50 protein-coding genes and 1 riboswitch (2 of these 51 running past the window's edge) are annotated in these 57,671 nt (G+C 62.1%); of the genes, 31 read left to right on the top strand and 19 right to left on the bottom strand.

From position 1 onward, the window contains the following. Window positions 1-150, bottom strand: the 5' end (the start) of a protein-coding gene (locus ACXJKE_RS02150) for an MFS transporter (RefSeq protein ID WP_457278924.1). The gene continues 1,071 nt to the left of window position 1, outside the view; only the first 150 of its 1,221 coding nucleotides appear in the window; its start codon is at window positions 148-150; its stop codon lies beyond the left edge, outside the window. Window positions 151-341: 191 nt separating this feature from the next. On the opposite strand from ACXJKE_RS02150, the gene ACXJKE_RS02145 reads away from it, so the two are divergent. From ACXJKE_RS02145 to parC, 4 genes are all read left to right on the top strand, one after another. Beyond that, window positions 342-2,312, top strand: a complete 1,971-nt coding sequence (locus tag ACXJKE_RS02145; protein WP_457278923.1) for a DNA topoisomerase IV subunit B — start codon at window positions 342-344, stop codon at window positions 2,310-2,312. After that, entirely contained in the window at window positions 2,309-3,418 is a 1,110-nt protein-coding gene (locus ACXJKE_RS02140; RefSeq protein WP_457278922.1) for a hypothetical protein, read from the top strand. The genes ACXJKE_RS02145 and ACXJKE_RS02140 overlap by 4 nt, the downstream gene beginning before the upstream one ends. 118 nt (window positions 3,419-3,536) lie before the next feature. Next, complete coding sequence (locus ACXJKE_RS02135) at window positions 3,537-4,379, top strand: lytic transglycosylase domain-containing protein (RefSeq protein WP_457278921.1); 843 nt, start codon at window positions 3,537-3,539, stop codon at window positions 4,377-4,379. A gap of 128 nt (window positions 4,380-4,507) precedes the next feature. After that, window positions 4,508-6,862: a DNA topoisomerase IV subunit A gene (gene parC / locus ACXJKE_RS02130; RefSeq protein ID WP_457278920.1), complete on the top strand. Its 2,355-nt coding sequence runs from the start codon at window positions 4,508-4,510 to the stop codon at window positions 6,860-6,862. A gap of 94 nt (window positions 6,863-6,956) precedes the next feature. Here parC and ACXJKE_RS02125 read toward each other — a convergent pair whose 3' ends face one another. The 5 genes from ACXJKE_RS02125 to ACXJKE_RS02105 all read right to left on the bottom strand — a co-directional run bounded on the left by ACXJKE_RS02125 (window position 6,957) and on the right by ACXJKE_RS02105 (window position 11,598). Then, window positions 6,957-7,469, bottom strand: a complete 513-nt coding sequence (locus tag ACXJKE_RS02125) for a 6,7-dimethyl-8-ribityllumazine synthase (RefSeq protein ID WP_457278919.1) — start codon at window positions 7,467-7,469, stop codon at window positions 6,957-6,959. Window positions 7,470-7,595: 126 nt separating this feature from the next. Continuing rightward, window positions 7,596-7,757: riboswitch (FMN riboswitch) on the bottom strand. Window positions 7,758-7,839: 82 nt separating this feature from the next. Further along, window positions 7,840-8,595: a hypothetical protein gene (locus ACXJKE_RS02120; RefSeq protein ID WP_457278918.1), complete on the bottom strand. Its 756-nt coding sequence runs from the start codon at window positions 8,593-8,595 to the stop codon at window positions 7,840-7,842. Window positions 8,596-8,713: 118 nt separating this feature from the next. Further along, window positions 8,714-9,166 (bottom strand): RidA family protein, encoded by a 453-nt coding sequence (locus ACXJKE_RS02115; RefSeq protein WP_457278917.1) that lies wholly within the window; start codon window positions 9,164-9,166, stop codon window positions 8,714-8,716. Between the two features lie 225 nt (window positions 9,167-9,391). Further along, complete coding sequence (locus tag ACXJKE_RS02110) at window positions 9,392-10,357, bottom strand: tripartite tricarboxylate transporter substrate binding protein (RefSeq protein ID WP_457278916.1); 966 nt, start codon at window positions 10,355-10,357, stop codon at window positions 9,392-9,394. A 44-nt stretch (window positions 10,358-10,401) separates the two neighbouring features. Further along, the gene (locus ACXJKE_RS02105) at window positions 10,402-11,598 is read right to left on the bottom strand and encodes a pyridoxal-phosphate dependent enzyme (RefSeq protein WP_457278915.1); all 1,197 of its coding nucleotides are present in this window, start codon (window positions 11,596-11,598) and stop codon (window positions 10,402-10,404) included. Between the two features lie 81 nt (window positions 11,599-11,679). On the opposite strand from ACXJKE_RS02105, the gene ACXJKE_RS02100 reads away from it, so the two are divergent. Next, window positions 11,680-12,654 (top strand): LysR family transcriptional regulator, encoded by a 975-nt coding sequence (locus ACXJKE_RS02100; protein ID WP_457278914.1) that lies wholly within the window; start codon window positions 11,680-11,682, stop codon window positions 12,652-12,654. Here the strand turns inward: ACXJKE_RS02100 and ACXJKE_RS02095 are convergent. From ACXJKE_RS02095 to ACXJKE_RS02085, 3 genes are all read right to left on the bottom strand, one after another. Then, complete coding sequence (locus ACXJKE_RS02095; protein ID WP_457278913.1) at window positions 12,620-13,534, bottom strand: transglutaminase family protein; 915 nt, start codon at window positions 13,532-13,534, stop codon at window positions 12,620-12,622. The two genes, ACXJKE_RS02100 and ACXJKE_RS02095, sit on opposite strands and share 35 nt — an antisense overlap. Window positions 13,535-13,552: 18 nt before the next feature. Further along, window positions 13,553-16,342, bottom strand: coding sequence for a circularly permuted type 2 ATP-grasp protein (locus ACXJKE_RS02090; RefSeq protein WP_457278912.1), 2,790 nt, complete (start codon window positions 16,340-16,342; stop codon window positions 13,553-13,555). Window positions 16,343-16,526: 184 nt separating this feature from the next. Further along, complete coding sequence (locus ACXJKE_RS02085; protein ID WP_457278911.1) at window positions 16,527-20,129, bottom strand: transglutaminase family protein; 3,603 nt, start codon at window positions 20,127-20,129, stop codon at window positions 16,527-16,529. Window positions 20,130-20,390: 261 nt separating this feature from the next. Between ACXJKE_RS02085 and ACXJKE_RS02080 the strand changes: the two genes are divergently transcribed. The 15 genes from ACXJKE_RS02080 to ACXJKE_RS02010 all read left to right on the top strand — a co-directional run bounded on the left by ACXJKE_RS02080 (window position 20,391) and on the right by ACXJKE_RS02010 (window position 34,948). Further along, window positions 20,391-22,949, top strand: coding sequence for a DNA internalization-related competence protein ComEC/Rec2 (locus tag ACXJKE_RS02080; protein ID WP_457278910.1), 2,559 nt, complete (start codon window positions 20,391-20,393; stop codon window positions 22,947-22,949). 90 nt (window positions 22,950-23,039) lie between these two features. After that, entirely contained in the window at window positions 23,040-24,533 is a 1,494-nt protein-coding gene (locus ACXJKE_RS02075) for a circularly permuted type 2 ATP-grasp protein (RefSeq protein WP_457278909.1), read from the top strand. Between the two features lie 2 nt (window positions 24,534-24,535). Further along, complete coding sequence (locus tag ACXJKE_RS02070; RefSeq protein WP_457278908.1) at window positions 24,536-25,498, top strand: alpha-E domain-containing protein; 963 nt, start codon at window positions 24,536-24,538, stop codon at window positions 25,496-25,498. A 73-nt stretch (window positions 25,499-25,571) separates the two neighbouring features. Then, the gene (locus ACXJKE_RS02065) at window positions 25,572-26,390 is read left to right on the top strand and encodes a transglutaminase family protein (protein WP_457278907.1); all 819 of its coding nucleotides are present in this window, start codon (window positions 25,572-25,574) and stop codon (window positions 26,388-26,390) included. Between the two features lie 1,067 nt (window positions 26,391-27,457). Then, complete coding sequence (locus ACXJKE_RS02060; protein WP_457278906.1) at window positions 27,458-28,447, top strand: dienelactone hydrolase family protein; 990 nt, start codon at window positions 27,458-27,460, stop codon at window positions 28,445-28,447. A gap of 112 nt (window positions 28,448-28,559) precedes the next feature. Further along, window positions 28,560-28,880 (top strand): hypothetical protein, encoded by a 321-nt coding sequence (locus ACXJKE_RS02055; RefSeq protein ID WP_457278905.1) that lies wholly within the window; start codon window positions 28,560-28,562, stop codon window positions 28,878-28,880. A 96-nt stretch (window positions 28,881-28,976) separates the two neighbouring features. Next, a complete protein-coding gene (locus tag ACXJKE_RS02050; protein WP_457278904.1) occupies window positions 28,977-29,309 on the top strand; it encodes a hypothetical protein in 333 nt (110 codons plus the stop codon). 1,387 nt (window positions 29,310-30,696) lie between these two features. After that, window positions 30,697-31,188: a GNAT family N-acetyltransferase gene (locus tag ACXJKE_RS02045; RefSeq protein WP_457278903.1), complete on the top strand. Its 492-nt coding sequence runs from the start codon at window positions 30,697-30,699 to the stop codon at window positions 31,186-31,188. A 72-nt stretch (window positions 31,189-31,260) separates the two neighbouring features. Continuing rightward, entirely contained in the window at window positions 31,261-31,623 is a 363-nt protein-coding gene (locus ACXJKE_RS02040; protein WP_457278902.1) for a hypothetical protein, read from the top strand. 214 nt (window positions 31,624-31,837) lie between these two features. Continuing rightward, window positions 31,838-32,242: a hypothetical protein gene (locus tag ACXJKE_RS02035; protein WP_457278901.1), complete on the top strand. Its 405-nt coding sequence runs from the start codon at window positions 31,838-31,840 to the stop codon at window positions 32,240-32,242. Between the two features lie 45 nt (window positions 32,243-32,287). Next, window positions 32,288-32,698 carry a hypothetical protein gene (locus ACXJKE_RS02030; RefSeq protein WP_457278900.1) on the top strand — a complete coding sequence of 137 codons (411 nt, stop codon included), beginning with the start codon at window positions 32,288-32,290 and terminating at the stop codon, window positions 32,696-32,698. Window positions 32,699-32,760: 62 nt separating this feature from the next. Then, complete coding sequence (locus ACXJKE_RS02025; RefSeq protein WP_457278899.1) at window positions 32,761-33,318, top strand: GFA family protein; 558 nt, start codon at window positions 32,761-32,763, stop codon at window positions 33,316-33,318. A gap of 76 nt (window positions 33,319-33,394) precedes the next feature. After that, window positions 33,395-33,937: a cysteine hydrolase family protein gene (locus tag ACXJKE_RS02020; protein WP_457278898.1), complete on the top strand. Its 543-nt coding sequence runs from the start codon at window positions 33,395-33,397 to the stop codon at window positions 33,935-33,937. A 16-nt stretch (window positions 33,938-33,953) separates the two neighbouring features. Further along, on the top strand, window positions 33,954-34,385 hold the full coding sequence (locus ACXJKE_RS02015) for a TIGR02594 family protein (RefSeq protein WP_457278897.1): 432 nt from the start codon (window positions 33,954-33,956) through the stop codon (window positions 34,383-34,385). Between the two features lie 254 nt (window positions 34,386-34,639). Beyond that, on the top strand, window positions 34,640-34,948 hold the full coding sequence (locus ACXJKE_RS02010) for a hypothetical protein (RefSeq protein ID WP_457278896.1): 309 nt from the start codon (window positions 34,640-34,642) through the stop codon (window positions 34,946-34,948). A gap of 57 nt (window positions 34,949-35,005) precedes the next feature. Here the strand turns inward: ACXJKE_RS02010 and mltB are convergent, their stop codons facing one another. The 4 genes from mltB to ACXJKE_RS01990 form a co-directional block, all read right to left on the bottom strand. Continuing rightward, a complete protein-coding gene (mltB, locus tag ACXJKE_RS02005; protein ID WP_457278895.1) occupies window positions 35,006-36,085 on the bottom strand; it encodes a lytic murein transglycosylase B in 1,080 nt (359 codons plus the stop codon). A 49-nt stretch (window positions 36,086-36,134) separates the two neighbouring features. Continuing rightward, a complete protein-coding gene (locus ACXJKE_RS02000; RefSeq protein ID WP_457278894.1) occupies window positions 36,135-38,150 on the bottom strand; it encodes a transglutaminase family protein in 2,016 nt (671 codons plus the stop codon). 667 nt (window positions 38,151-38,817) lie between these two features. After that, complete coding sequence (locus ACXJKE_RS01995) at window positions 38,818-39,918, bottom strand: DUF58 domain-containing protein (protein ID WP_457278893.1); 1,101 nt, start codon at window positions 39,916-39,918, stop codon at window positions 38,818-38,820. A gap of 5 nt (window positions 39,919-39,923) precedes the next feature. Further along, window positions 39,924-40,844 carry an AAA family ATPase gene (locus ACXJKE_RS01990; RefSeq protein ID WP_457278892.1) on the bottom strand — a complete coding sequence of 307 codons (921 nt, stop codon included), beginning with the start codon at window positions 40,842-40,844 and terminating at the stop codon, window positions 39,924-39,926. A 41-nt stretch (window positions 40,845-40,885) separates the two neighbouring features. On the opposite strand from ACXJKE_RS01990, the gene ACXJKE_RS01985 reads away from it, so the two are divergent. The 9 genes from ACXJKE_RS01985 to ACXJKE_RS01945 all read left to right on the top strand — a co-directional run bounded on the left by ACXJKE_RS01985 (window position 40,886) and on the right by ACXJKE_RS01945 (window position 50,825). Next, window positions 40,886-41,839 carry a histone deacetylase family protein gene (locus tag ACXJKE_RS01985; protein WP_457278891.1) on the top strand — a complete coding sequence of 318 codons (954 nt, stop codon included), beginning with the start codon at window positions 40,886-40,888 and terminating at the stop codon, window positions 41,837-41,839. A 7-nt stretch (window positions 41,840-41,846) separates the two neighbouring features. After that, entirely contained in the window at window positions 41,847-42,653 is an 807-nt protein-coding gene (locus ACXJKE_RS01980) for an enoyl-CoA hydratase (protein WP_457278890.1), read from the top strand. Beyond that, a complete protein-coding gene (locus ACXJKE_RS01975; protein WP_457278889.1) occupies window positions 42,632-43,990 on the top strand; it encodes a mechanosensitive ion channel family protein in 1,359 nt (452 codons plus the stop codon). The genes ACXJKE_RS01980 and ACXJKE_RS01975 overlap by 22 nt, the downstream gene beginning before the upstream one ends. A 326-nt stretch (window positions 43,991-44,316) precedes the next feature. Further along, the gene (locus ACXJKE_RS01970) at window positions 44,317-45,066 is read left to right on the top strand and encodes an electron transfer flavoprotein subunit beta/FixA family protein (RefSeq protein ID WP_457278888.1); all 750 of its coding nucleotides are present in this window, start codon (window positions 44,317-44,319) and stop codon (window positions 45,064-45,066) included. Between the two features lie 13 nt (window positions 45,067-45,079). Beyond that, window positions 45,080-46,012, top strand: coding sequence for an electron transfer flavoprotein subunit alpha/FixB family protein (locus tag ACXJKE_RS01965; RefSeq protein WP_457278887.1), 933 nt, complete (start codon window positions 45,080-45,082; stop codon window positions 46,010-46,012). 22 nt (window positions 46,013-46,034) lie between these two features. Beyond that, a complete protein-coding gene (locus ACXJKE_RS01960; RefSeq protein ID WP_457278886.1) occupies window positions 46,035-46,682 on the top strand; it encodes a hypothetical protein in 648 nt (215 codons plus the stop codon). Window positions 46,683-46,811: 129 nt separating this feature from the next. Then, window positions 46,812-48,602: an acyl-CoA dehydrogenase gene (locus tag ACXJKE_RS01955; protein WP_457278885.1), complete on the top strand. Its 1,791-nt coding sequence runs from the start codon at window positions 46,812-46,814 to the stop codon at window positions 48,600-48,602. Between the two features lie 99 nt (window positions 48,603-48,701). Further along, window positions 48,702-49,664, top strand: coding sequence for an NAD(P)H-dependent flavin oxidoreductase (locus tag ACXJKE_RS01950; protein ID WP_457278884.1), 963 nt, complete (start codon window positions 48,702-48,704; stop codon window positions 49,662-49,664). Window positions 49,665-49,709: 45 nt separating this feature from the next. Further along, window positions 49,710-50,825 carry an acyltransferase family protein gene (locus tag ACXJKE_RS01945; protein WP_457278883.1) on the top strand — a complete coding sequence of 372 codons (1,116 nt, stop codon included), beginning with the start codon at window positions 49,710-49,712 and terminating at the stop codon, window positions 50,823-50,825. Window positions 50,826-50,896: 71 nt separating this feature from the next. On the opposite strand, the gene ACXJKE_RS01940 is transcribed toward ACXJKE_RS01945, so the two are convergent. Then, the gene (locus tag ACXJKE_RS01940) at window positions 50,897-51,244 is read right to left on the bottom strand and encodes a DOPA 4,5-dioxygenase family protein (RefSeq protein WP_457278882.1); all 348 of its coding nucleotides are present in this window, start codon (window positions 51,242-51,244) and stop codon (window positions 50,897-50,899) included. Window positions 51,245-51,318: 74 nt separating this feature from the next. Continuing rightward, window positions 51,319-51,585, bottom strand: coding sequence for a hypothetical protein (locus tag ACXJKE_RS01935; RefSeq protein ID WP_457278881.1), 267 nt, complete (start codon window positions 51,583-51,585; stop codon window positions 51,319-51,321). A 149-nt stretch (window positions 51,586-51,734) separates the two neighbouring features. On the opposite strand from ACXJKE_RS01935, the gene ACXJKE_RS01930 reads away from it, so the two are divergent. After that, window positions 51,735-52,832: a PA0069 family radical SAM protein gene (locus ACXJKE_RS01930; RefSeq protein ID WP_457278880.1), complete on the top strand. Its 1,098-nt coding sequence runs from the start codon at window positions 51,735-51,737 to the stop codon at window positions 52,830-52,832. Between the two features lie 90 nt (window positions 52,833-52,922). Beyond that, entirely contained in the window at window positions 52,923-53,363 is a 441-nt protein-coding gene (locus tag ACXJKE_RS01925) for a GNAT family N-acetyltransferase (protein WP_457278879.1), read from the top strand. Between the two features lie 21 nt (window positions 53,364-53,384). Here the strand turns inward: ACXJKE_RS01925 and ACXJKE_RS01920 are convergent, their stop codons facing one another. From ACXJKE_RS01920 to fghA, 4 genes are all read right to left on the bottom strand, one after another. Further along, entirely contained in the window at window positions 53,385-54,053 is a 669-nt protein-coding gene (locus ACXJKE_RS01920) for an amino acid ABC transporter permease (RefSeq protein ID WP_457278878.1), read from the bottom strand. A 95-nt stretch (window positions 54,054-54,148) separates the two neighbouring features. Next, window positions 54,149-54,946, bottom strand: coding sequence for a transporter substrate-binding domain-containing protein (locus tag ACXJKE_RS01915; RefSeq protein ID WP_457278877.1), 798 nt, complete (start codon window positions 54,944-54,946; stop codon window positions 54,149-54,151). A 131-nt stretch (window positions 54,947-55,077) separates the two neighbouring features. Beyond that, entirely contained in the window at window positions 55,078-56,757 is a 1,680-nt protein-coding gene (locus ACXJKE_RS01910) for a phosphoethanolamine transferase (protein ID WP_457278876.1), read from the bottom strand. A gap of 47 nt (window positions 56,758-56,804) precedes the next feature. Continuing rightward, window positions 56,805-57,671, bottom strand: partial view of an S-formylglutathione hydrolase gene (fghA, locus tag ACXJKE_RS01905; RefSeq protein ID WP_457278875.1) — the 3' portion only. The gene runs 6 nt beyond the window's last position; the window shows 867 of its 873 coding nt (coding positions 7-873); its start codon lies off the right edge, out of view; it ends in the stop codon at window positions 56,805-56,807.

Here is a 57,671-nt window from a genome sequence, read left to right as displayed (position 1 = left end):
GGCAAAAGTCTCGCGCGTCCAGCCCTGCGCCTGCGTGATGGGCTGCAGCCAGAGGCCAAAACCGTGGCGAATGCCCATGGACAGCGTGACGATGGTGGCGCCGCAGATCAGCACCTGCAGCATGGAGAGTTTTTTGGTGTCGGTGGTCATGGGCGAGTCGCCTCGAGTGGCGAAAAAAGGAAAGGCCTGAGGCGGCCGGGAGGCTCTTTGCCGACTGTAACGAAAATGGCGAAACACTGCCGGGGCCGTCCTTCGTTCCCATCCATGAATCAGGTGAGCTGTATGTTTGTACAGTGACTTTTGCGGCCCCGACTACAATTGCGGCAATTCTTTCATCTGCCATGGCTGACAAACTACCCACCGAATATTCCGAAGGCTCGATCCGCGTGCTCAAGGGCCTGGAGCCCGTCAAGCAGCGCCCGGGCATGTACACCCGCACCGACAACCCCCTGCACATCATCCAGGAGGTGCTGGACAACTCCGCCGACGAGGCCCTGGCCGGCTACGGCAAGAAGATCAAGGTGACGCTGCATACCGACGGATCGGTGAGCGTTGATGACGATGGCCGGGGCGTTCCCTTTGGCCTGCACCCGGAAGAAAAGGTGCCGGTCATCGAGATCGTCTACACCCGGCTGCACGCCGGCGGCAAGTTCGACAAGGGCAAGGGCGGCGCCTACAGCTTTTCGGGCGGCCTGCACGGCGTCGGCGTGAGCGTGACGAATGCACTGTCCAAACGCCTGGAAGTCACCTCCTACCGTGAAGGTATGGTCGCCCATCTGGTGTTCTCCGGCGGGGACGTGACCGAGAAACTGCACCTGCGCAAAAACGGCGAGGGCGACCGCAAGACCGGAACCACCGTCCGCGCCTGGCCCGATGCCAAATACTTTGAATCGGCCGCGCTGCCCATGGCTGAACTCACGCACTTGCTGCGCAGCAAGGCGGTGCTGATGCCCGGCGTCACGGTGACGCTGACCAACGAGAAAACCAAAGACGTCCAGACCTGGCTCTACAAGGGCGGCCTGCGCGACTACCTGATGCAGACCCTGACCGGCGACCCGGTGATCCCGATGTTTGAGGGCGAAGGTTTTGCCGACGCTTCGCACGAGAGTTTTGCCGAAGGCGAGGGCGCGCAGTGGTGCGTGGCCTTCACCGAAGAGGGCCAGCCGGTGCGCGAAAGCTACGTCAACCTGATTCCCACCAGCGCCGGCGGCACGCATGAAAGCGGCCTGCGCGACGGCCTCTTCAATGCCGTCAAGAGCTTTGTCGACCTGCATTCGCTGCTGCCCAAGGGGGTCAAGCTCTTGCCCGAAGACGTTTTTGCCCGTGCCAGCTATGTCCTGAGCGCCAAAGTGCTCGATCCGCAGTTCCAGGGCCAGATCAAGGAACGCCTCAATTCACGCGACGCGGTACGGCTGGTGTCGAGCTTTGTGCGGCCGACGCTGGAGCTCTGGCTTAATCAGCACGTCGACTACGGCCGCAAACTGGCCGAACTGGCCATCAAGGCCGCCCAAACCCGGCAGAAAGCCGGCCAGAAGGTCGAAAAACGCAAAGGCTCCGGCGTGGCCGTGCTGCCCGGCAAGCTGACCGACTGCGAAAGCCGGGACCTGGCGCACAACGAAGTCTTCCTGGTCGAAGGCGATTCGGCCGGCGGCAGCGCCAAGATGGGCCGCGACAAGGAAAGCCAGGCCATCCTGCCGCTGCGCGGCAAGGTGCTCAATACCTGGGAGGTCGAGCGCGACCGCCTGTTTGCCAACACCGAAATCCACGACATCGCGGTCGCCATCGGCGTCGATCCGCACGGCCCCAATGACACGCCCGACCTGAGCGGCCTGCGCTACGGCAAGGTCTGCATCCTGAGCGACGCCGATGTGGACGGCTCGCACATCCAGGTGCTGCTTTTGACCCTCTTTTTCCGCCACTTCCCCAAATTGATCGAATCGGGTAATGTCTATGTGGCCCGGCCGCCGCTGTACCGGGTGGATGCGCCGGCGCGGGGCAAAAAGCCGGCTTCAAAGGTGTACGCCCTTGATGAAGGCGAACTGACCGCCATATTGGACAAGTTACGCAAGGATGGCGTAAAAGAAGGTGCCTGGAGCATCAGCCGCTTCAAGGGCCTGGGCGAAATGAGCGCGGAACAATTATGGGAAACCACACTCAATCCTGACACCCGTCGCCTGTTGCCCGTGCAATTGGGCAACCAGGATTTTCTGCAAACCGAGACGCTCATCACCAAGCTGATGGGCAAAGGCGAGGCCGCAGCGCGCCGCGAACTGATGGAGTTGCACGGTGACAGCGTCGAGGTGGACGTTTGAGGCTTCTCCTGTCGTTTGCGCGTGTGATGGGCATCGTGGTACTGGTGCTTGCCGCATTCTGGGCGACGGTGGCACTTGCGCGCCATGAATTCATGGCCTCCGGATTTGCTTTCGCTCTTGCCGCAGGTGGTTTGTGTTTGTCGATTTTTTCAGAGAAGGCCATCGCCAGAAAGAAGCAGCAGGCGGAGAAGGAGGTCACGTTGGAGGCGCTGCTGTTTAGCGACAGTGCGCTGGACGTGCCATTTCGCTGGTTTCGCTGGCTCTGTTTTGTCGTTGCGCTGTTGCTGATTTTTGGGGTAACGGGTTTGCTGGCAAGGGCGACCTGGCAGGAAGGGAAGTTGGTTCCCGTGGCCTTGCTGAGCAGTTTTGCTGTTCTATTGTTTGTGTACATTGGCAGTTTGTTTGTTTCAGGTTATGCCGCATGGCAATCCGGCAGCGCGTTGAAGGCGGATTTGCTGGGCCTGAGGCTCTGCGGCTTGCCCGCTATCGCCTGGAAGCATATTCGCGGTATCGACCTTAAGCAGTTTGAAGTCAAGGGGCAAAAGAAAGCCATCTTGATGTTGGCGCTTGATCCGGCGACGTTCAACGAGCTGAAATCTGCCTTGGTGCCGAGGTCGCTTCATTGGACGGGTCCCAAATTAAGGGAGAAGCCTGCGGTAGTAGAGTTTGGTTGCGATTTTTTAGGAAGAGACCCGGAGCTCGTCGTTCGGGCCGTCCAGTTCATCGCGGACAAATCAGGTGGGCGAAGGGTCAAGGGCTGGAACTACCTTGAAGCAATTGACGTGGCGGAGCAGCGAGAGCAAGCTGCTGAACTCCGCAGGGAGGCAAACCGCAAGAGTGACCTGCTGTTTGCCGAGCTGCAGCGAATGAACCGGTCGGGACCTGTTGATGAAAAAAGACTGGCGGAAATTGACCGTCAAATGCAGGCTGAACTCGAACGGATGAGTTCAGCGGCCAATGCAGAAGTAAATGCTTTCAAGCACAACATGAGTGCACTGGATGAGCGCCTGAAGCCGCTGAAATGGTTTTACAGGGGAATGGTGGTTTTGCTGATTGTCATGATTGGTGGGGCCGTTTTAAGAATTGTGCTCACACTGAAGTCCTGACTCGTGACGATGAATAACTTGATGTTTTACCGTTCCTGCAAGCTGACCTCGTGGTTCCGACGGCCTGAGGCCGACAGGTTTGCCTGGATGGTTGAGCAATCAACAATGGATTTCTTTTATGAAAATTTTTAGTGGCAAACCCAGGCTCTGGCCGGGTTTCTTTTTGAGCCTGCTAATGCTGCTGTCGCAGCAATCTGCCCATGCCGACATCTGGGGCTACGTGGACAAAGATGGCATTGCGCATTTTTCGGCTGTGCGGCTGGATGAGCGCTATGAGCTTTTCTTTCGTGGTGTTGAAAGTTTCAGCGCAGGCGACAACGTTGCCAAAAGCGGCAAAGCCGTCGGCAACGGCGCCAACCGGGCCACCGGTGTGGCCAATGCGCCGCCCAAGCTGCTTGCTTACTTTGATGTGTCCCCCAACTACAAGGCCGTCAAGCACCTGCTGCGCGAGGCTTCCGCCAAACATGGCATCGACTACGAGCTGCTGCAGGCACTGATCGCCACCGAGTCCGGATTCAACGCCCAGGCCGTTTCGCCCAAGGGTGCGGTCGGGCTGATGCAGCTGATCCCGCCGACAGCGGAGCGCTATGGCGTACGGGCCACCAAGGATTCCACCATCCACAAAAGGCTCACCGATCCCAAGACCAACATCCGGGCCGGCTCCAGCTACCTCAGTGATCTGATTGCCATGTTTCCCGGCCAGCTCGAACTGGCCATCGCTGCGTACAACGCCGGCGAGGGCGCCGTTCAGCGTGCCGGCAACAAGATTCCGAACTATCCCGAAACCAAAAACTACGTCAAGACCGTGATGCAGCTCTATAACCACCTCAAGCCACCCAGCATGGCGTCCGGCGGCCGCGTTCGCATGGAAATGATGGGCGGGGCCACCGGCCGCGGCAACATGGTGTCACCCACGGTGGTGTCCACCGCCACGCCAGAGGCCTTGCCCGAGCCGTACTGAGGTCACAATGCGCCTTGTGTCCTGCCCGGCAGCCTGATAGACAGCTTTCCTTTTTGTAACCCTGTGGCGGCCGCACCCGCGTGTGCCGGCATGCCTCACGCCACCTTACCCGCCAAGCCAAACTCAAGATGGATCTCTTTACACCGGACGCCGTAGCCCCGATCCCCGAACCCGCAGACCAGGATTCCCTGGCCGCGTACGCGCAGCGGGCTTACCTTGAATATGCCCTCAGCGTCGTCAAGGGCCGCGCCCTGCCCGACGTTTGCGATGGCCAGAAGCCGGTGCAGCGCCGCATCCTCTTCAGCATGTCGCGCATGGGCCTGGGTTTTGGCGGGGCGAATGGCGCGAGCGGTGCCAAGCCTGTCAAGAGCGCGCGCGTTGTCGGCGACGTGCTGGGCAAATACCACCCGCACGGCGACCAGGCGGCGTACGACGCGATGGTGCGCATGGCGCAGGACTTCAGCCAGCGTTATCCGCTGGTCGATGGACAAGGTAATTTCGGCAGCCGCGACGGCGACGGCGCAGCGGCCATGCGATACACCGAGGCTCGGCTGGCGCGCATCACGACGCTGCTGCTCGACGAGCTTGACGAAGGCACGGTCGACTTTGTGCCCAACTACGACGGCTCCTTTGAAGAGCCGCGCCAGTTGCCGGCACGCTTGCCCTTCACGCTGCTCAACGGCGCCAGCGGTATTGCCGTGGGCCTGGCCACTGAAATCCCCAGTCACAACCTGCGCGAAGTCGCCGACGCCTGCGTGGCGCTCATCAAGACGCCCAAGCTTGCGGACGAAGAGCTGTACGCGCTGATCGCCGGGCCCGACTACCCAGGCGGTGGGCAGATCATCTCGAGCGGTGCGGAAATCGCGGCGGCCTACAGCACGGGCCGCGGCTCGCTCAAGGTGCGTGCCCGCTGGAAGATTGAAGAACTCGCGCGCGGCCAATGGCAGCTGGTGGTGCAGGAACTGCCGCCCGGTGTCAGCACCCAGCGAGTGCTCGAGGAAATCGAAGAGCTCACCAATCCGAAAATCAAGGCCGGCAAAAAAGCCCTGAGCCAGGACCAGGTGCAGCTCAAGCAGACCATCCTGGCCGTGCTCGACGTGGTGCGCGACGAATCCAGCAAGGACGCCGCCGTGCGCCTGGTGTTCGAGCCCAAGACGAGCAAGATCAGCCAGTCCGAGCTCATCAACACCCTGCTGGCCAACACCAGTCTGGAAAGCTCCTCGCCCATCAACCTGACCATGGTCGGGCTGGACGGCAAGCCGACGCAGAAAAACCTGCGCCAGATGCTGACGGAGTGGATCGAGTTCCGCCAGACCACGGTGCAAAAACGATCGCAGCACCGGCTCGACAAAGTGCTGGCCCGCATCCACATCCTCGAGGGGCGGCAACTGGTGCTGCTCAACATCGACGAGGTGATCGCCATCATCCGCCAGTCGGAAGAGCCCAAGCCCGCATTGATAGAGCGCTTCAAGCTCAGCGAAATCCAGGCCGAGGACATTCTTGAAATCCGCCTGCGCCAACTGGCACGGCTTGAAGCCATCAAGATCGAGCAGGACCTGAAAAACCTGCGCGAAGAGCAGGGCAAGCTCGAGGAAATCCTGGGCAGCCCGGCGGCGCTCAAGCGCCTGCTGGTCAAGGAAATCGAGGCTGACGCCAAGCAATTCGCCGATGCGCGCCGCACGCTGATCCAGGCCGAGAAAAAAGCCGTACTCGAAGTCAAGGTGCTCGACGAGCCGGTGACCGTGGTCATCAGCGACAAGGGCTGGGTGCGCGCACGCAACGGCCACGGACATGACCCGGCAGGCTTCGCCTTCAAGGCGGGCGACGGGCTTTACGGCACCTTCGAATGCCGCACCATCGACACGCTGCTAGCTTTCGGCTCACGCGGCCGCATTTATTCGGTGCCGGTGTCATTGCTGCCCGGTGCGCGCGGCGACGGCCAGCCGCTCACCACCCTGATCGACCTGGAGTCCGGCACGCAGCTGGTGCATTATTTTGCGGGCCCGTCCAATGCCGCATTGCTGCTGAGCGCCAGCGGCGGCTACGGCTTCCTCGCTACGGTCGAGAACATGACGTCGCGCCTCAAAGCCGGCAAGGCCTTTATCAGCTGCGCTGAAGGTGAAATCATTTGCAGGCCTTCGCATGCCGCGTTCACCAGCGCATCGGCGCCCTTGGTGCCGGCCACGCATGTGGCTTGCGCCTCGACGGGCGGCCGCATCCTGACGTTTGAAATCGCGGAACTCAAGATGCAGGCCGCCGGCGGGCGCGGCCTGATGCTGATCGACCTCGAAGCCAAAGACACTTTGGCTGGTGCAGCCGCCTACACGCGCAGCGTGAAGATTGAAGGCATTGGCCGCGGCGGCAAGGCGCGTGAGGAAACGCTGGAAATCCGCAGCCTGAACAATGCCCGTGCGGCGCGCGCGCGCAAGGGCAAGGCGGCCGACCTGGGCTTCAAACCCACCGGCATCAGCCGCGTTGAGTAAAACTGACTGAAGGTCATAACTGGCGGGCGCAAGTAGCTATTGATTTAATAGCAAGATGCTGCGCTCACCGGTCTGGTCAGCAGCTATTCAGCAATCAAGCTGCCAAGAGCAGATCAAGCTTTTTCAGGCCCGCCACCGTCTCCAGGCAGGCTTGCGCCACTTCCTTGCCCTTGGTCAGGAAATGTTCCGTGAAGAATTTTCGGTGTTCGTCATGCTCATGAAAATGCTGCGGCGTCAGCACCGCTGAAAACACCGGCACGCCGGTTTCCAGCTGGATACCCATCAGCGCGCTGATCACCGCATCGGCCACAAACTCGTGACGGTAGATGCCACCGTCCACCACCAGCCCGCAGCAGACCACGCCTGCATAGCGGCCCGACTGTGCGAGCTTTTTCGCGTGGAGCGGAATCTCGAACGCGCCGGGCACTTCAAACGTGTCGATGGATTCGGGGCCTGTGCCTTGCCGGGCCATCTCGGCCAGGAAGGCACCGCGGCCCTGGTCCACGATGTCTTCGTGCCAGGACGACTGGATAAAGGCGAAACGTGCCTTGGTGGGTGTGCCGCCCGAACGGGAAGCCGAAGGTGGGGAAATATCTGTCTGACTCATGGAATCCTCTTTGCCAGGTGTTACCAGAATCAGGGCGCACGAGCCTGCGGCCAGCCCATGGGCACGCGAAAAGCCCGCGCGGAGAGTCCGCACCAGCCATCGTCGCCCACGGCACAGCCGCCAGCATCGCGCTCTCTTTCATCCGGACTGTGACCGTCGGCTTCGGAGTTGAACCGAATCTGCTGACCCTGGTTGCCGTATGAAGCACGGCAACCAGGCGCTCGCGGGCTGATGCAGTTGCCTGCAAACACCGCCGGTGGGGAATTTCACCCCGCCCTGAGAACGCTACCCCGGCAAAATGGCCGGGGCGAAGTGAATTTTATGGTTTGCGAGAAACCTTTGCCGGGCGGGTGAATGCCCTGGCGCCAGCTCAGAGGAGGGTACTCAGCGAGGTCCAGTAGCTGTCCATCAGCTTTCTTGCGTCTGCAATCGCTTTTTCCTTGCTGGTTCCGCTGGGGATTCGCATGATCAGTGCAAATTCGACCAGCTTGTCTCCAATGACCGAGAACCTGCTGATGCCCAGCGTGTTCAGTACAGAGGCGTCCGGTGAAACCTGAAAGTCCGCCGTCGGGAAGCAATGCGAGCCAATCCTGTTGGGCACCAGGAGTTCAATGGACTCACCAAACGGGCCGGTCAACCTGGAGAAGGAAAACGGCGCGCCGCGGGATGACTTGACCTGTAAGTCGGCCGCAGCACGCAGACCGCTTGCGTTGCTTCTCATGTTGGAAGGAAGCTCTGTCACCACGATCGCGGCAATCGGGGGAGCCAGATCTCCCGGGGAAAGCAGCACATAGTGATCAGTGACCCCGCGCGATTTGTCGTTCAGGAAAAGCTTGACGTGCGTTCGTTCCAGTTCGGGAAGCTGCGGCACGGCAATTTGAAACCCCGCGTCCTTCAGGATGATTTTTCGGGTGGACTTGATGGTCGCTTCGTCTGCATTGCGCACCATGAGGTTTCCGCCTCCGCCGTTGCAGGGCTGGAGCGATAAATTCCAGACAGACCTGATGTCGTTGGCTGCACCCGCAGGAGCTTGGGCAACTGCCAGCGGGGGACAGGCCAAAGCCAGGTACAGGACAGACATCCCGAGCTTGGCGAGTTTGCCGAAATGCCGCTTTTCCTTGTTCATGGTGAATACTTTCAGAAAGTCGGCTTCCGTGCAAACTTCGTTGCACTTGCCATGAAGAAGGTTCTGCTGGAAGTCAAATTCAGGCCGGGGGTACAAAGCTCCGGCCTGACGTCTTGTCTCACTCGACTTCAGCAACCAGGTCGATCTCGACGCAAGCGCCCATGGGAACCTGGGCCACGCCAAAGGCGCTGCGCGCATGCTTGCCGGCGTCGCCGAAGACTTCTGCAAACAACTCGCTGGCGCCGTTGGTCACCAGGTGCTGCTCGGTATAGTCGCCGGTCGAGTTGACCAGGCTCATGAGCTTGACGATGCGCTTGACCTTGCCCAGGCCGACGGCGGCTTCGAGTGTGCCCATCAGGTCGATGGCGACCGAGCGCGCGGCGGCCTTGCCTTCTTCTGTCGTCATGTTCTTGCCGAGCTGGCCGACGAGGGGCTTGCCGTCCTTCTTGGCGATGTGGCCGCTCAGGAACACCAGGTTGCCGGTCTGCACGAAGGGCAGGTAAGCTGCCAGGGGCGTTGCCACGGTTGGCAGGGTGATGTTCAGTGCTTTCAGCTTGTCGTAGGCGCTCATGGTGATCCTTTTGGTGAAGAAAAATGGCACCAGCCCAATGAGTATAAGCGCGAGCAGCTATTGTTTTGATAGCGAATAAAGCGGCGCGGCCGGCTGGTAGTGCAGGGAATTGTAGGATGGTGCCCGGGTTCCGGAGGCCTTTGGGGTCATGAAAGGAAATGATGGAACGGCGCAGGGCCTGCGCGGCTTGTCCCGCGCCCCCTTTCACCGTTCCACATGCCGGCGTCACTCGGGCTTGATGCCGGCCTTTCGCACCACAGCACCCCAGCGGTCTACTTCGTTGCGCATGAAGGCACGCAGTTCGTCGCGTGTCGAGCCTTTCAGGTCAATGCCCAGGGTGGTGAGGCGCTCGCGCGTGGAAGGGTGCGCCAGCGCCGCCACCGCTTCGCTGCGCAGCCGCTCGACGATCTCGATCGGCGTGGTGGCCGGCGCCACCAGCGCCCACCACTGGTTGAACTGCATGCCCTCGATGCCGGCTTCGCGCGCGGTCGGCACGCCGGGCAGGGTAGCCAGGCGCGCATTGCCGGTCACCATCAAGGCAGAGATCCTGTTCGCGCCCAGCAGCGAACTGCCGCTGGCCATCGTGGCGAAATGCGCGTCCACCTGGCCGGCTGCGACGTCGGTGAGCGCGGGTGCGGAGCCGCGATAGGGAATGGCGTTGACCTTGATCCCCGTGGCGCCGGCGAACAGTTCGCTGGAAAGGTGGCTGATGGAGCCATTGCCGCTGTGGGCCAGCGCCAGCGGCACCTTGCTGCCCCGGTAGTTTTTGAGGAAGCCCTTGATGTCGCCATTCTTGTACTGCGCGCCGCCGGCAAACAGCAGCAGCGGCGAGGTGCCGACCATGGACACCGGCGTGAAGTCGCGCAGCAGGTCGTAGGGCATCTTGTTGAACACGGCCGGCGCAATCGCATGCGGCAGCTCGACGATGGCGAAGGTGTAGCCGTCAGGCGCGGCCTTGGCCGCGGCTTCGGTGCCGATGCGCCCGGAAGCGCCGGAGCGGTTGTCGACCACCACGCTTTGCCCCATGGTTTCGCCCATGCGCTGGGCAATCGCGCGGGCGATGGCGTCGGTGCTGCCACCGGGCGCCCAGGGCACGATGAGGCGGATGGGTTTGTCGGGGTAGGCGGCATGGGCGGTTCCCGCCAGGGTGGCGCAGGCCAGAAGCAGGGCGGGGAGCAGTCGGGTCTTCATGGTGAAAAATTCCTTTGCGGGCTGAAGAAAAAGGAGTCGTGTGGTCAAGGGATGGGGTTAAAGGTGTCGCGGTCGCCTTTGGCCGTGAGCAGCAGCAAGGCGTGTTCTGATGCCTGTACTTGGCCGAGTGCGCGTAGGTGCGCCAGCGCACTGAGGCAGGCGCCGGCGCAAAGCTCCACCCACAGGCCTTGCGCCGCGAGTCGGGCGCTGCCCTCAATGGCGCCGGCATCATCAATGGCCACGGCGCCGCCGCCTGACTGCTGCACGGCCAGTTGCTGCTGCAGCGTGACGGTGCTGCCGCCTGTTGAAAATTGTGCCGTCTGGCCGTTAAATTCCGATTGCAGTGGCGCACCCTCGAGTACGCGGGAAAGGCGGGGGAACGGCTCAACGGCCCACAGCCTGGGCATGTGCCCGATGAGTTTCGCCTGGTGCAAATCACGCAGTGCGCTGTAAATGCCCCAGAGCAGGTCGCCGCGCGCAGTGGGCACCAGCACGTGGTCCGGCACGCAGCCGCCGGCGACAAATTCGAGCGCCACCGCGCGGTAGCCTTCCACGCCAAAGGCCGGGCTGCCGACCGCGGGCACGCTGTAGTTGGTGAGCGCAAATGCGCCGTCCTGCTCGACCCGCCGGCGTACATGGCTCCAGCGGTCAAAGCCGTGGTCGAACACCACGCGCCGGGCGCCCAGGTGATGGAGGGCTCGCGCAAAAGGCGCCGGCATGTCGCGGTAGGTGGCGATTTCGCAGGGCAGTCCGGCCGCGGCGCAATAGGCTGCTGCCGACACTGCTGCGTTGCCGCTGGAAGCCAGCACCACGGTCTGCGCGCCTGCGTCCAGCGCTCGGCTGACGGCCTGTGCCGACATGCGGTCTTTGTGCGAGCCAGTGGGGTTCATGCCCTCGTGTTTGGCGCTGAGCTGGCGCAGGCCAAGCTCGCGCGCCAGGCGCGGCAGGTCCAGGCAAGGCGTGTCGCCTTCGCCCAGGGACACGCCGTGGGTGTAAGGCAGCCAGTCTCCCCACTTATAACCTGTGCTGGCTATTTTCAGCGTTTGTGGTAGCCCGGTGTAAACGGCCTCCAGGCTGGCGGGCGTGCCTTTCGCCGCGCAGTGCGGGCAACCGGTGGGCAAATCCTGCAGCGGGTATTCACGGGCGCAGAGGATGCAGCGCAGCCCGGTCAGCCGGGGATTACGGCTGATGGCGTTCCACACCGCAGAGTTTGGAAGGGATTCGGGGAAAACAGGATTCATGGGCAGATGGTACGAAGACCGTGGCCTCTCATGCATCGCTTGTTTGCGATTTAAAATAAGTAAAACTTATAGGAAGAAGCCATGGCTGAAGCCAGTGCACGTCAGATTGAGGTGTTCCGCATGGTCATGCGGCTGGGCACCGCCAACCGCGCGGCTGCGGCGCTGCACGTGAGCCAGCCGGCGGTCACGCAACTGCTGCAGCAGCTCGAAGCGCGCGCCGGGCTCAAGCTGTTTGACCGGCCCAAAGGCAAGCTCACGCCCACACCGGAGGCGCACGCGCTGATGGAAGAGGTTGAGCGGGTCTACGAAGGCCTCGAAGCCGTGCAGCGAAAAATTGTGGCCCTGCAGTCGCATGAGGACACGGTGCTGCGCATCGGTTCGCTGCACGCCATGGCCGCCAGCGTGATGCCCTGGGCGCTGGCGGAGTTCCAGCGCAGCTATCCGCGCACGCGCTGCCTGCTGTTGGTCGACAGCTCGAAAGTGCTGCGCGAGGCGCTGTTCCAGGGCGCTGTGGACCTGGCCTTCCTGGGCGATGAGGCGGACACCAGCGGCCTGGTGTCCTCGCTTTTTTACCAGGTGCCGGCGGTGTGCATCATGCCCGCAGCCCACCCACTGGCTCGCAAGCAGGTCCTGCAGCCCAGGGATCTCGCAGAAGTGCCGCTGGTCGGCCTGTCCACCTCGGATACCGCCCAGCGGCGGCTGGAAGCCGCGTTCGCACAGGCGGGTGTGCAGCCGCGCTTTGTGATTGAAACGCCTTACAGCGCAACGCAGTGTTCGCTGGTGCTGGCCGGAGCCGGGCTGGCAGTTACCAATCCGCTGGTGGCGCGTGAATATGTGGCGCTGGGCCTGCGCAGCGTGCCACTGGCGGCTGATGTGTCGTTTCGGGCCTTGCTGGCTTTCAAACCGCGCCAGGCCCAGTCGGGCGCCGCGCAGGAATTTGTGAGCCTGTGCCGGCGCTGCCTGGCACGCAGCCTGCCGGAGGGTTCGCTGCTGGAAGAGCCGACAGCGCCGCTGAAGCCGCTCAGTCCCCGGCGCTTGCCACCGGCTCCACCGTAACGGCCACGTCCAGGACGTGCTGCGCACCGCCGCGGATCACACCGCGCATGGGCGATACGTCGAGGAAGTCGCGGCCGATGGCCAGGGTGACGTAGTCTTCACCCGGTGCACGGTTGTTGGTGGGGTCGAAGTCGAGCCAGGCGCCCAGGCCGGGGCAGTACACCGAAGCCCAGGCATGCGAGGCGTCGCTGCCCACCAGCCGTGGCTGGCCGGGCGGCGGCGTGGTGAGAAGGTAGCCGCTGACATAACGCGCCGGCAGGCCCATGGCGCGGCAGCAGGCCACCATGATGTGCGCGAAATCCTGGCACACGCCTTTGCCCAGCTTGAGCGCCTCGAGCGCCGGCGTGTTGACTTCGGTGCTTTCGCTCTCGTAGGTCATGGCGCTGTGAATGCGTTCCATCAGGTCACGCGCTGCCTCGGGCAGCGGCCTGCCCGGCAGGAAGCTGGGGCGGGCAAATTCAATGAAGGCATCGTCGCGCGGCACATAGGGCGAGGCGAAGAGGAATTCGGAGGCACTGTCGTAAGCCGCGCCGGCGCGGTAACGAAACTGTTCGCGCACCTGCTCCCAGGCGGGCGATGCAGGCTTGCCGGCGGACAGCGACGCCTCTGATTGCAGCGGGTTGGCCACCGATGTGGAGACAATGCTGTCGGCCACCACAGTCAGGCTCTCATGTGCCGCCTGCAGGGAAAAGTAGGTGCGCGTATTGCCGTAGACGTCTTCGGTTTCGCGCAGCTGGACCGGTTCGGGGTTCACCCGCAGGGCATAGTCCAGCAGGGTCTGGCCGTTTCGGCTGGCGGGCTTGAGGTGCACCACATGGTGCGCGTTTTCCACCACCGGGGCATAGCGGTAACGGGTTTCGTGAACGACGTGAAGCAGCACGGAAAAACTCCTGGGGCCTCAGGCGCCCAGGCTCTGGCTGGCGGAAGCCGCGTGGCTGAAGTAGCGGCGGCTCAAGGTGTCTGACAGTTCCAGCGCGGCATCGCAGCATTGCTCAAGCAACTGCACCAGCCGCCCGTCATGTTGCCCGCCGTTTTCATCTTCGCTTTCACCGGTGCTGGCTGGGGCCTCCTGGCACAAATCAGCCAGGGCCCAGCTGCCGGGGTCGGGCAGTTCCATCGCCAGGTCGGGCATGTCGCCCGGCGCGCTGCCCGCCAGCTTGGCCAGGCGCCCGCGCAGGGTCTGCACCACCCAGCCGAGGGAGCGCGGGTTGTCGCGGTCCAGCACCAGCAGATCAAGCAGGGCCGGGATGTCGCGGCGCTGCTGGTACTGCGCGTGGAAGGTGATGGTGCTGTCGAACAGCGCCACCATGGCGTTGAAGCCGCCTTCCTCGAACACGGAGCCGGTTTCGAAACCGCGCACCAGTGCGCCCGCCAGGGTATTGAGCCGTTCAATCAGCCGCCCCACGCTCAAGAGGCGCCAGCCGTCGTCGCGTGTCATGCGGTCGGTTTGCGCGCCCGTCATGGCTGAGAGGAAGCCGCTGGCCGACTCCAGCGCCCGCAGCGCCTCGACGGAAGAATATTCGAGCAGATATTGGCTGGATTGGCTCTGGCTTTGCCCACCCTGGCTTTGGGTCTGGCCCACGGCGCTGAACGATGAGCAGCGCTGGAAGAAGTCGGTCTCGGTGCGCACGATCATGTGCCACTGTTCCTGCGACAGGCGTTCGCGCACGGCAGATGCCGCGCTTTTGAGCGCCCGCAGGTTGAAGCCGACGCTGGCGGCCTGTTCGGTGTCGGCCAGATTGGCGATCAGCGCGCGTTCGAAGACACGGCGCGCATGCGTGGCCGGCGGCACGGTGTCCAGCACCAGCGCATTGCCGACGGCCATGCTGGTCAGCCAGGCCAGCAGCGGTTGCGACGTCTGGTCTTCGCCGCCCAGGCATTGCAGCGTGATCTGCGCCAGGCGCGTGGAGTTTTCGGCACGCTCGGTGTAGCGGCCCAGCCAGAAAAGGTTTTCGGCCGCGCGGCTGGTCACGGGCGGGCGGTGGCGCAGCGGCGCTGCGGCCCAGGCAGGCGCCGGCTGCTCGGTGCGCGGCGCAGCGGTGTGTTCGGCCGCCGCCCTGGCTGCCGATGGATCGCCCAGCACCCACACGTCGGCACTGCTGCCGCCATGCTGCATCGACGACATGTTTTCGTTCTTGCCCGCCAGCCGTGCCAGCCCGCCCGGCAGCACCTGCCAGGAGCCGTTGCCGTCGGCCACCGCAAACACGCGCAGCATGGCCGAGCGCGGGGAAATCCGCTCACCCTGCCAGGTCGGCGTTTGCGGCAGAGGCAGATAAGCCTGCACGGTGAAGTCTTCGCCCCGGCGAACAATGCGGCCGGCCCATTCGTCCAGCGCGCGGCGCGACAGGGTATGGCCGATGACGGATTCCATGCCGGTGCCCGGATAGGTCGGCTTGATCACGCAGGTCTTGAGCTGGCTCAGCACGTCCTGCATCACCGCCTGCTCGCCGCACCACCAGGTGGCCAGCGAGGGCAGGGCCAGGGTTTCACCGAGCAGGTGCTCGGAGAGTGCGGGAAGAAAGCCGAGCAGCGCGCTTGATTCGAGGAAGGCCGAGCCCGGCGTATTGACCACCAGCACATTGCCCGCGCGTATTACCTGCAGCAGGCCGGGCACGCCCAGTGTGGAGTCCGAGCGCAGTTCCAGCGGATCGAGGAATTGGTCGTCCAGGCGCTTGAGCAGCCCGTGCACCCGCTCCAGGCCGCGCAGGGTTTTCAGGTAAAGCTTGTCATCGCGCACCAGCAGGTCGCTGCCCTCGACCAGTGTCAGGCCCAGGAAGCGCGCCAGGTAAGCATGCTCGAAATAGGTTTCGTTGTAAGGCCCCGGCGTCAGCAGCACCACGCGGCTTTCCTCGTTGCTGTCCGTCGGGCTCATGGCTTTAAGGCCATCCACCAGCGCCTTGTACGACGCGGCCAGCCGCTCGACCTTCATTTCGCGGAAGGCTTCGGGGAACAGCAGCGAAATCGTCAGGCGGTTTTCGAGCAGGTAGCCCAGGCCCGAAGGCGCCTGCGTGCGCTGCGACACCACCGACCAGCGGCCGTCGGGGCCGTGCGCGATGTCGAAGGCGGCAATGTGCAGATAGGTGCCGCCGGCCGGCTGCACGCCCTGCATGCCGCGCAGGTAACCCGGGTGGGCATGCACCAGCGCGCTGGGCAGAAGGCCTTTGGAGAGCAGCTCCTGCGGGCCGTAGATGTCGGCCATCACGCGGTCCAGCAGGCGGGCGCGCTGCTGGATACCGGCCTCGATCTGCGCCCAGTCGGCGGGCGAGACCATCATGGGGAACAGGTCCAGCGACCAGGGCCGCTGCGGGCCATTGGCGTCGGCGTAGACGTTGTAGGTCACGCCGTTGTCGCGGATCTGGCGGCGCAGGTTGGCGGTGCGGTGGTTCAGGTCGTAAAAGCCGTCGCTGCCGAGGAAGTTGAAAAAGCGTGTCCAGTCGGGCGACAAGGCGTCATCAGTCCCCGCCGCTGGGGCTTCGGGCCGGGCCGGGGCTGTTTCAGGGGGACTGCCTGCGGCCCGCAGCGCGGGCTGTGCCGGCGCGGCCGTTTCTACAGGTGCGGGGCCCTCGGACGCACGGCCCCGCAACTCATCGAAATGCCCCGCCGCCGCATGAGGCGCCAGCGCCGCAGCCAGTGCGCAGGGAGATTCAAGCGACTGGGCGGCAAAAAGTGACTGAGTGTTATTTTCCACGTGGGTGCAAGTATGCCTGCGGCCCATCCCCTGCAAGGCTCAAGGCGGGTTGAATGCACGGCCAAAATGGCTATTTATGCCGCCTGCGCATGCAAATGTTGCAGCCATAAGACAGCCGTTAACGGTACGGGGAGGCGCTTCGCCCGGGGCTTTCAAGCCCCGGGCCGCCGCCGCAGGGGCGGATTCAGCGCAGATCGAGCGTGAACGGGAACTCCCGGCTGGGCTGCGCCGGCGCCACGCGCATCTTGCCCGGGGTGTGGCCCATGCGGAAAAAGCGCGTGAGGCGGCGGCTTTCGGCCTCGTATGAATTGACCGGCAGCGTGTCATAACTGAGCCCGCCCGGATGCGCCACATGGTATTGACAACCGCCCAGCGAGCGTTCCATCCAGGTGTCGACGATGTCAAACGTGAGCGGCGCATGCACGCCGATGGAAGGGTGCAGGGCCGAAGGCGGGTTCCAGGCCTTGTAGCGCACACCGGCTACATATTCGCCGACGCGGCCGGTGCTTTGCAGCGGCAATGCCCGGCCGTTGACGGTGACGACATAGCGGTTGTCATTGAGGCCCGTCACATGCACTTCGACGCGCTCCAGCGATGAATCCACATAACGCACGGTACCGCCGGCCGAGCCTTCTTCGCCCATCACATGCCAGGGCTCCAGCGCACTGCGCAACGTCAGCTCAATGCTGTTGGACTTGACCTGCCCGATCAGCGGGAAGCGGAACTCGAAGTGAGGTTCGAACCATGCCATGTCGAAGCCGTAGCCGGCTTCGCGCAGCTCGGTCAGCACGTCTTCAAAATCCATGCGGATAAAGCCCGGCAGCAGGAAGCGGTCGTGCAGCTCGGTTCCCCAGCGCGTGACGCGGCCGTGGTAGGGCTTGTTCCAGAAGCGCGACACCAGCGCGCGCAGCAGTAGCTGCTGGGCAATGCTCATGCGCGCATGCGGCGGCATTTCAAACGCGCGCAGCTCCAGCAGGCCCAGGCGCCCGGTGGCGGAGTCGGGCGAGTACATCTTGTCGATGCAGAATTCGCTGCGGTGCGTGTTGCCGGTCACGTCGACCAGGATGTTGCGCAGCGTACGGTCCACCAGCCAGGGCGGCATGTCGGCACCGTATTTTTTGCGGTTGTTTTCGATCTCGCGCAGGGCGATTTCCAGTTCGTACAGCTGGTCGTTGCGGGCCTCGTCCACACGCGGTGCCTGGCTGGTCGGGCCGATGAACATGCCCGAGAAAAGATAGCTCAGCGACGGGTGGTTGTGCCAGTAGGCGATCAGGCTGCCCAGTACCTCGGGCTTGCGCAGGAAGGGGCTGTCGGCGGGCGTCGCGCCGCCCAGCACGAAGTGGTTGCCGCCGCCGGTGCCGGTGTGGCGGCCGTCGGTCATGAATTTCTCGGCCGACAGGCGCGTTTCATGCGCGATCTTGTAGAGGAATTCAGTGTGCTCCACCAGCTCGCCCCAGTTGTAAGCCGGGTGGATGTTGACTTCAATGACGCCGGGGTCGGGCGTGACCTGCAGCATCTTCAGGCGCGGGTCGCGCGGTGGCGGGTAGCCTTCGAGCACGATGCTCACGCCCAGCGATTGCGCCGTTGCTTCCACCGCGGCCAACAGGTCGAGGTAGTCTTCGAGCCTTTCCATGGGCGGCATGAAGACGTAAATCGCACCGGTTTCGCCACGGCCCGACTTGTTGGCCTTGCTGTCCGGGTCGGCCTTGGGTTTGTCTTTCGGGCCATTGGCGCGGGATGGGTCTCGTACTTCCACGCAGAGCGCGGTGCGCGTGAGCCAGGCGGCCGATTCAAAGGGCTTGGGCGCGCGATCGTCGGCAGGCGTCGTTGCCTCTGCGGCCGGTTTGCCATCCAACCCGTCCGTACCGTTCGTTCCGGTGTTTCCCAGCGGGCGGAACTGAAGGATGCGGCTGGCTTGCGACAGCGCGGTATTGCCCGTCATGTAGCGCGCCATGTACTGCGCGAGCGAACTGGCGCTGCCGCCTGCCGATGCGGCCGCCGGTGTGGCGCCGCGGGCTGCGCTGAAGCTGCCGTTGTAGCGCGCCGCCAGTGCGGAAGCCGCCGGCAGGTCCTGTCGCGGGGCAAACGGATCGGACTCGATCATGTAAGGGTAGTCGGTCTTGGACACCCAGGGCACCGAATCCAGCGGCAGGCGGTAGCCCATGGGCGAGTCGCCCGGCATCAGGTACATGCGCTCTTCGCGGAAGAACCAGGGGCCGGTGGTCCATTTGGGCCCACTCAGCGCGGGCGAGGCGCCTGCGTTTCGTTGCTTGAGTTGCTCCTTGGTTTGCAGCGGCAGCACATAGCCCACGACGGAATCCAGGCCCTGCATGAAGACGCGGCGCAGGCGTTCGCGCTCCATGGCGTCGTCCAGCTTCGAATCAAATGGGTCGACATTGACTGGCAGCCGGCGTTCGCGCCAGAGGTAGTACCAGGTATCTTCATAGCCTGGCGTGATGTAGGTGGTGGCCAGGCCCAGCTTGCCCGCCAGTGTCTGCACAAAACGCTGCGCGTCGGCGCTGGTGTAGTTGCAGGGCTGGCGCTCGTCGGCGAAGAGGCTCGGGTTTTGCCAGATCGGCTGGCCGTCCTTGCGCCAGAAAATGCTGAGCGCCCAGCGCGGCAATTGCTCGCCGGGGTACCACTTGCCCTGGCCGAAATGCAGGAAGCCGCCTTCGCCATATTCGGCGCGCAGCTTTTGCACGAGTTCGGTCGCATAGCCGCGTTTGGTCGGGCCCAGTGCGTCGATGTTCCATTCGGCCGCGTCGCGGTCGGTGGTGGCCACAAAGGTAGGTTCGCCGCCCATGGTCAGGCGCACGTCGCCGGCCGCCAGGTCTTTATCGACCTTTTCGCCGAGCGCCAGCACCTCCTGCCATTGCTCCTCGGTATAGGGCTTGGTCACGCGCGGTGATTCGTAAATGCGCTGCACCGCCATGTGGTGTTCGAACTCGACTTCGGATTTGTCGACGCCGCCTTCGACCGGCGCTGCGCTCGACGGCTCGGGCGTGCACGCCAGCGGAATGTGGCCTTCGCCGGCCATCAGTCCCGAGGTCGGGTCCAGGCCGACCCAGCCGGCACCGGGCAAAAACACCTCGCACCAGGCGTGCAGGTCGGTGAAGTCGGCTTCGGCGCCGCTGGGGCCGTCGATGGATTTGACGTCGGCTTTCAGCTGGATCAGATAGCCCGAGACAAAACGCGCGGCCAGTCCCATGTGCCGCAGCAGCTGCACCAGCAGCCAGCCGGTGTCGCGGCAGGAGCCGCAGGCCAGGCGCAGCGTTTCTTCAGGCGTTTGCACGCCGGGCTCCATGCGAATGGAGTACTTGATGTCCGACTGGAGGCCCTGGTTCAGACCCACCAGGAAGTCGATGGTGCGCTTGGGCGTGCGGTCGATTTTTTCAAGGTAACGCTTGAGCAGCGGTGTGGCTGGCTGGGTGGCCAGGTAGGGTGCCAGTTCGCGGGCCTGCAGTGCGTTATAGGTAAACGGGAATTCTTCGGCAGCCGGTTCCAGGAAGAAGTCAAACGGGTTGAACACCGCCATTTCCACCACCAGGTCCACCGTGACCTTGAACTCGCGTGTCGGCTCGGGAAACACCAGCCGGGCCTGGTAATTGGCAAACGGGTCCTGCTGCCAGTTGATGAAGTGGCCGGCGGGCTCAACCCTGAGGGAATACGACAGTACCTGTGTGCGGCTGTGCGGCGCAGGCCGCAGGCGCACGACCTGGGGGCCGAGTTTGACCAGGCGGTCGTATTTGTAATGCGTGATGTGGCTCAGGGCGACGTGGATGGACAAGGCAGCCTCGCTTTTAAAGGAACGGGCGTGTAATCACGCCCTCTGGAAAATACGTTCAACAGACCGCCACATCTTGCGGTCTCAGGAACGCCGTGTAAACAGCTTACCCGGATTTGGTGGCATTTCTGAAAGCAAGAGCTGCGCCACGTGGTCTCTTGAGTGTGAACCGGCTGTTTGGCGCTGTTTGTTGGCTATCTGCCGCGCTTTCCCGTTAAGCTCAAAGCGGTCAGTGCATAAAAACAGTTCAAAGGGGAGGCGGGTTTGAATCGACCTGTATCAGCCGGGGCACGGCTGTATGCGGCAAGCCCGGGGCCGGTGTTTGCCGGTTTTATTGCGGGTGTTGCCCTGCAGTTGCAGCAGCCCGTCTTGTGGCCACAACAGATTTATGCCGCCATGGCGCTGCTGGCCTGCACCCTGGCTGGCCTGTACCTGCGCTTTGGCAGGCTGCGTCTTCCTTCGTGGGGAAGGGTGGTTTCGGCCTTTGCCCTTGCTGCCTTGCTCGGTGTGGGCCTCACGGGCTGGCGTGCCGGCGTCTTCCTGACGGCGGCGCTCAATCCGGCGCTGGAGGGCCGCGATATCGAGGTCACAGGCCAGGTGCTGGCGATGCCGCAACCCGGAGAAGATGGCCTGCGCTTTCGCTTCGCGGTGGAATCTGCCCGCCTCAATGGCGGCACAGTCACCCTGCCGCCGCAAATCATGCTGGGCTGGTATTCGGGCTTTGCCGGGCGCGAGCCCGCCGTACCGGCGCAGGACGCCGACCCGTTCGAGATAGCACTGGCCTTGCAGCGCCAGCCGCAAGCCCTGCGCGCCGGAGAACGCTGGCAAATGACGGTGCGGCTCAAGGCGCCGCACGGAAACAGCAACCCTTATGGTTTTGACTACGAACTCTGGCTGTGGGAGCAGGGCATACAGGCCACGGGCTATGTGCGTGCCGGCCCGCGCGACGCACCGCCGGCAAAACTCTCCAGCAGCTGGCAACACCCCATTGAGCAGGCCCGGCAAGCCGTGCGCGAAGCGATTTTTGGGCGCATTGAAAACCGGCAGCTGGCAGGCGTCATTGCCGCGCTGGTGGTCGGCGACCAGGCCGCCATCGAACGCGCCGACTGGGATGTGTTTCGTGCCACGGGCGTAGCTCACTTGATGAGTATTTCAGGCCTTCATATAACGATGTTTGCCTGGGCTGCCTCACTGCTGATCGGCGCGCTGTGGCGGCGATCAGCGCGTTTCACGCCGCGGTTGTGCCTGGTGTTGCCGGCAGCCGCTGCAGGTGCTTTGGGCGGCTTGCTGCTTGCCACCCTGTATGCATTGTTTTCCGGCTGGGGCGTGCCCGCGCAGCGAACCATCTGGATGCTGGCCACCGTGATCCTGCTTCGGCAAGGCGGCAGGCAGTGGCCCTGGCTGCAGACCTGGCTGCTGGCCATGGCCGTGGTGGTGGCGCTGGACCCATGGGCGTTGATGCAAGCCGGGTTCTGGTTGTCTTTCGTTGCGGTGGGTGTTTTGTTTGCTACAGATTCAGGAGCTGCTCGCGCTCATGGGGAAAGGGCTGCAGCCCAATTCGACTCAAAAAAACAACCTGAGGACGGGCACTGGTGGCAGCGCCGGCCCAGATGGCTGGACAGCGTTGGGCGTGCGATGCGGGAGCAATGGGTCGTCACGCTGGCGCTCACGCCCCTGTCGCTGCTGCTGTTCAACCAGGTTTCGCTGGTCGGCCTTCTGGCCAATGCCGTGGCCATTCCGGTGGTAACACTGGTCATCACGCCGCTGGCTTTGCTGGGCGTGGCGTGGGCGCCGGTGTGGTCGCTGGCGGCATGGTCGGTCGGCGGGCTGGCGATATTTTTGCAATGGCTGGCGAGCTGGCCGCTGGCCTCGGTCAGCGTGGCGGCGGCGCCGCTGTGGTGTGCTGTCGCCGGCGTTGCGGGCGGCGGCCTGTTGGCCACGCGCCTGCCGTTTTATTTTCGAGCGCTGGGCCTTCCCCTGTTGCTGCCGGTGCTGTTGTGGCAGCCGGTGCGCGTGGCGCCGGGGCAGTTTGAATTGCTTGCCGCGGACATCGGGCAAGGCAATTCCGTGCTGGTGCGTACGGCAAGCCACACGCTGCTGTATGACGCCGGCCCGCGCTTTTCGCGCGAAAGTGATGCCGGGCACCGCGTGCTGGTGCCGCTTCTGCGCGCGCTGGGCGAGCGGCTGGACATGCTCATGATCAGCCACCGGGACATCGACCACATCGGGGGCGCCCAAGCCGTCCTGGCCATGCAGCCAGAAGCCAGCCTGGTGAGTTCGATTGAAGACGCGCATCCGCTGCAAATGCAGCGCAAAGCCGGCCGCTGCGTGGCCGGCCAGCGCTGGGAATGGGACAGCGTGGCATTTGAGGTGCTGCACCCCGTAGCCGCCGATTACGACGCTGCCAGCAAGTCAAACGCCATGAGCTGCGTGTTGCGCATCTCCAGCAGCGTCCCTGGCGGCAGCCGCACAGCCCTGCTGGTCGGCGACATCGAATCGCCGCAGGAACTCCGGCTGGCAACCAGCGTGCCGGCCAGCCTCAAGGCTGACTTTCTGCTGGTACCCCACCACGGCAGCAAAACATCGTCCAGCGCGGTGTTCCTCGATGCCGTCAGGCCGCAGTGGGCGGTGGTGCAGTCGGGTTACCGAAACCGTTTTGGCCACCCGGTGGAGTCCGTGGTGGCGCGTTATGAGGAGCGCGGCGTACGCCTGGTGAAGTCGCCGCAGTGCGGGGCTGCCACCTGGCAAAGCCTTCGCCCCGGGGAGATTTTGTGCCAGCGGGAGCAGGGCAGGCGCTACTGGCATCATGTGCCTGAACGCTAAAAATATTGGCGGACGCACCGCCTTGGCGCATAACTTGCTAAGCTACGTTAAAACAATTGCCATGCGCATAACTTGCTGGAGATCAAGCCAATGAGCCGACCGATGTTCGACGAAATGAACGCCACGGAGTCCAGCGTCCGTGAGCATTACCAGGGTTACCAGCGTTGGCTGGCCCGGCAGCCTGCCGACGTGATGCAGGCCCGCCGCGCCGAAGCTGAAATGATTTTCCGCCGGGTCGGCATCACTTTTGCGGTTTACGGTGCCAAGGACGAAGACGGCGCCGGCACCGAACGCCTGATTCCCTTTGACCTGATTCCCCGCATCATTCCCGCCCACGAATGGGCCAGCATGGAAAAAGGCCTGGTACAACGCGTCACTGCACTCAACCGCTTCATCCACGACGTGTACCACGGCCAGGAAATCATCAAGGCCGGCGTGGTGCCGTCCGAGCAGATCTTCCAGAATGCGCAGTTCCGCCCCGAAATGATGGGCGTTGATGTACCCGGCAATATCTATTCGCACATCAGCGGCATCGACATCGTCCGTGCGCCCGACGCGCAGGGCAACGGTGAGTACTACGTGCTTGAAGACAACCTGCGCGTGCCCAGCGGTGTGAGCTACATGCTGGAAGACCGCAAGATGATGATGCGGCTCTTTCCCGAGCTTTTCAGCGAAAACCGCGTTGCGCCTGTTGCGCATTACCCCGACCTGCTGCTCGAAACCCTGCGCGGCATGGCGCCGCCGGCCACGGCCGAGCCTACGGTGGTGGTGCTGACGCCCGGCATGTACAACTCGGCCTATTTTGAACACGCCTTCCTGGCGCAGCAAATGGGCGTCGAGCTGGTCGAGGGGCAAGACCTTTTCGTCAAGGACAACTTTGTCTACATGCGCACCACGCGCGGCCCCAAACGCGTCGACGTGATCTACCGCCGCGTTGACGACGACTTCCTCGACCCGCTGGCCTTCCGCCCCAATTCCACCCTGGGCTGCGCGGGCCTGCTCAATGTGTACCGCAGCGGCAATGTCTCGCTGTGCAACGCCATCGGCACCGGCGTGGCAGACGACAAGTCGATCTACCCTTACGTGCCCAAGATGATCGAGTTCTACCTCGGCGAAAAGCCCATTCTGAAAAACGTGCCGACCTACATGTGCCGCAACAATGAGGATTTGCAGTACACCCTGGCCAACCTGAAAGACCTGGTCGTCAAGGAAGTGCACGGCGCCGGCGGCTACGGCATGCTGGTGGGGCCAGCTGCCACCAAGGCCGAGATCGAAGAGTTCCGTGCGGCCTTGCTGGCCAATCCGTCGGGCTACATTGCGCAGCCCACCCTCAGCCTTTCAACCTGCCCCACGTATGTGGAAAGCGGCATTGCACCGCGCCATATCGACTTGCGGCCCTTTGTGCTGAGCGGTAAAGAAGTGCAGATGGTGCCGGGCGGCCTCACGCGCGTGGCGCTCAAAGACGGCTCGCTGGTGGTCAATTCGTCGCAGGGCGGCGGCACCAAAGACACCTGGATATTGCAGGACGGCTCGTCCATGCAGTACCAGTCCCAATCGCAGTCGCAATCCCGGGGAGGAATGTAATCATGTTGTCACGCACTGCAGACCACCTCTTCTGGATGTCGCGCTATACCGAGCGGGCGGAGAATACAGCGCGTATGCTGGATGTGAACTACCAGACCTCGTTGCTGCCGCAGTCCGATGCGCTGGTACAGGCCGGCTGGCAGGGCCTGCTCAGCATCAGTGAGCTCAAGCCTTCGTTTGCCGCCAAGTACGGCGACACCATCAACCCGCGCGACGTGATGGACTTCATGGTGCGCGACGAAAAAAACTCGTCCAGCATCATTTCATGCCTGCAGAACGCCCGTGAAAACGCCCGGGCTGTGCGCGGCACGCTGACCACCGAAGTATGGGAAACGCAGAACCAGACTTACCTCGAAGTCATCCGCATGCTGCGCAGCGGCGACTTCGAGCGCGACCCGGGCCAGTTCTTTGAATGGGTCAAGTTCCGTTCGCACCTGTCGCGCGGCGTGACCCTGGGCACCATGCTGCAGGACGAAGCCTTTCACTTCCTGCGGCTGGGCACCTTCCTCGAGCGCGCCGACAACACCGCGCGGCTGGTGGACGTGAAGTTTCACGCCGTGCAGAACGACTTTCTCGGTATGGCCGGCGAGAAAGACCAAGAATACGACTTCTACCACTGGAGCGCCATCCTGCGCAGCGTTTCGGGCTTTGAGGTCTACCGCAAGGTGTACCGCGACGTCATCAAACCCGAGCGCGTGGCCGAGCTGCTGATCCTGCGCGCCGACATGCCGCGCTCCCTGCTGGCCTGCCTGAACGAAGTCATGAGCAACCTTGCCATGGTGACCAGCGACACCAGCAGCGAAACCCAGCGCCGCGCCGGCAAATTGCGCGCCGACCTGCAGTACGCACGTATCGACGAAATCCTGGCAACGGGCCTGCATGCATTCCTCACGCAGTTCCTGGACCGCGTGAACGAGCTGGGCGCACACATCAGCCGAGAGTTTTTGGTGCCGGCCACCACTTGAAAGACGGTAACCCACCGGCCGCAGCGCCGGGCCAGCCAAGGCCAGCCCGGCGCCGCTGGAAGGCAGAGGCTTAATGAAACTGCACGTCAGACACATCACCGACTACCGGTACACGGAGCCGCTGCGTTACGCGTTGCAGACGCTGTGGCTCACGCCGCAGTCCAGCCCGGCGCAGACGGTGCATTTCTGGAGCCTGGGCGCGCCCGAAAAACTCTTTACCCAACGCGACGCCTTTGGCAACACCATCAGCTCCTACACCTTTGTGGGCAAGGATGCCGATAACGTGCGCTGGAGCCTGGTCAACGCGGCTGGTGATGTGGAAACCTTTGGCGTGGCTGAGTTCAACGACCCGGAAACCCTGCCGCATCCGTATTTTTTTCTGCGTGCCACGCATCTGGCTGAGCCGCATTGGGAGCTCGCCGAATTTGGCCGCCGCTTTATCCCGCAAAGCCTTGACGGCACCGCAAGCTTGCCGTCCCTGCTGGCATTGAGCCAGGGCGTGGCAGACGCTGTGGGCTATCTGAAAAACAGCACCAGCGTGACGACCACGGCGCTGGAAGCCTTCAAGTCCGGGGCAGGCGTCTGCCAGGACCAGGCCCACGTCATGGTCGCCATCTGCCGCAGCCTGGGCTACCCAGCGCGCTATGTCAGCGGCTACTTCTACGCCGCCAACGAGCCCGACCTTGCCAGCCACGCCTGGTGTGACGTGTGCCTCGATGTGGCCACCCGCCGCTGGGTCAGCATCGACGTCACCCATAGCTGCCTGATCGACCAGCGCCACGTGCGCCTGGCCATGGGCACTGACTACAACGCCTGCCCCCCCATCAAGGGCGTGCGGCAGGGCGGCGGGGAAGAATCGATGACGGTGGAGATCACGATTCAGCCGGTGTGAGCCTGCCCGGGCCTGGATGGGCAGATGCACTGAGCGCAATGCGGAGGTAGATACCCGATCAGTCCATTTGATTGCTATTGTTTTCATAGCTGCTCGCGCCCGCTACTATTGGCCTGCAGACCTAAAATATGAATGAAAACAGGCCCAAAAGCGCTCTAAAACCCGTTTTAACGCCTCAATTGACCGCCCCGGAGGCGCAAAAGAGGCCTGCAGCGGCTCAAGTCGACTTTTTTAAGCATCAAAAGGGAATCCAGCCCAATCAAAGCAAGCGCCAGAAGCTATTGAATTGATAGCAATCCAGGCGAGCCATACAGCTGGCGGCCTGGCAGGACTTTGGTCAGCGTGATCGAAAAACCGCCACCGGCGACCAATACCGAACGGATATGTTGTATGCGTTATCTGGCTGTTGCCGCGGTGGCATCGAACAAAAACGTACCCCAGTACAGGTAAGTTTTCCCGGTGCTAAGGCTATAGTGCAAATACCGAACCCGCTCCCGGACCTGATCCAGCAAGCGGGCAGACTGCAGTGGAGGATTGCGGGGTTTCACAGAATTTTTATACCTGTATGAAATTACAGTGTATTTCTTTGAGACCCAGCATGCAAGCGGCTTACAGGAGGTTCTAATGTCCAGATTAGATTGCAAGCGCCAGGTTATACCGCAGGTTTTGCGGCATACATTACGTTAGACCGCATGAACACCGCCCTCTCATTATTGGCTGCCGCCGGAAGCGCGCTCTTCGGGGCTTCGTTTGCGCGCCACGTTTGGCGAGCGCTGGCAACTGGCTCGGCTAACGTACACAACGCTGCGATCCGCCGTCGTGCGCGACCTGTGTATTTCTGGCTCGCCGTGATAGTCCAGGGTCTTTTCGGAGCATTGTTCTTGGCGAATGCTTGGCGCATAGCGCATCAACTTTTCGTGGCCTAGCCGTATAGTGATGTCCATGGCGCTGCGGTCTAACAGGTCGATCGACACGGACGCCCAAGGGCGTCCGCGGCTACGCCGCTCCTGTTCCTTGGTCGCCGGTCATCTCCGACGTTAGGCGTGTATGAATAGTTCTAGTGTCACATGAGATCGGTCATTTCGTTCCTGCTCGTACTCGGATTCGTTTCCTCGTTTGGATTTTCGCCGAACGCCGATGCGGTCGAGTTTGTTGAGCCGACTCCGGAGCAAAAGGCGCGCTGCGAGGCCGTGGCAGACGAGCGACCCCGGCAACTCTGCCTCCAAGCGTACTCCGTCATGGGGTTGAAGTTTCCGGACACAGTGGAGGAATTTGGCTCCTTTACCAACGCTTCTCGGATGGCCATCTTCAAGCCGAAAGGCAATGGTCCGTTCCCCGCGCTGCTTCTATTGCACACGTGCGCGGCGGTCGATTTTGATCCCCAGCACATGCGTTACTGGGTGAGCCGGGCGCTGGAAGAGGGCTACGTCGCCTTCGTCGTGGATAGCTGGAAACAAAGAGGGATTCCCCAGGAAGGTACCTGCTTCGTCATTCGTCCGGGTTTCGCTCCTCTACCAGTCCGCGTTCGGGACGCCTATGAAGCGCTACGGCATCTGGGCAAGTTTGATTTCGTAGATACCTCCCGTGTCGCCGCGATGGGGTTTTCGCAGGGCGGACGGGTCGCGCATTTGCTTGCGAGCAAGGGAACCGCCGCGAGGTATTCCGTGCAGCGCTTCGCCGCCACCGTCGCGGTTTACGGCCAGTGCTTCAGCCGGGAATTCGGCGCGACGTTCGTGCTGCCGGACAGCGATGCGCCGCTCCTGTCACTCCTCGGCGAGCTGGATGAAGACGGCGACCCGCGGGAATGCCTGCCCCGACTTCAAAAGCTCCAGGAATCCGGCGCACCGGTCGAATGGCATGTGTTCCCTAATACCGGCCACGCTTGGGACCAACCCAAATCCAGCCCGCCCCGGCGCGTCCGTCAGATTGGAAGTTCCCCCGAGGGGGTGCTCTTCGCTTACGACGCCAAGGTCGCGGACGAGTCGCGCAAACGGGTTTTCGAGTTTCTTGCCCGCCACCTCAAGGCACGTGACGGCGGCGTAGGCCCTCCGAAATGAAGGCGAATGTGAGAATTCTTCGTGTTCGCGGAGGATAGAAACGTCACGCCTAACCGCCGCATCCACGCCGACGCGCGCAACAGCGGCGCGCGCGGGTGATGCGGAACGTTAAATGGCAACCTCGCAAGTTCAAACGCTCCCGCGATTTCGGTTCCGCGTCAGCACGGCCCTCGTGTGTTTCGGTCTGATTTTCTTGCCGTGGTCGGCGTATTTCTTTGACCGCCCAAACTTTCTGGACGACAAAGGGTTCGCCGCTGCAACCTTCAATTTCATCGTCTATCATTTTTCTGCGGAGGTCCTGTTTTTGGGCTTTGTCGTTGCCTTCGGATCGTTTTTCTGGTTTGCATACAAGCGGCATTGGCGCGCGGTATTTCAGTTTTTTCCAGAAATGGTGGTGTGTGTTGGTGCAGTCATTCTTCTTCCTGCCTACTGAGCCATTTAACCCGTTGCTCGGCACGGACACGCAACCCAAGGCTGCCGCTTTGCGGCGCAGGTTGTGTGCCGGGCAGCGCCAACGTTAGATTTTCAGATGTACGCGCTCACGGTTTTAGTATTTCTGGTCCTGCCTGTTGGTATGGCGTCATTTCTTCTCTGGCGCGCCTATCAGATGGGAGTCAAAGGCCGCGTTGAACTTACACATCAATGGATTTCGCGCCCGCCTGAAGGCATTGAAGCATTTGCGCGATGGTTTGCTTGGCGCGACTTAACGTTTGGAGCGGGCCTGTTGGCTTGCCTGATGCTGCTACTGGCTTTGCCCCAATACTTTGCCGCGTGGATACCTCTCATGGCACTATTCGGTTTCATACATCAAGGATTCACTGGCTATGCACTTCACAAGCTCAGGAAAAGAAATTCAATCTAACAGGGTGCTCGTCGCGGACAAGCAGCGTCAGAATGCCGCTTCGCGGCGCGTGCTGCGTGCCGTACAGCGCCGACGCTATATGGCTTGAGCACATGAGGTATCGCTGCGTCCCACCAGATCCAAGCGAGTTTCCGAGGATACGCTTGGTTGCGCCGGCCCTAGTTCCCTTGGCCTTTGTGATTGTGGGAATGGTGGGCTCAGGCCAAGGACATCTTTGGAACGTTCACGGCGACGGAGCGTTGTTGCTCGGAGCAATTGTGATCACAGGCATTGCTGCATTTTTCATCACCCTAGTCACCTTTGTTCGGGGGTTAGTCGATCTTGTGGCTTATTCGAGCCTGCGCACGAGCCTCAACATAGGCTGTGTGTCACTGGCGGGTGCCTTCTTGGTCACGGCCCTGGTTGGAGTTGCACGTGGATAGGACGCCACATAACCCGCTAGTCGACACGGACGCCCAAGTGAGTCTGCTCCCTTTGGTCGCACCTGACCTTGGGCGCCGGTCACACGCACGTTAGCCCTCATGAACCTGCCCATCGGTTCTTCCCAAGGATTGCCTCGCTGGGCGGGGCTCGCAATCGCTTGGGGCATAACGTTCGTCTGTCTGGGCTGCGGTACTTACGAATGGGCCCACCCGGGATCTTTGTCTCCTTCAGGTCGAGCGGCTTCTCTCTTCTCTTTTGCTGGAGACCTTTTCGGCCCGAAAGGCGTCGCGGCGGCTCATTTCGCTCTCGCGGTTCCCGCCGCTCTGATCGCTCTCAGCATTCAGTTCTCATCGAAAAGTGAGCGATGAGGGCTAACCATTCCATCAAGAGCGGATCGCCTTCGCCCCCGCTCATGTCAAACGTTAGGCCGCATTATGGAACCGTGGTTGTTCATCACAATCGTCTTCGTGGCCGCTGTAGTGGCAGCCGCAAAATGGCTGTTTCGCCAGCGCACGCCTGACGAAGTACGTGCAGCTCGCGAGCGCCTCCGCCGGTTCCGGGGCAAGCCGTAGGCGGTTGTGGCATAGTCCGTTGAAATACTTGGTTCGAGGGAGAGTGCGAATGCACGACAAGGCGGAAATCTACTGTCCAGTATGCGAGTGGAGGCCACGCTCAGAAGACAGATGGGAATGCATGCCGTCTTGTGGGACCGTTTGGAATACGTTTTGGACTCGAGGCGTTTGCCCGGGTTGCGCATACAAGTGGACGAAGACCCAGTGTCTTGCCTGCAGCGAACTGTCTCCGCATGAAGCCTGGTATCACTACCCTCCTGAGCTGGAGTCGTCAGAGTCCGAGTCAACTGCGGCCACAACGAATGCGGCCTAACCCTTCCATCGAGGGGACGTCCACAAGCAGGCTTCGCCCACTTGCGGCCGCCCCTCATGTCAAACGTTAGGCTTCTCAGATGACCGATATCAAGCCCGCAACCTTCCCCGATGACCTTGAGCATGTCGTAGCCATCCTTCGGGAGTACGTCGCCAGTCCAAGCGTAAGCCTTGCCTTCCAGAATTACGAGGCGGAATTCGCTGCGTTACCCGGAAAGTACGCCGCGCCCGATGGTCGCCTGCTTCTCGCATGGAAGGGGCCGGCTGTCGTTGGCTGTGCCGCGCTTCGCCGCGTTGACGCAACCACCTGCGAAATGAAGCGCGTCTACGTGCGGCCGGATGCGAGAGGCGAAAGCCTTGGCCGCCGGCTCATCGAACGTATCCTCGATGAAGCGCGGGCTGCGGGCTACTCCCGCATCTGCCTCGATGTCTTGCCTGAGTTTTCTGCCGCACAGCGCATCTACGAGTCCCTGGGTTTTCAACCTGCGGCGCCCGTTACCTTCAATCCCGTCCCCGGTACCAGGTACCTGGCCCTTGAGCTCTCGCCGTCACGGCTTGCAGATGTTGCCTGATCCTTCCACCGGGCGGGCGCCTTGTGGACGGCTTTGCCTGGGCGCGGTCGCTATTCCGTCCAGAGATTAATGGTGCGTCCTGCTTTTGCTATCGCCGCCCTCGCCACCGCCGCAAGCAGTGTTGCATTCGCCACCGGCTCCTTGTCGTTCGAAAGTGCTGGCTACGTTCTGGACTTTGAAGTAGGGCAACAGGAGCGCCCAGTTCTGGCTGGTGTGTCGTTTGCCGCGCCTGGGGCGGGCTCGAGTCCGATGCTTCGGCCGCCGCATCTGGTCGTCGTGGCATTTGACGTGAAGGCAAAAATCCTGCTCGTTCGCTACAGGAATCCCGGGGACAGCAAGCTGCCGCCAGACTTTGAGCTTTCAGTTCGCGGTAGTGAGGGCATCTTGAAGCTGCCGAATCGCTCAGTCACCGGCAGGTTCAACTGGGAAATGTGAGCTGAGAATGCCATTCGCCGCATAACGCCAACGTTGAGTGCCGCAACGCGCATATGCTTCACCTTTACGATCGCGAAACTTCTGGCAATGCCGGCAAGGTCCGCCTGCTGCTGGTCTTCCTGGGCATTCCGTATGATCGAACCCTCCTTCCCTTAACGGTCGATCATTTCAGCCGCCCTCGGTGGCCTGTTTGTATTGAATATTGGAATCCATCATGAACAAATTGCTTGTCTTCCAGCTCACGGTTCAAAGCTCCTATGTCGGCAACGTTGAGCATGATGCTGAAGGTGATCACTTCGACACGGTTCAGTGGTGGTTCTCGGAAAACGAGACCTGGCGCATCAAAACGTTTGCAATAGACCAGGACATCCACACGCATCGTATTGCAGGCCCAATCGCTGAAGAAGTTGCAATGGAGAACACCATGAAGCACTACGAAGATGTGGTCGAGAGAGCGTTTGCCGTCGAGTTCGACGATCTGGGTGACGAGAGCGAGGTGTCGGAAGTCATGGAAGATTTAGGGGGAGCCTCCGCGCTGGAGATTGCAAGAAACGGGAGCCAGTTTGCCTTCTGGAATCCGTCACGCCTGAAGTACACCTCCAAGAGTCAACCGGTCTGAAGCTCAACCACTCATCTCAAACACCTGCCCACAAGAACAAAATTCATGAAATTCGAATTTGGAACGCCGAAGGCGCTGGACGATATCTCGCTGCAGGACGCCAAGAATCATCCCATTTGGTTGTGGGCCTGGGAGGCCGGACTGGAGGGCGAGGTGGAAGATGAGACGTGGCAGTGCCCGGTCTTGAACACCGCGGATGTCACGGATGCAATGACGGAGCCGGTCATTACGCTGCGCATCGAGGGGAGCGATGTGATTGGCTCGGCCAGCTACAACGCGGAGCTTGATCAACTGGAAGCAATTTCCATTTGGGAGAACGGTGCCTGGGCAGGAATCCAGGAGACCACGCTGGCGACACCGATTACATTGATTGCTGTCCCCAGCATTCGCGGCGTCACGGGTGTCAGGTTTGTTTGCAGTGAACCCGACGAAGATCGAGCTTCACGTGAGGGCTGACTGCGGTGGGTACTTGGGGCTGGAGCGGCGCATGACGCAATTTGCCAGCTTGGTAGGCACGAATGTTCGGCCAGCCTGCTTTGCATGCTTGTTGGCTGCCGATTGATTTCAACGTCAGGCTAAAAATGCGTTACCCGGAATCAAAACCGCCATGGACCGGCAGCTGCCTTTGCGCAAAGGTGCAGTACCAGCTGACTGCGCATCCGCTGACGTTCTACGCGTGTCATTGCACAGACTGCCAGCGGCGCTCCGGCAGTAGCATGCGGCTGGCCATGTGGGTTGACCGCTCGGCGCTGGAGGTCACGCAGGGAAGCCCGCAGCTCCTGACGTTTGACATGGGAAACGGGCGCCAACGCAGGGCGAAAGTGTGTGTTGATTGCGATACCCGGTTGTGGGCGGAACCGGCCGACAAGCCGACCATGGCGGCGTTGCTGCCCGGCACATTGCACAACGCGCGGGAGTTTGAGCCTGTTGCGCACCTCTGGACAAAAAGCGCGCTTTCCTGGGTGGTGATTCCGCCAGGCGTTGCCGTGTACGAAACCCACCCCGATCGCCCGGGGGAGCTCGCCAGGCTGTGGCAGGAGGCGATGCAACAGCGTGGCTCCGGCGATGCAAACTAAACACTGGTCGAGCCTGCAAATTGTGGCGGGCTGAATTTCCCCTTTCCTCCAGCACATCAACATCAGACCTTAATCCATGACGACAACTGCCCTCCTTATCATCGACGTTCAGAAGGCTCTTTGCTCCGGCGAGAGCGGGGCCTTTGAAAGCCGGCGCGTCATCGACAGAATCAACCAGGTGTCTGCCATGGCCCGCGCCGCGGGAGCTCCCGTCATCCTGATCCAGCACGAGGCGCCGGATGATCCACTGGAATATGGCACTGAAGGGTGGAAACTCGCCGATGGCCTGGACACCCAGCCAACCGATATCCGCCTGCGGAAGAAGGCGACCGACTCGTTCCACAATACGGAGCTGCACGCGCTGCTGCAGGAGCGTGAAATCAAAAAGCTGATCATCTGCGGTATGCAAAGCGACTTTTGCGTAGACACAACGACCCGGCGCGCCCTGGCTCTCGGCTATCCGGTCACGCTGGTTTCGGATGGCCACTCCACCGTGGACAACGGAATCCTCACTGCGGCACAGATTTCGGCCCACCATACGGCGACCCTGGCAAACATCCAGAGCTTTGGGCCAAGAGTCACTCCACAGCTAGCGGGCGAGATCAAGGTTACGGTCTGAGCCAGTTTTGATTTCTATGCACGCACCCTGGATGCCCATCGCCTTTGCCGAAGTCGGCGTGCGCACGTTCCCTGCCGGCCAAAGCAACCCCAGAGTGACCGAGTACCACGCCCACACCAACATTCGCGGCTATGACGACAAGGCGTCGTGGTGTTCATCATTCGTGAATTGGGCTTTGGCACAGGTCGGCATTCCCGGCACCGGGTCTGCGCTGGCGCGTTCCTGGCTGGAATGGGGTGAGCCGCTCGGTGGGCCGGTGCCCGGCTGCGTTGTCGTGTTGTCGCGGGAAGATCCGGGCGGCTGGAAGGGCCACGTGGGTTTTTTTCTTCGCGCAGATGAAACGAATGTGTACCTGCTGGGCGGCAACCAGCTGGACCAGGTGTGTGAAAACGCCTACCCGTTGGTTACGGTGCTGGGGTATCGCTGGCCCTCTGGCAAGGGGCCTTGATCTTCGTGCAACTGCGTGCTTCGCCTGCTGCGCACCAGGTTACTTCATCCTTACCGGCGGCCATCATTGGCGCTTGGCGTCATTGGCACCGGCGTCAGTTGTACTGCCGCAGGGCCGCACTGTCCTGAATTTGTTGGCTATCTGGGCGCTTTCGTGGCATCCTGCCATGCACCGGGATTTCCATCCGATCCTCCGGCCCATGGTGAGCGCCAACGTTGGGCCTCAAAATTACAACCTCAAAGGGAGACGCTCCAATGAAATCATGGGTTGTTCCGGTGGCGGTTGTCATCTGCATGATGGTCTTGTGGATCTGGAGCCGAAACGCAGATAAAAGAGGGCTGGCTGCCTGGGCCAGGGGGCAAGGCGGCGAACTTCTGGAAGTGCGAGATGTTCATGAATTCGACGGTAGCGGAATGCGTCCCCTGCAAGACGATAACGTCCATGAATATTTAGTGAAGGTGAAACTTGAAAATGACACCCTGAAACAGGGGCGGGTTGTGCTGACTTCTCACCTGCTCAGGAAAACGGATATTCAGTGGCGGGAGGACGGTGAATGGGGTTGACGCGGCCTCGCGCCAACCGTCTGGCCGAACGGACGGCACAGGCCGGCCGGTGGGTGCCTACTGCCTGACCCGCGCCGCCACTTCCCGCCCCAGCTCAATCACCGCCATCGCGTAATAACTGCTCCAGTTGTAGCGGGTAATGGCGTAGAAGTTTTCGGTGCCCGCAATGTATTGCGGCGCGTCCGGGCCGTTGAGCAGCTCCACCAGCGCGAGCGGCCCGGTGTGCTGCAGCGCAGGGCCTTCCAGGACAGCACCCTTGGCCGTGAAGCTTTCAACACCGAATGTAGGCAGGATGTCCGGCGCCATCAGGGCGTCCATGTCGAGCCGGCTTTTGTCGAAGCTCACGGGGTAATGCGTGGGCATGCCCGGCTGCCAGTTGAAGGCCTTGAAATAACTCGCGACTGAGCCGATCACGTCGGCCGGGCTGCCCGACAGATCGATATTGCCGTCGCCGTCGAAGTCCACCGCGTATTTGACCCGGCTGGAAGGCATGAACTGCGGCATACCCATGGCGCCGGCGAAGCTTCCGCGTGCGTCGAAAGGGCTGGCCTCAAGCCGGTGTTGCAGCGTCAGGAACTGTTCAATTTCTCCCTTGAAGAATTCGCTGCGCTCTTTGGCGCGCGGATGGTTGGCAGGGAAATCGAAGGCCAGCGTGGTCAGGGCATCCATCACGCGAAAACTGCCGGTGTCGCGGCCGTAGATGGTTTCCACGCCGATGATGCCGACGATGATTTCGGCGGGTACGCCGTATTCCTTTTCGGCACGCTCCAGTGTCTGCTGGTTTTCCAGCCAGAAGCGCCTGCCGGCCTCGATGCGCACCGGGTCGATGAAGCGGCTGCGGTAGACGCGCCAGTTTTTGACAAAGGTCTTGGCTGGCGGCTGCATCAGCCGCACCACGGTGGCGTTGTAACGCGACTGGCCGATCGCATCGCGCACCCAGTCGGGGTCCAGGTCGCGGCGTGCGGCCATGTCGTCGGCAAACTGCATGGCTTCGGGGCGGGTGGAATACAGCGGCCCTTGCGCCGGGGCCGATTTGGCGGCCACGCGTTTTTTGATGTTATTTCCCTCGCCAGACCAGGCAGATACTGCGCAAGCAGCTATCAAAAAGAGAGCAAATCCGAAACGTTGGAGGCGCATGAAGGAGTGATCGAATGACGAGGAGTGAGCGGGGAGGGCTGAGCCGATTTTAAGCGGGCCAGGCGAGCCGGTCGAACTCCTGCCTGAGCGCATGAAGCTGCAGCGCCGCTTTACCGCCGCTTGCCGGCACGGCGGCGTAGCGCAGGTGCTCCAGGCGCATCAACCAGTCATGCAGGGCCTCGCCTTGCTTGCCGTAGCGGCCCAGCACCTCCTGCGCCAGCTGGCGGGGCGAGGTGGCGGGCGTGCTGTGAAGGCCGGCCTTTTCCAGCCGCTTGCGCGTGCGGGCCAGCAGGCGCAGCCAGGGATCGTGCTGCGCACGGTCCCACAGCGTCCAGGCCGCGCCGACCAGGGCGGCCAACACCACGATACCGATCAGCACATAGCTCAGGTCTTCCCAGCTGGGGGACTCAAAGCCGATGTCTTTCAGCAAATTGAGTTGTTTGCCTTGGGTGTAGTTCAGCACCCACTGGTTCCAGCCGTTGTTCACGGCCTCCCAGGTGGCGCGCAGCTGCGCAGTCAAGGTCGGGCTGAAGTTGCCCAGGGCTTGCGCCACCACGCCTTGCGGTGCGGCCAGGCGCTGGAACGCCCCTGTGCGTCCCGGCGCCACTGCTGAGGTTGGGTCTACGCGCACCCAGCCTTCACCGGCCTGCCAGACTTCGGCCCAGGCATGCGCGTCGCTTTGCCGCACCACCCAGTAGCCGTCGACGCTGTTGAGCTCGCCGCCCTGGTAGCCGGTGACGATGCGCGCCGGGATGTCGAGGGCGCGCATCAGGATGACAAAGGCCGAGGCGATGTGTTCGCAAAAACCTTCCTTGCGGTCAAACCAGAATTCGTCGGCGGTGTGTTGCCCGTACACACCGGGCTCCAGCGTGTAAACGTAGCCCCCGGTGCGCAGCCGTTCCAGCGCAACTTGCACCAGCGTACGGGTATTTGCCACCGCATAACGCGGGTCGCGGCGAATCTCGGCTGCGAGCGCCAGCGTGCGGGGATTAAAGCCGGCCGGCAGCGCTACAAATTCCTGCAGGCCGATCACCTGCTGACGCGGCCCATGCCTGAAGATCGGATAGCTCTGGGCCTTGTAGCGCACCAGGTCGGTGACAGGCCGGTTGGTGAACCACTGGAGATCGGCCTCCATGGTATTGCGGTATCCGGGCAAGTCGGGGCTTTGCGGGGCCGCCTCCATCACGAAGATCCATGGTTGATTATTGGGGGCAAGCGTCACTTCATAGTTGACAGGCGCACCAGCCACTTCGAGGTTAGCAGGCAGGGCATAACGCGATGGCAGGAACGCGCGCAACGGCTGCCAGTTGCGCCCATCGAAGTTTGAAAGCACAGGCCCCCTGAAGTACAGCTCTTGCTGGGGTGGTGGCTTGCCGCCCTCAAACCGGATGCGCATGGCTACGCTGTCGTCCAGTGCCAGAGTGGCGATACTGCCCACCTGCATGCTGGGGCTCAGGCCGCTGCGGCCGGTCATCGCATCGCTCGGCACCCCCCACAAAGGCGCCAGGCGCGGAAACAGCAAAAACAGCACCAGCATGATGGGCGCGCCCAGCAGGGCCATCCAGCCTGCTGTTTTGGCCGCTTGCAGCAGCGGCGGTTTGCCCACCGGCAAATGGGCATTGACCAGCACGGTCAGCAGACCCATCAACCCTAGCAGCATGCTGAAGGCGGTAAGCAGGGACTGAGAATAAAAGAAGTTGCTCAGCATGCAGAAGAAGCTGAGAAAGAACACCACAAAGGCGTCGCGCCGGGCCCGCAGCTCCAGGGTCTTGAGCGTGAGCAGCACGACCAGCAAGGTCACGCCTGCATCGCGGCCGAACAAGGTTCGGTGCGTCGTCAGCGTGGCGCCAATGGTCAGGGCCAGCAGGGCCAGCAGCCACCACTTGCCCGGCAGCGGACGGGCCTGCACGGCCAGCCAGCCGCGCCACACCAGCACGGTACTGGCCAGCGCGCTGCACCACAGCGGCAGGTTGCCCACCTGGGGCAGCAGCACCCAGGCGATGACCAGCAACAGGAACAGGGTGTCGCGGGCGTCGCGGGGAAGGGTTTGGAGGCGGGTCAGCATGGGGCTTCCCGTCCCCGTTCGGGCTGGGCCTGTCGAAGCCTCGTTGTTGTAAGGGCGCTGAGGTGGATTGAGTTCCGGGGCCGGGGTTGCCGGCGGCAACTCACTTTCTTTTGCTTCGCCAAAAGAAAGTAAGCAAAGAAAAGGCGACCCTGGTTCCTGCGTCCCCTTCGCTGCGCTACGGGGCAACCTGCGGTGCTCGGCTCAGGCGGGGTCTCGCTCGAACTCGCCTTCGGCTCAGACAATCGCGATCCCTGATCCGCCTGAGCCTGCGCTCCTCGGCGCATCCACAAGGGGAAATCGGGAGCGGGGACCAATACCAACAAGGACACGCCATGGCGTGTCCTTGTTTCTTCAAGTGTTCGGGTTCTGCTATTCGGCTGTTGGCTGTTGGTATTCCTTACCCCACCCCTTCTGTATGCGCCGAGGAGCGCAGGGCCAGACGGATCAGGGCAAAAACTTGTTTGAGCCGCAGGCGAGTTGTTTTTGACCCCGGCTGGACCGAGCACCACAGGCTGCCCGAAGCGCAGCGCAGGGACGCAAACAGCAGGGTCGCCTTTTCTTTGCTTACTTTCTTTTGGCGAAGCAAAAGAAAGTGAGTTGCCGCCGGGCAACCCCCGGCCAGCCGTCCCCAGCAAAAAGCCCCCCGGTCGGATAAACCCAGAAACCGTCAACATACCGCCAACGCCTCCAGGCAAAGCCGTTTATGCGCCTCCCCACTGGCAGGCTTGATCTCCACCGAAGGCAACCTCAAGCCATAGTCCAGCGCGAGCTTGTCGGCCATCAACACCCAGGCACACAGCCGTGAAAGCTTTTGTTCAACACCGGCAGAGCCCGCATTCATGAAGTCCAGCCAGAGCTCATGCCGCTGGGCTTGCTGCGTGTCACGCACGACCAGGCCGTTGCCCTGTTCATCGGCCTTGGCTGCTTTTTTCCAGACGATCAGTTTCATGGGGTCGCCGCGGCGGTAACCGCGTACGCCATCGAATTCACCCGTGCTTTGTGCCCGTGAGGCCGCCGTCGCGCCACCGGAGCGGGGCTCGCCGGGCGGCAGCGGTGGCGGGTGGGCTTCGGGCTGCGGATAGACCAGGATCTGGGCAGCCGGGCGCCACACCGTCCAGACGCGAAAGGTGCCGAGCGGGTAACGGGTTTCGGCGGTCAGCGTCGGCAGCCGGTACAAGCCCCGCCGCGGCGGCGTGAAGGCCACCTGCACCACGCTGCTGCCCTGCGCGGGCACGTCGGTCCACACCCAGTGCTGCTCCCCGCCCTTTTTGGCGTCCTTTTTGGTGTCCACATCGTGTGGGTTCAGCACGCTCAGCCCGATGCCATGGCGCGCGGTACGCCTGGCGTTCATGAGTTTTACATCAAATGCGGCGGTAGCACCCGCGTAGTGAGCGGGAGGCGCTACTAAATTCATAGCAAGACCGCGCAACGTGCCGTGGCAGACGTGCATGCCGACCAGAGCACTGCCGGCCAGCAGGAACGTCAGCAGGTAGCCCAGGTTGAGCTGGTAGTTGATGGAAGCCACCAGCAGCACCAGCAGCGTCACGCCCAGCATCAGGCCAGGCCGCGTGGGCAGGATGTACACGTTGCGCTGGGTCAGCGACACGCTGTCGGTGAACGGCAGCTTGCTTTGCCACCACTTCTGGAAGCGCCCGCGAATGAAGGCAAAAGGATTCCATTCGCGGGCCGCCGTGGAACCGGCTTTGCCGGGCCACTGGTGGCGCCCCCCGGGGGGGGAGGCGCCGGAGGCGCTTCGGGGGGCGTCCATCTTCTTCAGGGGAGGGGCACGGCGTCGAGCATGGCCCGCACCTGCTCCACAGGGCCGCGGCCGGCGTCGCTGACCGGAATGAGCCGGTGTGCGGCGGTTTGCGGCAGCACGGCAGCAATGTCGTCCGGCGCCACGTAGTCCCGCTTGCTCAGGAAGGCCTGTGCTTTGGCGGCCCGCATGATGGCAATGCCCGCGCGCGGGCTGAGGCCTTGCAGAAACCAGCGGCCTGAACGGGTCGCCGTGACCAGGTCCTGCAGGTAGTTCAGCAGCGGCTCCGACGCGTGAACCTGCGCCACCATCTGCTGCAGCTCCAGCAGGTCGTGCGGCGCCAGCAGGGCCGGCAGTTTTTCGAGCATGTCGCGGCGGTCGGCGCCCCGCAGCAATTCGCGTTCGGCGGCGCGGTCAGGGTAGCCCAGCGAAATCCGCATGTGAAAGCGATCCAGCTGGGACTCGGGCAGGGCGTAGGTGCCGAGCTGGTCGTGCGGATTCTGTGTGGCGATCACGAAAAACGGCAGGGGCAGGGGCCGGGTTTCGCCCTCGACCGTGACCTGCTTTTCCTCCATGGCTTCGAGCAGGGCGCTTTGGGTTTTCGGGCTGGCCCGGTTGATTTCATCGGCCAGCAGCACCTGCGCAAAAACCGGCCCCGGGTGAAACACAAAGCTTTCCTTCTGGCGTTCGTAAATCGACACACCCGACAAATCGCTGGGCATCAGGTCGGCGGTGAACTGCACCCGCGAAAACTGCAGCCCGAAAGAACGGGACAGCGCATGGGCCAGGGTGGTTTTTCCGACGCCCGGAACGTCTTCAATCAGCAGGTGGCCGCCGGCCAGCAGGCAGGCCACGCAGTCCTGTACCTGTGCCGGTTTTCCGACGATGACCGTGTTAAGCTGATCGAGAAGTGCCTGGAGTTTTTCTGTGACTTTCATGGTGCCAACCATACCGTAATTTTTTACAAATTATTTCCCCCATGAACGCGACTGGTTATTTCACGCACGCAGATTGCCGCAAGCATGAGATGGGCCCCGGCCACCCGGAATGTCCCGAGCGGCTCGACGCCATTGACGACTGGTTGCTGGCGACCGGCGTCAAGGACGCCCTGGACGCGCGCGAGGCCCCCCTGGCAGCGCTGGGCGACATCGAGCTGGCGCACGACCGCATGATGGTGGCGGCGATCCGCGGCCTGAGCGACAGTCTGGTCGACGACATCAGGGCCGGCGGGCCGGCCTATGCCCAGATAGACCCCGATACCGCGCTCAATGCGCACACCTGGAACGCCGCCCTGCGCGCGACCGGCGCCGTGCTGGCGGCCACCGACGCTGTGATGTCCGGAGAGCTTGAGAACGCGTTTTGCGCGGTGCGCCCGCCGGGCCACCATGCCTGCCACAACCGGTCCATGGGATTTTGCGTTTTCAACAGCGTCGCCGTTGCTGCCAAATATGCGCTGGAGCGCCACGGCCTCAAGCGCGTGGCGATTGTCGACTTCGACGTGCACCACGGCAACGGCACCGAGGACATCCTCAGCGGCGACGACCGTGTCCTGATGGTCAGCTTTTTCCAGCACCCGTTTTACCCATATACCGGCACCGAAAATCATGCAGGCAACATGCTCAACCTGCCCGTGCCGGCCTATACCAAGGGCATGGCCGTGCGTGAGCTGATCGAAGCGGCATGGATTCCGCGCCTGGAAGAATTCAAGCCCGAGATGATTTTCATCAGCGCGGGTTTTGATGCGCACCGCGACGACGACCTGGGCCAGATGGGTCTGGTCGAGCAGGACTACGCCTGGATCACCCAGCGCCTGAAGGACGTCGCCAGGCGCCATTCCCAAGGCCGTATCGTCTCGTCGCTGGAGGGTGGCTACAACCTGAATGCGCTGGCGCGCAGCGTGGAAGCGCATATCCGCGTCCTGGCCGATTTGTAGGGCATTCATGAGTGCCGTATCTGCTGAGCTTTCGGCTCCCGTGCTTCACACGCATGACGCGCGCGGTGTCCACCGCCTGGTGCTGAACCGGGCGTCTACTTTTAACGCGCTCGGTGAAGACGTGCTGTCTGCACTGCAGGCTGCACTGGATTTGATCGCGGCCGACAGCTCGGCGCGCGCGGTGGTCATCTCGGCCGAGGGCAAGGCTTTTTGTGCCGGCCACAACCTGAAAGACATGCGCGCCCGGCCCGAGCTGGCTTATTACCAGAAGCTTTTTGCGCAGTGCACGCGCGTGATGCTCAGCATCCAGAGGCTGCCGGTGCCTGTGATCGCGCAGGTGCAGGGCCTGGCCACCGCGGCCGGGTGCCAGCTGGTGGCGCAATGCGACCTGGCGGTGGCCTCCAGCAATGCGACTTTTGGCGTGAATGGCATCGATGTGGGCCTGTTTTGCGCCACGCCCAGCGTGCCGCTGGTGCGCAACATTCCGGCCAAGCAAGCCATGGAGATGCTGCTCACGGGTGAATTCATCACCGCGGACGAAGCGTGTGCGCGCGGGCTGGTGAACCGTGTCGCATCACCGGAATCCCTCGAGGGCGAAGTCGAAAAACTCTTGCAGTCGCTCCTGCCCAAACCGCGCGAAGCACTCGCCATGGGCAAGGCGCTGTTCTACCAGCAACGTGAAACCGGCATCGAGGCCGCCTACCAGCTGGCGGGCCAGTCCATGGCCTGCAACATGGTCCATGCCGTGGCACAGGAAGGCGTGCAAGCCTTCATCGAAAAAAGGAAACCCCAATGGCCAGCGCCGGCGCCCTGACGACCCGTCCCGTTCCTCCCGTCCGCATTGATGCGCTGGATGACTGGTTTGCGGCACTGGCCCAGCCTACCGCCCTCACGGAGCTGGCCGCGCTGATTTCCTGCGCGTTGCTGGCCTGGCTGGTGGTGCGCATGGCGGGCCGCGCACGTATGGCGGTCGATGGGACTTCCATCCTTTTCGGGCGGCGCGTGATTGACGGCGTGCTGTTTCCGCTGCTGCTGCTTTTCTTTGCCAATGCGGTGCAGGTCCTTTTGGCGAGGACCTTTCCGTTGGCGGTATTCAAGGTAGCCATTCCTGTGCTGCTGTCGCTGGCGGTGATCCGCCTGGGGGTCAAGGTGCTGCAGGTGGCCTTCAAGGACGCGCCGCTCGTGCGGGCCCTGGAGCGCACCATTTCCTGGCTGGCCTGGATCGCCATGGTGCTGTGGGTCAGCGGCTTCTTGCCTGTGATACTTGATGAGCTCGACGACATCAAGTGGAAGGTCGGCAACTCGACGCTGTCGGTGCGCACCATGCTTGAAGGTGCGGTGACAGCCGGTGTGGTGCTGCTGATCACCTTGTGGATATCTTCGGCCATTGAGGCGCGCCTGCTGCGTTCAGCCACCGGCAACGAGCTCTCCCTGCGCAAGGCTGTCAGCAATGCGGTGCGTGCCATGCTGATGTTTGTCGGCCTGATGCTGGCGCTGTCGTCGGTGGGCATTGACCTCAGGGCGTTGTCGGTGCTGGGCGGCGCGGTAGGCGTGGGTGTGGGCTTTGGCCTGCAGAAGCTGGCGGCCAACTACGTGAGCGGCTTTGTCATGCTGGCCGAGCGCAGTGTGCGCATCGGTGACAACGTGCGGGTGGACACCTTTGAAGGGCGCATCACCGATATCAATGCGCGCTACACCGTGGTGCGTGCACCGTCCGGGCGCGAATCCATCGTGCCCAACGAGATGTTCATCAGCAGCCGCGTTGAAAACCTCTCGCTCAGCGATACGCAGGTGCTGCAGTCCACCGTGGTGTCGGTGGGCTATGACAGCGACGTCGAGCTGGTGATGGGCCTGCTCAGCGAAGCCGCGCTCAAGCAGGACCGTGTGCTGCGCGACCCTGGTCCCAGCGTCAATCTGACCCACTTTGGCGTCGACGGGCTCGAGTTCACGCTCAACTACTGGATGGTTGATCCCGAAAACGGCCAGCAGAACCTGCGCTCGCGTGTCAACCTCGCCGTCCTGGAGTCGCTGCGCTCGCACGGCATCGAAATTCCGTACCCGCAGCGTGTGGTGCATACCCGCGTGAGCATTTCGGAGAATGCAAAAAACGTGGAGGGCGAGAAGGGCGCTACCGGTGCCAAGCCTTCCTGAGCGGCCCACAAACGGCCTGCGGCGCGCTTTTTCCCTGCCCGACCTCCGTTCGCTGCATCGGCAATTGACGCCTGAAAGACACCTGAAGGACAGTGGTTGGGCAGGATGCTCTAATTCGCTGTATCCGGCGCCCTATAATGAAAAATAGAACGATCGTTCTTTTTCTGCCTGGTTCCCCTGGATACCCTCCGGCGACCAGTTGAGCAGCCCGCATCAGGGGCGCCGCAGCATAGAATGCAAAGCTTACGTTTACGTTAACGTCAATTCAGTCCCGATTTCATTTCGATTTCAATTCGTACTCAATCCATCAACTCTGGAGTCCTCTCATGAAGGTCTTGGTTCCCGTCAAACGCGTTGTGGACTACAACGTCAAAGTCCGCGTCAAATCCGATGGCACTGGTGTCGACATCGCCAACGTCAAGATGAGCATGAACCCGTTTGACGAGATCGCCGTTGAAGAAGCGACGCGACTGAAGGAAAAGGGTGTCGTAACCGAAGTCATCGCCGTGAGCTGCGGCGTGCTGCAGTGCCAGGAAACCCTGCGCACCGCCATGGCCATCGGTGCCGACCGCGCCATCCTGGTCGAAACCGCCGAAGAACTGCAGCCGCTGGCCGTCGCCAAGCTGCTCAAGGCGCTGGTCGAAAAAGAGCAACCGCAACTCGTCATCCTCGGCAAGCAGGCCATTGACGACGACTGCAACCAGACCGGCCAGATGCTGGCTGCGTTGCTGGGCTGGCCACAAGCCACTTTTGCTTCCAAGGTCGAAGTCGAAGGCGGCACCGCCAAGGTCACGCGCGAAGTCGACGGCGGCCTGGAAACCCTCTCGCTCACGCTGCCGGCGATCATCACGACCGATTTGCGCCTCAATGAACCGCGCTACGTCACCTTGCCCAACATCATGAAGGCCAAGAAAAAGCAGCTCGACAACCTCAAGCCCGAAGAGCTCGGTGTCGACGTCAAGCCGCGTATCAAGACCCTGAAGGTCAGCGAGCCGCCCAAACGCAGCGCCGGCATCAAGGTGGCCGACGTGGCCGCCCTGGTGGACAAGCTCAAGAACGAAGCCAAAGTCATCTAAGGAGTTGATTGAAATGACCGCACTTGTAATCGCAGAACACGACAACAATTCCATCAAACCGGCGACCCTCAACACCGTGACGGCTGCCGCCCAGTGCGGTGGCGACGTGCACGTGCTGGTGGCCGGCAAGGGCGCCGAAGCCGCCGCCAAAGCCGCCGCCGCCATTGCCGGCGTGGCCAAAGTCATCCACGTCGAAGGCGAGCATTTCGCCCACGGCCTGGCTGAAAACATGGCCGCCCAGGTGCTGGCCATCGCTTCCGCCTATTCGCACATCCTGTTTCCCGCCACCGCTTCGGGCAAAAACATCGCCCCCCGCGTGGCCGCAACGCTGGACGTCGGCCAGATCTCCGACATCACCAAGGTCGATGCCGCCGACACCTTCGAGCGCCCCATCTACGCGGGCAACGCGATCGCCATCGTGCAAAGCCTGGACGCGACCAAAGTCATCACTGTGCGCACCACCGGCTTTGACGCCGCGGCCGCCACGGGCGGCTCCGCAACCATCGAAACGCCCGCGGGCGTTGCCGACAGCGGCAAGTCGACCTTCCTGGGCTCCGAGATCGCCAAGAGCGACCGCCCTGAGCTGACGGCTGCCAAGATCATCGTCTCCGGTGGCCGCGCGATGGGCTCCAGCGAGAAATTCAACGAAGTGCTGACGCCGCTGGCAGACAAGCTGGGCGCAGCTCTCGGCGCATCGCGCGCAGCGGTTGATGCAGGCTACGCCCCCAATGACTGGCAAGTGGGCCAGACCGGCAAGATTGTCGCGCCGCAGCTCTACATCGCCGCCGGTATTTCCGGTGCGATCCAGCATCTGGCCGGCATGAAAGACAGCAAGGTCATCGTGGCGATCAACAAGGATCCCGAAGCGCCTATCTTTAGCGTCGCTGACTATGGTCTCGAGGCCGACCTGTTCACTGCCGTACCCGAGTTGGTCGCAGCCCTGTAATACGGTTTCAGGCCAGCGCGACATGAAAGCCAAGCAGCAACCCGGCCAATCCGGCATGAGGCGAGGCGCATGCATGGCCTTGATGCTGGCGGGCTTGCTCCTCGCTGCGTGCGCGGGGCTTGACCGCAAAGTCGAACAGGTCAGCGTCAAGTCGGACATCAAGGAGCCTGTGACGTCTTTGGCCCTGGTTTTTGTGACCCCCGAGTGGGCCAACCAAAACCCGGACCTGGTCAAAGGCTACAGGCTCTCGGGTGTACTCGACAACCGCCTGATGAACCAAAGTGTTGGGCACGCCGCAGACTTCATGCAGCTCAACGGAGTTCCCGCAAAGTACGCAGGCACGTTCGGCCAGCGTTCCAATATCAGGGGCGTGCTGGGCGAATGGTCCGGCCAGGGTTACAACACGCTGCTGTTTGTTCCGATGGGCTCTACCGTCACCTCCCAGGGCCATGAAGCCCGCAGGGGTTCTACCCGTTACCGCGTGACGCTGTACAGCAAGAAGCTCGTGCCCATGCTGGAGTTTCAGGATGCGTTTTACGCCTCGGCCCCGGATTCGGGTCATGTGGACCTGATGGCAGCGGGCTGGCTCAATGCCTTGATGGACAACGGTTATGTCGTGCGGAAATCCGAAAAACTGGTGGAACCTCCAGTTCGTGATTTTTCGCCCTAGATTCAAGAGTTCACCTGGCAATTGAGACCCCGATTTCGCCTGGGGTATCCCAAGCCGACAGGCCATGGCGGCGCACCGATTTTTACCCTGCCTTCGCCGGGCATAAGACAACTTTCCGGAGACAAAAACATGACATACAAGGCCCCCCTCAAGGACATGCTGTTTGACATCAAACACCTGGCCAACATCGAACAGATCGCGCAAATCCCCGGCTTTGAAGAAGCCGGCTTCGACACCGCGCAAGYGGTGCTCGAAGAATGCGCCAAGTTCAACGAGGGCGTGCTGGCTCCGCTCAACCGTGACGGTGACATCAATCCGTCGAGCTTTCAATCCGGCGAAGTCACCACCACGCCTGGCTTCAAGGAGGCCTTCCGCCAATACGTCGAAGGCGGCTGGCAAGGGCTGCAGCACCCGGCTGATTTTGGCGGTCAGGGTTTGCCCAAAACCATAGGCGCAGCGTGCGGTGAAATGCTCAATTCCGCCAACATGAGTTTTGCGCTGTGCCCGCTGCTCAGCGACGGCGCCATTGAAGCCCTGCTCACGGCCGGCTCCGACGACCTCAAGGCGGTCTATCTTGAAAAGCTGGTGAGCGGCCAGTGGACTGGCACCATGAACCTGACCGAGCCGCAAGCTGGTTCGGACCTCGCCATGGTGCGCAGCCGTGCCGAGCCGCAGCCCGACGGCACGTACAAGGTTTTCGGCACCAAGATCTTCATCACCTATGGTGAGCACGACATGGCCGAGAACATCGTGCATCTGGTGCTCGCCCGCGTGACCGGCGCGCCCGAAGGCGTCAAGGGCATTAGCCTCTTTGTCGTGCCCAAGTTCATGGTCGGCAAAGACGGCGCACTCGGTGCACGCAACGACGTGCACTGCGTGAGCATCGAGCACAAGATGGGCATCAAGGCGTCGCCCACTGCCGTGCTGCAGTACGGCGACCATGGCGGCGCCGTAGGCTACATCGTCGGTGAAGAAAACCGCGGCCTCGAGTACATGTTCATCATGATGAACTCGGCGCGCTACGCCGTGGGCATGCAAGGCATCGCGATTGCCGAACGCGCCTACCAGAAAGCCGTGGAATTTTCCAAAGACCGCGTGCAAAGCCGACCGGTTGACGGCTCCATCAAGGCCAGCGCGCCCATCATTCACCACCCGGACGTGAAGCGCATGCTGATGACCATGCGAGCCTACATCGAAGGCTGCCGCGCCATGGCTTCTGTCGCTGCTGCGGCGTATGACGCAACGCATCACCACCCCGATGCGGATGTGCGCAAGCAGAACCAGGCGTTTTACGAATTCATGGTGCCACTGGTCAAGGGCTACAGCACCGAGATGAGCCTGGAAGTGACGTCGCTGGGTGTGCAGGTGCATGGCGGCATGGGCTTTATTGAAGAAACCGGCGCCGCCCAGTACTACCGCGACGCCAAGATTCTGACCATCTACGAAGGCACGACCGCCATCCAGGCCAACGACCTGATTGGCCGCAAGACTTCGCGCGATGGCGGCCAGACGGCCAAGGCGATTGCCGCGCAGATCGAAAAAACCGAAGGCGAGCTGCTCAAGCAGGGCAGTGCTGACGCGCTGGCCGTGGCCAAGCGCCTGAAGGCCGCGCGCCTGGCATTCATCGATGTGGTGGATTTCGTGGCCGGCAACACCAAAGCCAGCCCCAACGCCGTGTTTGCCGGCAGCGTGCCTTACCTCATGCTCGCGGGCAATGTGGTGGCCGGCTGGCAGATGGCGCGTTCGCTGCTGGTGGCGCAAGAACAAATCGCCCAAGGCATCGACGTCGCCTTCATGCAGGCCAAGATCACCACCGCACGTTTTTATGCTGACCACCTGCTGACCAAGGTGCCCGGCGTGCGCGACAGCATTGTCGATGGTGCAGACAGCGTCACGGCGCTGGCGCTGGACGCGTTCTGACCTCCGTACACACTGCTATTTATTTGATAGCTGTTAGCGCCCGTCAGTAAAGGGTTGCAGGATGTTTTTTCTTGAATTCAGAATAACAACGGAGCCACCATGTCCAGACTGCCCGGCGCATTGAACAAGCTGCCTTTGCCCATCATCGGTTCACCGCTCTTCATCATCAGCAATCCCAAGCTGGTCATCGCGCAGTGCAAAGCCGGCGTGGTGGGCGCCATGCCCGCGCTCAACGCTCGGCCTGCGTCGCAGCTTGATGAGTGGCTGGCCGAGATCACCGAGGCACTGGCAGCCCACAACAAGGCCAACCCTGACAAGCCGGCGGCGCCTTTTGCCATCAACCAGATCGTGCACAAGTCCAACGACCGCCTGGAGCACGACATGGAAATGTGCGTGAAGTACAAGGTGCCCATCTACATCACCAGCCTGGGTGCACGCGAAGACATCAACGCTGCCGCCCACAGCTACGGCGGCGTGGTGCTGCACGACATCATCAACAACAAGTTCGCGCGCAAGGCCATTGAAAAGGGCGCCGACGGCCTGGTCGCCGTGGCCGCCGGTGCGGGCGGCCATGCGGGCGTCAAAAGCCCGTTCGCGCTGATCCAGGAAATCCGCCAGTGGTTTGACGGCCCTCTGGCGCTGTCGGGCGCCATCTCCACTGGCGGCGCGGTTCTGGCTGCGCAGGCCATGGGCGCCGACTTTGCCTATATCGGTTCGGCGTTCATCGCGACGGACGAAGCGCGCGCGGCCGACGCCTACAAGCAGGCCATCGTTGACGGGAACTCAGACGACATCGTTTACAGCAGCCTTTTTACCGGCGTGCACGGCAACTACCTCGCGCCGTCGATTCGCGCTGCTGGCATGGACCCCGAGAACCTTCCCGAAGGCGACGTCAAGACCATGAACTTCGGCGGCGGTGAAGGCAGCAAGTCCAAGGCCTGGAAAGACATCTGGGGCTGCGGCCAGGGCATTGGCTCTGTCAGCAAGGTCCAAAGCGCCGCGGCCTTTGTGGACCAGCTCAGGCGCGAGTACGAGCAGGCACGCAAACGGGTCTGCGCTTAAGCGCCATCGCTACCTTTGAGCAGCGCTGCGCCTGAAATACCCGCCTTGACCACCGCGACCCGACGCTTTCCCGGCATGGATGCCCTCAAAGGGCTGGCCTGCGTCCTCATTGTTTTGCATCACCTGGCTTTTTACGGCCCGATGTCGGATGTGGTGCACCCGTTTGCACCGGCCTTGATGGACTGGCTTTACGACTACGGCCGCATGGCCGTGCAGGTGTTCCTGGTCGTGAGCGGTTTTCTGGCGGCGGCCTCGCTGGCGCCGCAGGGTGTGGCCGTGTTCGGCTCATCTGGTGCCCTGATTTTTCGCCGCTACTGGCGGCTCGTCAAACCTTATGGGGTGGCGCTGGCCGTGAGTATGCTCGTGGCCGCGTTGGTCAGGCCCTGGTTCGCACATCATTCGGTGCCGGAGGCTCCCACGGTGCACCAGCTGCTCGCCCATGTCCTGTTGCTGCAGGACCTGCTCGGACAGGATGCGCTTTCTGCTGGAGTCTGGTACGTGGCCATCGACTTCCAGCTCTACGCCATGGCGGTTCTCATTTTTGCCTTTGCCCGGCGGTTCCAGTTTCAGCCGCATGACGGCGATGCAACGCATACCACTTCGGTTTCGGCCCCGCTCGGCGTGAGCCTCATCCTGTTGGTAGCCTTGGCTTCGCTGCTGTTTTTCAACCGCCTGCCGGCCTTTGATATCACCGCCCTCTATTTTTGCGGCTCCTATGCCCTGGGCATGCTGGCCTTCTGGGCCTCAAACCGCCTTGGCGCGCGGCGCAGCTTCTGGCTCGTGACCCTGGCGGTGATGGGCGGGCTGGCCCTGGCGCTGGATTTCAGGGGGCGCCTGGTGGTGGCACTGGTCACCGCCTTCGGCCTGGTCGGGCTGGCGGTGCTGCAGCCACAGTCCTGGCCGGTGCGATGGCTGCAGCAGCGCCGGCTGGTGCAGCTGGGCCAGATGTCCTACTCTGTGTTCCTCATCCACTTTCCGGTGTGCCTGCTGGTCAATGCCATCGTGAGCCATTTCTGGCCCACGCAGCTTGCGGCAAATGTGCTGGGCCTGCTGCTGGCCTTCCTGCTGTCGCTGCTGGCGGGCTGGGTGCTGTATCAGTCGGTGGAATCGCGGCCGATTCCTTTGCGGCCGCGCTGGTTGAGTCGCTTTTATTTGCGTTAAAAAGCAGCTCTTCGCCTTTCTGGACAAGCGCAACTAGCTATTGAATTAATAGCATTCAACCGGAGCCAGGCTCACTGCCTGAACATCTCCAGCTTCAATGCCGCAGGCTCACCCAGCCATGAGGCATGCGTGGTGTGGTCGGCCAGGTCGTCGCCGGTGAGCCCGTGCACAAACACATCCAGTCCGTCGCGGTGTTCTTCGAGCCAGGGAATGACGCTGTCAAACGCCGCGCGGTCAAATGCCAGCTGGCAACTCCAGCGCGGGTGCGGCCCCACCTCTCGTTCATGCACCCGCCCCACGGCAATCCCGAAAAGCGCACCGGCCTTTTCGCACAGGGCGCGTGCCTGCTCAACGGTGCCGGGCCCGAAGTACACATGGGCGTGGTAGCGGGCATAAAGGTTTTCGGGACGCTGGATCATGGTGAAACGGAAAGGGAGAAGAGGGACGGAAAAATGAAAAAGGGGGCGTATCAATGACTGCATTGGATGAGTCCTCAGGCATCCTCCAGAAACGTCAGGGCCGGTAGCGGTGCATCGGGGTTTTCTTCTCGGGCTTTTGCATGCGTCTGCTTCATGCGCTGCCGGCAATGCGCCAGGTCTTTTACCTGAAACAGGAAAAACACCTCGGCCGCGTCTTCCGCGTTTTGCCAGAGGTGCTCCAGATACATGCCTTGCTTCGCATGTTCGTCCGCGTCCTTTTCCAGCTGCTGTTTAACGGCGGCCAGCGGCGCGCCGGTGAGTTTTACCAGTACGTGTGCCATGGGACGTCTCCTGCTTTAAACCCATTATTGCGGGCCCTGTTGCAGACATTTGCTAAAGGGTTTTTGTTTGAATATACTGTATTTATATACAGTATTTTTCTGCGACCTTGCCGGGCACTGCGCTTGCCCCCACCAAATCTTATTAATCCATGTCCGACGCCATCATCCCGCTACACGCCATCAAGGGCCGAGGCACTGCCACGCGCATGCCGCACCGGTTTGAAAAAGACGTGCGCAACGCATGGGACGACGGCTGGGGTACGCTGGAAGAAGGCGCGGCGGGCGAGGCGCCCCGGATCGAAACCACGGTCACGATGGAAGAAGCGCGCAGCGCCATTGTCGGCAACGATTCGCCCGATATCTTTTTTGACTACAGCATCAATCCCTACCGGGGCTGTGAGCATGGCTGTGTGTACTGTTATGCGCGGCCCACACACAGCTACCTCAATCTTTCGCCTGGGCTGGACTTTGAAACCAGGATCATCGCCAAGCGCAACATTGCCGAGGTGCTGCGCGCCGACCTGCGCAAACGCAGCTATGTTCCCAAGCTGCTTAACATCGGCTCGGCCACAGACTGCTACCAGCCCGCCGAGCGCGAGCTGCGACTGACGCGCAGCATCATCGAGGTGATGCAGGAAGTGCGGCACCCGTTCTCTTTGATCACCAAATCCAGCGGCGTGGAGCGCGACCTGGACCTGCTGGCGCCGCTGGCCGCTGACAAGCTGGCCGCCGCCTACGTGACCATCACCACGCTCGACGGCGAACTCGCGCGCAAGCTGGAGCCGCGCGCGGCCGCACCGCACCGGCGCCTGCGCACCATCCGCACGCTGGCAGAGCACGGCGTTCCCGTCGGCGTCAGTGTGGCGCCGCAAATCCCATTTGTGAACGACGACATGGAGCATGTGCTGGAGGCCGCCTGGGAGGCCGGTGCGCGCAGCGCGTTCTATACCGTGATCCGTCTGCCCTGGGAAGTGGCACCCATCTTCAAGGAGTGGCTGGAGCTGCACTACCCGCAGCGCGCCGCGCGCATCATGGCGCGCATCCACGAAATGCGCGGCGGCAAGGATTACGACAGCGACTTTGCCTCGCGCATGAAAGGCCACGGCCTGTGGGCTGAACTCATCAAGCAGCGTTTTGAGAAAGCCTGCAACCGGATTGGCTTTAACCGCCAGCGCATTGAGCTGGATTTGAGCCGGTTCCGGCCGCCAGCGGCTGCGGGTGCCGAAGGGCAGGGCCGGCTGTTCTGAGGGGGCACGCGTCAGTTCGACGCGAGGGCTATAGTCCAAAAAAGCGTGTGCATCACGCCTCATACTGTTTGAAGATAAAAGGAGTTCACCTTGGCGCTTGACTGGAAATATTCATCGGAAGGCATGGTCGCCGCAGACTGGGAAGAACTGTCGAACCTTTACCGGATGGCCCCACTGGGCGACAAGAAGCCGGCCGACCTGCAGGTCGTATTCACCAACAGCATGTTCAAGTGTTTTGTGTACGACGCCGGCAAGCTGATTGCCGCCGGCCGTGCGGTGGCGGACGGCAAGGATTGCTCTTATATCTGCGACATCGCGGTAGCGCCGGACCGGCAGGGCTCCGGCATGGGCAAGGACATGGTCGCGGCGCTGGTGCGGCTTTCCGGCGGTCACAAAAAAATCATCCTCTACGCGGTGGCCGGCAAGGAACCGTTTTACCGCAAGCTTGGCTTTAGTCGCATGCTGACCGCGATGGCGATTTTTGCGAATACCGAGCAAGCGCTGCAAAGCGGTTTGATCAGCGATAACTGATCGGGCAACCGAGAGCCGGCCCTAACGCAGATAACTGCGGTTCAGCCTCACTTCAAGCTTTTTCTGCAGCGTTTCAAACGAGGCGCTCATGGCCCAGTAAATGCCCGCCGCCGCCAGGTACAGCGGAAAGGGCTGGAAGGTCGTGGCAATCACTTCCTTGGTCGCCAGCATCAGCTCGCCCACGGCAATCACCGACACCAGCGAGGTGTCCTTGATCAGGCTGATCAGGCTGTTGGAGAGACTGGGCACCGCCAGACGCAGGGCCTGCGGGCCGATCACATAGCGCAGTGTTTGCGCTTGTGTGAGGCCCAGGCTGCGGGCGGCGTTCCACTGCCCGTGTTCCACACCGTTGATCGCGCCGCGAATGGTTTCCGACAGGTAGGCTCCCACGTTCAGGCTCAGGCCCAGGATGCCCGCGCTGATCGGGTCGAACTGGATGCCGATGCTAGGCAGGCCGAAGTAAATGACGAAGAGCTGCACCAGCAGCGGCGTGCCGCGCATGCAGCTGACGTACAGCGTTGCAAACTGCGAAAGCCCAGGCACCTTCGCCAGTCGCGTCACGGCCACGATGGTACCGATGATGGCACCGAAGAATACAGATGCCACCGCCAGCAGCAGCGTCCACGCCGCGCCTTTGAGCATCAGTGGCAGGGCATCGCGCAGCAACTGGGTCAAGCCAGACAAATCCATGGGAGTCTCCACAAATAAAAACCCCGGCAGTGAGCCGGGGTTGCTTCAGGGCGCCTGCCGGAAAGCGGCGCGCGGCTGATCGAATGTTACTTCGGTTATTTCACGGCGACAGGCGGCTTGCTCACGTCGCGGTCAAACCACTTGGTGGATATCTTCGCGAAGCTGCCGTCGGCCTGCAGGTCGGCCAGCGCCTTGTCGATGGCGGCCTTGAACTTCGGGTTGTTCTTGACGAAGGGAATGCCGGATTTTTCAAGGTCGCCCACGGGCGCACCGGGCTTGAGCGGCAGCTTGGTTTGTTTGACGATGTAGGGAATCAGCAGGCTGTCGTTGAGCGCGGCGTCAATGCGGCCCAAAGCCAGGTCTTGCAAATACTCTTGCGCGCCGGGATAGGTCTTCACGTCAATGCCGCCGACTTTTTTGGCGATGTCGGCGTAGTTGGTGCCCTGGCCCAGGCCGAGCTTTTTGCCCTTGAGGTCGGCCAACGTCTTGAACTCGCGCTTTTCATCCTTGCGGATGATCAGTTGCGGTGCAGAGATGGTGTAGGGCTCGGAGAAGTCAAAGGTCTCCTTACGCTTGTCGGTGATGCCGACCTGGTTGATCACCACGTCGTACTTGCCGGCCTGCAGGCCTGCCAGGATGGCACTCCACTCGCTCGTGGAGAACTCGGCTTTGACGCCCAGCTTCTGCGCCAAGGCATTGGCCAGTTCCACTTCAAAGCCGGCGAGCTGGCCGCCTTCCTTGTAGTTGAAGGGCGGGTAGGTGCCTTCAAGTGCAACTTTGAGGGTGCCGCGCTGTTTGACGGTGTCGAGCAGGTCGGCTGCGCTGGCGCTGAGTGCGAGCGTCAAAAGAAGTGTGGAAGCGATGGTGGAGGCGGCAGCCTTGCGAATATTCATATTCAACCCTTGCATAAGAGAATTGTTATTGAGATGAAAAGTGAATATTAAATCTGCCGTCACATTGGTGCATGCAGGGCGACAAAGGCCCTACGGCGCATCCGGATGCTTCGCGGACGCTGAGCGCGGACTCAGGGCTTGGCGCAGTGGGCGTAGATGTCGAGCGCAGGCTTGTAGACGCTGGTCTGCACATTCATCAGGCCGAGCACCGAGTGGAAGTAATTGTCGTGGCTCACCATGGCGTCCAGTTGCTCCTTCAGGCATGCCGTCGTCAGCTTGTTGCGCTGCTCGAATGCGGGTGAGAGCCAGGTGATCCACGGCACGCGCTTTTGCACTTCAGGCGCAATGCCGTAGGGCATGCCGTGCAGGTAGAGGTTGTTCTCACCCAGCGACTCTCCGTGGTCGGCGAGGTAGAGCAGGGCAGGCGCGCTGCGCGCCTCTTGTGCCTTGAGCCACTGGATGGAAGACGCCAGCAATTTGTCGGTGTAGACGATGCTGTTGTCATAGGCATTGAGCAGGCCTTCGCGGCTGCAGCTTTGCAGCGCGTTGTCGGTGCACTCGGGCAGGAATTTTTTGACGGCTTGGGGCGAGCGCTTGTAATACGCCGGGCCGTGGCCACCCATCTGGTGCATCACGACCACCACGCCCTTGGCGCGGCGCTCGGCCGGCAGCGCGGCAATGCGTTCGTCAATGCCGTGCAGCATCACTTCGTCAAAACATTCGCCGCTGTCGCACAGGCCCGGTACTTTGAGCTGTATGGTGTTCACGTTGGGCACACGGTCGCACACGCCCTTGCAGCCAGACTGGTTGTCTATCCATAGCACGGCCAGGCCCGCGCGCTGCAGCACGTCCAGCATGCCCTCGTAATTGGCCGGGCGTGAGTCATAGGCTTCACGCCCGAAGTTGGAGAACATGCAGGGCACCGATGCGGCTGTGCTGGTGCCGCACGACCACGCGTTGCGCAGGCTCACGACGTTTTCATTTGCGAGCAGCGGGTTGGTGGGCCGGCTGTAGCCGTTGAGTGAAAAGTTGGCGCTGCGCGCTGTTTCACCCAGCACCAGCAACAGCAGCGGTGGCTTGGTTTGGGCTGTGTAATTGGCACCGAGTTTTGCGTCTTCACCCAACGGCAACAGAGTGGATTCGTCGCGCTGAAAGGGCTTGGCCGCGATGGCGCCTAGCGCGTAATAGGAATTGAGTGGGTTGATGAGATAACGCACATGCGTGTAGTTGCGCATGACGGAGGCAATGCTCTGGAAAAACAGGAACACCACTAACACCAGCAGCACGCACGCTCCGGTCAGCGTGGCTGCGTTGGTGAGCATCTGTCGCACTGCGCCTGCACGTCTGACCTTCTGCCGCCACAAAAAGATCATCGGCAGGACCGCCAGCACCATCACCGTGGCCAGCAGTCGCCAGTTCAGCAGGTCACGTGTTTCGCGCACATCAGTCTGCAGCGTGTTGATCATCATGGTCTTGTCGATGACCACGCCATAAGTCACCATGAAATAGGCACCGAAAGCGGCCGACAGCAGAAAGACAGTGATGGCGGGCTTGAGTGTCCAGCGCCAGGCCAGCACGCTGAGCAGCGCGATGGTCGCCAGCGCAATCACCAGCGCCAAGGCGATGCTTATTACCACCGCCTGGCCCCCGGTAAGGCCCGGCAGGCGGGCCAGCTCGCGCCACAAGGCCACATTGCACACGGTCGCGATCCAGAGGCTTGCAATGACCACCAGCCACAGCGGCCGCATGCCTCGACGGTGTTGGTCAGGAGAGGAAAGGGGTCTGGACCCGGATGGCGGTTGCAGCGGCATAGCGCTGCATTGTATTTGCCCCACCTTAGGGCGGACTTATGCGCGCCTCAAGTGGCGGTGGTCAAACCCAGCTGCCGCGCATGGTGCCGCAGGTGTTCGGCCATAAAGGTCGCGATGAAATAGTAGCCGTGGTCATAGCCCGCATGGCGATGCAGCGCCAGTGGCTGGCCCGCTTTGACGCAGGCGGCTTCAAACAGCTCGGGGTACAACTGCTCGGCAAGGAATTTGTCGTCCAGCCCCTGGTCTATGCGTATGCCGCCAGGGTAGGGCGCTGCGGGCATGAGATTCATGATGGCGGTGGCGTCATGTTCGACCCACTGCAACTCATCGCTACCGAGGTAGCCGGTAAACGCCTTGCGGCCCCAGGGACACTGGCTGGGCGTGCAGATAGGTGCAAACGCCGAGACTGATTGAAAGAGATCCGGATGCCGGAGTGCCAGCGTCAACGCGCCATGGCCGCCCATCGAGTGGCCGAAGATGCCGATGCGACTGGCGTCCAGCGGCAAGGCGCTCGTCAGCAGTGGCAGCAGCTCTGCCGTGATGTAGCTTTCCATGCGGTAGTGCTGTGACCACGGCGCCTGTGTCGCATCAAGATAGAAGCCCGCGCCGCGGCCGAAATCCCAGCTGTCGGTCTCGCCCGGAATCTTTGCGCCGCGCGGGCTGGTGTCAGGCGCGATCAGCGCCAGGCCCAGCTCGGCGGCTACGCGCTGCGCACCGGCTTTGATCATGAAAGTTTCTTCGTTACAGGTCAGGCCCGCCAGGTAGATCAACGCCGGCACCTTCTCCCCAGCCATGGCTTGCGGCGGCAGGAAGACCGAAAACTTCATCGGCAGGCCGACCTCGCGCGAGTCGTGCTGGTAGAAGCGTTGTACGCCGCCGAAGCAGCCGTGTTCGCTGAGGAGTTCGAGGGGTGT

This window comes from Polaromonas sp. P5_D5, from assembly GCF_054049435.1.
The sequence above is the reverse complement of the archived record's forward strand: the minus strand, read 5'-3'. Positions and strand labels throughout refer to the sequence as shown.

Excerpts from the sequence above, each read along its gene's own strand:
- ACXJKE_RS01980 (WP_457278890.1), top strand. The coding sequence starts at position 41,847 with ATGAGTGCCGTATCTGCTGAGCTTTCGGCTCCCGTGCTTCACACGCAT.
- parC (WP_457278920.1), top strand. The coding sequence starts at position 4,508 with ATGGATCTCTTTACACCGGACGCCGTAGCCCCGATCCCCGAACCCGCA.
- ACXJKE_RS01970 (WP_457278888.1), top strand. The coding sequence starts at position 44,317 with ATGAAGGTCTTGGTTCCCGTCAAACGCGTTGTGGACTACAACGTCAAA.
- ACXJKE_RS02060 (WP_457278906.1), top strand. The coding sequence starts at position 27,458 with ATGAGATCGGTCATTTCGTTCCTGCTCGTACTCGGATTCGTTTCCTCG.
- ACXJKE_RS01915 (WP_457278877.1), bottom strand. The coding sequence starts at position 54,946 with ATGAATATTCGCAAGGCTGCCGCCTCCACCATCGCTTCCACACTTCTT.
- ACXJKE_RS02045 (WP_457278903.1), top strand. The coding sequence starts at position 30,697 with ATGACCGATATCAAGCCCGCAACCTTCCCCGATGACCTTGAGCATGTC.
- ACXJKE_RS02020 (WP_457278898.1), top strand. The coding sequence starts at position 33,395 with ATGACGACAACTGCCCTCCTTATCATCGACGTTCAGAAGGCTCTTTGC.
- ACXJKE_RS01960 (WP_457278886.1), top strand. The coding sequence starts at position 46,035 with ATGAAAGCCAAGCAGCAACCCGGCCAATCCGGCATGAGGCGAGGCGCA.
- ACXJKE_RS01920 (WP_457278878.1), bottom strand. The coding sequence starts at position 54,053 with ATGGATTTGTCTGGCTTGACCCAGTTGCTGCGCGATGCCCTGCCACTG.
- ACXJKE_RS01985 (WP_457278891.1), top strand. The coding sequence starts at position 40,886 with ATGAACGCGACTGGTTATTTCACGCACGCAGATTGCCGCAAGCATGAG.
- ACXJKE_RS02125 (WP_457278919.1), bottom strand. The coding sequence starts at position 7,469 with ATGAGTCAGACAGATATTTCCCCACCTTCGGCTTCCCGTTCGGGCGGC.
- ACXJKE_RS02035 (WP_457278901.1), top strand. The coding sequence starts at position 31,838 with ATGAACAAATTGCTTGTCTTCCAGCTCACGGTTCAAAGCTCCTATGTC.
- ACXJKE_RS01965 (WP_457278887.1), top strand. The coding sequence starts at position 45,080 with ATGACCGCACTTGTAATCGCAGAACACGACAACAATTCCATCAAACCG.
- ACXJKE_RS02070 (WP_457278908.1), top strand. The coding sequence starts at position 24,536 with ATGTTGTCACGCACTGCAGACCACCTCTTCTGGATGTCGCGCTATACC.
- ACXJKE_RS02055 (WP_457278905.1), top strand. The coding sequence starts at position 28,560 with ATGGCAACCTCGCAAGTTCAAACGCTCCCGCGATTTCGGTTCCGCGTC.
- ACXJKE_RS01975 (WP_457278889.1), top strand. The coding sequence starts at position 42,632 with ATGGCCAGCGCCGGCGCCCTGACGACCCGTCCCGTTCCTCCCGTCCGC.
- ACXJKE_RS02015 (WP_457278897.1), top strand. The coding sequence starts at position 33,954 with ATGCACGCACCCTGGATGCCCATCGCCTTTGCCGAAGTCGGCGTGCGC.
- ACXJKE_RS02145 (WP_457278923.1), top strand. The coding sequence starts at position 342 with ATGGCTGACAAACTACCCACCGAATATTCCGAAGGCTCGATCCGCGTG.
- ACXJKE_RS02105 (WP_457278915.1), bottom strand. The coding sequence starts at position 11,598 with ATGAATCCTGTTTTCCCCGAATCCCTTCCAAACTCTGCGGTGTGGAAC.
- mltB (WP_457278895.1), bottom strand. The coding sequence starts at position 36,085 with ATGCGCCTCCAACGTTTCGGATTTGCTCTCTTTTTGATAGCTGCTTGC.
- ACXJKE_RS01940 (WP_457278882.1), bottom strand. The coding sequence starts at position 51,244 with ATGATCCAGCGTCCCGAAAACCTTTATGCCCGCTACCACGCCCATGTG.
- ACXJKE_RS02010 (WP_457278896.1), top strand. The coding sequence starts at position 34,640 with ATGAAATCATGGGTTGTTCCGGTGGCGGTTGTCATCTGCATGATGGTC.
- ACXJKE_RS02000 (WP_457278894.1), bottom strand. The coding sequence starts at position 38,150 with ATGCTGACCCGCCTCCAAACCCTTCCCCGCGACGCCCGCGACACCCTG.
- ACXJKE_RS02065 (WP_457278907.1), top strand. The coding sequence starts at position 25,572 with ATGAAACTGCACGTCAGACACATCACCGACTACCGGTACACGGAGCCG.
- ACXJKE_RS01995 (WP_457278893.1), bottom strand. The coding sequence starts at position 39,918 with ATGGACGCCCCCCGAAGCGCCTCCGGCGCCTCCCCCCCCGGGGGGCGC.
- ACXJKE_RS02075 (WP_457278909.1), top strand. The coding sequence starts at position 23,040 with ATGAGCCGACCGATGTTCGACGAAATGAACGCCACGGAGTCCAGCGTC.
- ACXJKE_RS01910 (WP_457278876.1), bottom strand. The coding sequence starts at position 56,757 with ATGCCGCTGCAACCGCCATCCGGGTCCAGACCCCTTTCCTCTCCTGAC.
- ACXJKE_RS02115 (WP_457278917.1), bottom strand. The coding sequence starts at position 9,166 with ATGAGCGCCTACGACAAGCTGAAAGCACTGAACATCACCCTGCCAACC.
- ACXJKE_RS01935 (WP_457278881.1), bottom strand. The coding sequence starts at position 51,585 with ATGGCACACGTACTGGTAAAACTCACCGGCGCGCCGCTGGCCGCCGTT.
- ACXJKE_RS02025 (WP_457278899.1), top strand. The coding sequence starts at position 32,761 with ATGTTCGGCCAGCCTGCTTTGCATGCTTGTTGGCTGCCGATTGATTTC.
- ACXJKE_RS02050 (WP_457278904.1), top strand. The coding sequence starts at position 28,977 with ATGTACGCGCTCACGGTTTTAGTATTTCTGGTCCTGCCTGTTGGTATG.
- ACXJKE_RS02030 (WP_457278900.1), top strand. The coding sequence starts at position 32,288 with ATGAAATTCGAATTTGGAACGCCGAAGGCGCTGGACGATATCTCGCTG.
- ACXJKE_RS02135 (WP_457278921.1), top strand. The coding sequence starts at position 3,537 with ATGAAAATTTTTAGTGGCAAACCCAGGCTCTGGCCGGGTTTCTTTTTG.
- ACXJKE_RS01930 (WP_457278880.1), top strand. The coding sequence starts at position 51,735 with ATGTCCGACGCCATCATCCCGCTACACGCCATCAAGGGCCGAGGCACT.
- ACXJKE_RS02100 (WP_457278914.1), top strand. The coding sequence starts at position 11,680 with ATGGCTGAAGCCAGTGCACGTCAGATTGAGGTGTTCCGCATGGTCATG.
- ACXJKE_RS02120 (WP_457278918.1), bottom strand. The coding sequence starts at position 8,595 with ATGAACAAGGAAAAGCGGCATTTCGGCAAACTCGCCAAGCTCGGGATG.
- ACXJKE_RS01950 (WP_457278884.1), top strand. The coding sequence starts at position 48,702 with ATGTCCAGACTGCCCGGCGCATTGAACAAGCTGCCTTTGCCCATCATC.
- ACXJKE_RS02110 (WP_457278916.1), bottom strand. The coding sequence starts at position 10,357 with ATGAAGACCCGACTGCTCCCCGCCCTGCTTCTGGCCTGCGCCACCCTG.
- ACXJKE_RS01990 (WP_457278892.1), bottom strand. The coding sequence starts at position 40,844 with ATGAAAGTCACAGAAAAACTCCAGGCACTTCTCGATCAGCTTAACACG.